We start from the raw sequence: 56,735 nt of genomic DNA on the forward strand, positions 1-56,735 counted from the left end.
GCGCCGCCCCCTTCCGCAGCGCGTCCCTCTCGCCTGGTGGGGAGGGGGTGGGTGGGTGGGGGAGGTGGGGGGAGGGGTGCGGGGGTGGGTGGGTGGGCGGGTGGGTGCGGGTTGGGGGTGCTGGGGGTGGGTGGGTGCGGGTTGGGGGTGCCGGGGTGGGTGGGGGTGGGTGGGGGGTGAGGGGTGTTGTGGGCGCGCGGGCTTTCGCCCTGCGCGTCCGCTGGGGTGGGGAGGCGAAAGCCCGCGCGCCCGTGGGGGAGGGGAGGAGGGGGTGGCGTCAGCGTGGGGGCGGCCCCGAACGGGTGAACAGCGGCGGCGACACGCATCAGGCGGGGTTGACCGGCGTTGAGTGGAGGGACGAGTGCACGAACGACGTGTACGGGGTGGCCGAGCTAGCGAAGGGGTGAGCCGGTGGCGGGTCTGCATCGAGCCGTGCTGCTGCGGGCGGCGGCTGCCGCGCTGGCCCTGGGGGCGGCGGTCGGCGCGCACACGGAGGTGGGGCAGGCGTTGGCCAAGCGGGGGGCCGAGCGGGCGGAGCGGGAGGCGGTCGCCTGCGCGGAGGCGGCGCGGTGGGATGCGGCGGAGCGGGCTGCCCGGGGGCAGCACGAGGGGCGGCCGGAGGTGTTCGATCCGGGGTGGATGTCGGGGTGCCGGTGACGGAGCGGTGTTCGAGGAATTCGGACGGAACGTCACTCGTCCGGCTTAATTCGTGAATCCGGAGGAACCGGCGTTCATCCCTTACGGTTCGTCAGGAAGTGAATGAGTTTCCCGAGGGGGGTTCCCTGATGGCCGGCCCGGCAGTGCAGCCCGGTGATTCCGCGCCCACGCCGGCGGCGCGGCGGCCGGTGCCGGTCTGGAGCGAGTGGCCGGGCACGGCCGTACGGCTCGGCCTGGCGGTGGTCTGGGGGTGGGCCGGGCTGGCGAAGATCGCCGATCCGGCGGAGGCCGCGCAGGCGGTCCGGGCGTACGAGATCCTGCCCGAGGGCCTGGTCAAGCCGATCGGCTACGGGCTGCCCTTCCTGGAGCTGGCGCTCGCCCTGCTGCTGGTGATCGGCATCGGGGTCCGGCTGGTCGCCGGGGTCTCCGCGCTGCTGCTGCTCGCCTTCATCGCCGGGATCGCCTCGGCCTGGGCGCGCGGCATCTCGATCGACTGCGGCTGCTTCGGCGGGGGCGGGCACGTCGACGCCTCGCAGACCGAGTACCTGCAGGAGATCCTCCGCGACACCGGCTTCCTGCTGCTGGCCGGGTTCCTGCTGTGGCGGCCCCGTACCCGGCTCTCGGCCGACGGCTGGCTGGCGAGCTGACCTGTCCGGCCATTCCCATCCCCGCACCCGACGAAGGCCCCCCGACCGTGGATGTCAAGGCAATGAGCGAGAAGAACCGAGAAGGCAAGCGCACCGCCCGTGAGCGGATGCTGGAGCAGCGGGCGGCCGAGGAGGCCGGCTCGCGGCGCAGGAAGAAGCTGATCGTCGGCGGGGCCGTGCTCGCGGTGATCGCCGCCGCGGTGGTCACCGGCGTGGTGGTGCAGAACCAGCGCTCCAAGCCGGAGACCCCGACCGCCGCCCCGGCCGGGACGATCGGCGACAAGAACCTGGTGGTCCCGGTCGGCGCGAGCAACGCGCCGTCGGTGCTCACGGTGTACGAGGACCCCCGGTGTCCGGCCTGCGGGATCTTCGAGCGGGAGTTCTCGTCGACCATCGATCAGCTCGAAGACGCCGGGAAGATCTACACCAACGCCCATGTCGTCTCCTTCATCGACCGGGCGGTGCCGGGCAAGGGGTCGAAGAACGGTGCCAACGCCCTGGCCTGCGCCCAGGACGCCGGGCACTTCCGGGACTTCCACGACGTGCTGTACCGCAACCAGCCGGACGAGACCAATGACGCCTTCGGCAACAAGGCCGTCCTGTTGAACCTGGCGAAGCAGGTGAACGGGCTGGACACGCCGGAGTTCCAGGCCTGCGTCAATGACAACAAGTTCGGCGGGTGGGTGTCCGCGGTGCAGCAGGACTTCGACAAGTCCAGCTACAAGTCCACCCCGACCGTGCTGCTCAACGGCAAGCCGATCTACCCGAAGAACGGCGACGAGGAGATCACTCCGGCGAACCTGGAGAAGTGGGTCGACGCCGCGAACCAGGGCAAGCAGCTGGGGACGACCGGCCCGCACGGGCAGAGCCCGGCGCCCACCGCGGCCGCTTCGGAGGCCAACAACCCTTCGCCGACGGCCGGCTGAGACGTCCCGTCGCGGCGCCGCCCCCTCCGGTGGGAGGGGGCGGCGCCGTTCGTTGTTCGGTTTCTGTGACCCCGGGGGTGTCCGATGGGGACGTCGGACCCTGTAGCGTCGGAACCGCCATGGATATCGCCTACATTCCCAGCCCGTCGCGGGGCGTCCTCTACCTCGGACCGATCCCGCTGCGCGCCTACGCCTTCTGCATCATCCTCGGGGTCGTCGCGGCCGTCTGGCTCGGCAGCAAGCGCTGGGTCGCCCGGGGCGGTGCCAAGCACACCGTCGGTGACATCGCCGTCTGGGCCGTGCCCTTCGGCCTGGTCGGCGGCCGGCTCTACCACGTGATCACCGACCACCAGCTGTACTTCGGTGAGGGGAAGAACCCCTGGAACGCCCTCAGGATCTGGGAGGGCGGCCTCGGGATCTGGGGCGCGGTCGCGCTGGGCGCGGTCGGGGCCTGGATCGGCTGCCGCCGCCGGGGCGTGCCGCTGCCCGCGTACGCCGACGCCATCGCGCCGGGCATCGCGCTCGCGCAGGCGATGGGCCGCTGGGGCAACTACTTCAACCAGGAGCTGTACGGACGGGCGACGACCCTGCCGTGGGGCCTGGAGATCCACAAGACGCTGCCCGACGGCGAGGTGGTGAGCGGCGTCTTCCACCCGACCTTCCTGTACGAGTCGATCTGGGACATCGCCGTCGCGCTGCTGGTGATCTGGGCCGACCGGCGCTGGAAGCTGGGGCACGGCCGGGCCTTCGCGCTGTACGTGGCCGCGTACACGGTGGGCCGGTTCTGGACCGAGTGGCTGCGGATCGACGAGGCGCACGTCTACTTCGGTCTGCGGCTCAATGACTGGACGTCGATCGTGGTGTTCATCGGCGCCGTCGCGTACTTCGTGATCGTCGGGAAGAAGCGGCCCGGGCGTGAGGACCCGGCGAGCATCGACCCGGCGGCGCACGTCGAGGCGGACGGGGACGCCGAGCGGGCGGAGGGCGAGAAGCCGGCCGAGAGGCCCCGCGAGACGGTGGACGGGGAGAAGCCGTCCCGGATCGTGGACGGGGAGACGGCCAAGGAGCCGGCCGCCGCGGCGGCGGAGCAGACCGGCAAGGACGCCAAGAACCCGATCTGAGCAGGCACGTTCGCTGACTGAGGCTGCCCTTCGCGAGACCTGCGAAGGGCAGCCTCAGCATCGTTCGGACAGCCTTACTTTGCTGGAAATGCCCAGGTCAAGAGGGCTACGGTCGGGGCGACGAACGAAGACTGAGGGGAATGACCGTGACTGCGAGCACCCTGGAAGCCGAGCCCGCCCAGCACCCGCGGATACCCGCGGCCGACCACCACCGGGACGTCAACGGCGGCTGGCTGCGGCCCGCGGTGTTCGGTGCGGTGGACGGCCTGGTGTCCAACTTCGCGCTGATGACCGGGGTGGTCGGCGGCGCGGCGTCCAACGGCACCGTGATCCTGACCGGGCTGGCCGGCCTGGCGGCCGGGGCCTGTTCGATGGCGGCGGGGGAGTACACCTCGGTGGCCTCGCAGCGGGAGCTGGTGCAGGCCGAGATCGAGGCCGAGCGGCTGGAGCTGAGCCGCAACCCGCAGGGCGAGCTGGCCGAGCTGGCGCAGCTGTACGTCTCGCGCGGGGTGGAGCCGGAGCTGGCCCACGAGGTGGCCCGGCAGCTGTCCCGCGATCCGGAGCTGGCCCTGGAGATCCACGCCCGGGAGGAGCTGGGGATCGACCCCACGGACCTCCCCTCGCCGCTGGTCGCGGCCGGCTCGTCCTTCCTGTGCTTCGCGCTCGGCGCGCTGCTCCCGCTGCTGCCGTACCTGCTGGGGGCGACCACGCTGCTGCCCGCGCTGCTGCTGGCGGCGGTCGGGCTGTTCGCCTGCGGCGCGGTGGTGGCCCGGGTGACGGAGCGCAGCTGGTGGTTCAGCGGGCTGCGGCAGCTGGTGCTGGGCGGGGCCGCCGCCGGGGTGACGTATCTGCTGGGTTGGGTGATCGGCGGGCACGTCGGATAGAACCCGCTCCGTGCGACAGCGCTGCATGACTATGCCGGGCAATGCGTGACGTTTCACACATGGACGTCGCGGGTTGCCCGGCATCGTCTCATCATCCGGGCCTTGGAGCCGCGGATTCGCATCCGGCGGTGGGGGTCTCGGGATGGATTCCCAGGCGCTCATGATCGGCTTGTGTGGCGATCCGGTTTCGCCCCTGTTTCAGGCCGAGGGTCCTTGGGCACAATCGTCAGGACGTGCACTGTGGCACGCCCTCTCTCCCAGCCCCCTGACCTGCGTGTCCGTCCGCCATGTGGACGGGATATTCCGCTTCTCGGGATCCTGGGCATCATGTAACTTGCACGACACACCGCACCATCGCATCAGGGCCAACGTCGTCCCTACTTGCACCAACTTGCCGAAAGACGACGACGGGAGAGCCGATGCTGTCTGCATCCATGCACTCCGCCAACGAGCCTCAGGCCGGCGCCGCCCGCCAGCCGTACACGCTCGTGCCGGATGCGCGACCTGCTGCTCAGGGCCTGTACGACCCGCGAAACGAGCACGACGCCTGTGGCGTCGGTTTCGTCGCCACGCTGACCGGCATCGCCGACCACACCATCGTCGAGCAGGCGCTGAACGTCCTGCGCAACCTGGAGCACCGCGGCGCCACCGGCGCCGAGCCGGACTCCGGTGACGGCGCGGGCATCCTCACCCAGATCCCGGACGCCTTCCTGCGCGGCAAGGTGGACTTCGAACTCCCGGCGGCCGGTGCCTACGCCGTCGGCATCGCCTTCCTGCCGGACGAGGACGCCGCCGCCGACGCAGCCGTCGCGCAGATCGAGGCGATCGCGGCCGAGGAGGACCTGACGGTCCTGGGCTGGCGCGACGTGCCGGTCACCCCCGACCTGCTCGGCTCCACCGCGCGCAGCGTGATGCCGCGGTTCCGGCAGCTCTTCCTGAGCAAGGAGGGCCGGGCCGGGATCGAGCTGGACCGGGTCGCCTTCGTGGTCCGCAAGCGGGCCGAGCGCGAGGCCGGCGCCTACTTCCCGTCGCTGTCCGCCCGCACCATCGTCTACAAGGGCATGCTGACCACCGGGCAGCTGGAGCCCTTCTTCCCCGACCTGTCGGACCGCAGCTACGCGTCCGCCATCGGCCTGGTGCACTCGCGGTTCTCCACCAACACCTTCCCGAGCTGGCCGCTCGCCCACCCGTACCGCTTCGTCGCGCACAACGGTGAGATCAACACCGTCAAGGGCAACCGCAACTGGATGCGCGCCCGGGAGTCCCAGCTCGCGACGGATCTGATCCCCGGCGACTTGAGCAGGATCTTCCCGATCTGCACGCCGGAGCACTCCGACTCGGCCTCCTTCGACGAGGTCCTGGAACTGCTCCACCTCGGCGGCCGCTCGCTGCCGCACTCGGTGCTGATGATGATCCCGGAGGCGTGGGAGAACCACGCCACCATGGAACCGGCCCGCCGCGCCTTCTACCAGTACCACTCCAACCTGATGGAGCCCTGGGACGGCCCGGCCTGCGTCACCTTCACCGACGGCACCCAGGTCGGCGCCGTGCTCGACCGCAACGGCCTGCGCCCGGCCCGCTACTGGATCACCGAGGACGGCCTGGTCGTCCTCTCCTCCGAGGTCGGCGTGCTCGACATCGACCAGGAGAAGGTCACCAAGAAGGGCCGCCTGCAGCCCGGCCGGATGTTCCTGGTGGACACCGTCGAGGGCCGGATCGTCGAGGACGAGGAGATCAAGTCCGCCCTCGCCGCCGAGCACCCCTACCAGGAGTGGGTCGGCGCCGGGCAGATCCAGCTCGCCAAGCTGCCCGAGCGCGAGCACATCGCCCACACCCACGCCTCCGTCACCCGCCGCCAGCAGACCTTCGGCTACACCGAGGAGGAGCTGCGCGTCATCCTGGCGCCGATGGCCAAGACCGGCGGCGAGGCGCTCGGCTCGATGGGCACCGACTCGCCGATCGCCGCGCTGAGCGAGAAGCCGCGCCTGCTCTTCGACTACTTCGTTCAGCTCTTCGCGCAGGTCACCAACCCGCCGCTGGACGCCATCCGCGAGGAGCTCGTCACCTCGCTGCTGTCCAACCTCGGGCCCGAGGGCAACCTGCTGGTCGCCGAGTCCGCCTCCTGCCGCTCCGTCGGGATCACCTTCCCGGTGATCGACAACGACGAGCTGGCCAAGCTGGTCCACGTCAACGCCGACGGCGACCAGCCCGGACTGAAGGCCGTCACGCTGTCCGGCCTGTACAAGGTCGCCTCCGGTGGCGAGGGCCTGGCCGCCCGGCTGGCGGAGATCGCCGCCGAGGCCGACGCGGCGATCGCCGACGGCGCCCGGATCATCGTGCTCTCCGACCGGCACTCCGACGCCGAGCACGCCCCGATCCCCTCGCTGCTGCTCACCTCCGCCATCCACCACCACCTGATCCGCACCAAGCAGCGCACCCAGGTGTCGCTGCTGGTCGAGGCCGGCGACGTGCGCGAGGTGCACCACGTCGCGCTGCTGATCGGCTACGGCGCGGGGGCCGTCAACCCGTACCTGGCGATGGAGACGGTCGAGGACCTGGTCGCCCAGAACGTCTTCATCCAGGGCGTCGAGGCCGAGAAGGCGATCAAGAACCTGATCAAGGCGCTCGGCAAGGGCGTGCTCAAGGTGATGTCCAAGATGGGCATCTCGACCGTCGCCTCCTACCGCGGCGCGCAGGTCTTCGAGGCGATCGGGCTCTCCCAGGACCTGGTCGACGCGTACTTCGCCGGGACCACCACCAAGCTCGGCGGGATCGGGCTGGAGGAGATCGCCCGCGAGACGGCCGCCCGGCACGCCAAGGCCTACCCGGCCTCCGGCATCCCGGCCGCGCACCGCGCGCTGGAGATCGGCGGCGAGTACCAGTGGCGCCGCGAGGGCGAGCCCCACCTGTTCGACCCGGACACCGTCTTCCGGCTGCAGCACGCCACCCGCAACCGCCGCTACGACATCTTCAAGCAGTACACGGACCGGGTGAACGAGCAGTCCGAGCGCCTGATGACGCTGCGCGGCCTGTTCCAGCTGGACGGCCTCGGCCGGGAGCCGATCCCGGTGGCGGAGGTCGAGCCGGTCTCCGAGATCGTCAAGCGCTTCTCCACCGGCGCGATGTCCTACGGCTCCATCTCCCGCGAGGCGCACGAGACCCTCGCCATCGCGATGAACCGCCTCGGCGGCAAGTCCAACACCGGTGAGGGCGGCGAGGACCCGGACCGCCTGTACGACCCCGAGCGCCGCTCGGCGATCAAGCAGGTCGCCTCCGGCCGGTTCGGCGTCACCTCCGAGTACCTGGTCAACGCCGACGACATCCAGATCAAGATGGCCCAGGGCGCCAAGCCCGGCGAGGGCGGCCAGCTGCCCGGCCACAAGGTCTACCCGTGGGTCGCCCGGACCCGGCACTCCACCCCCGGCGTCGGCCTGATCTCGCCGCCGCCGCACCACGACATCTACTCGATCGAGGACCTCGCCCAGCTGATCCACGACCTCAAGAACGCCAACCCGGCCGCCCGCATCCACGTGAAGCTGGTGTCCGAGGTCGGCGTCGGGACGGTCGCGGCGGGCGTGTCCAAGGCGCACGCGGACGTGGTGCTGGTGTCCGGCCACGACGGTGGCACCGGAGCCTCGCCGCTCACCTCGCTGAAGCACGCCGGCGGCCCCTGGGAGCTGGGCCTCGCCGAGACCCAGCAGACCCTGCTGCTGAACGGGCTGCGCGACCGGATCGTCGTCCAGACCGACGGCCAGCTGAAGACCGGGCGCGACGTCGTCATCGCCGCGCTGCTCGGCGCCGAGGAGTTCGGCTTCGCGACGGCCCCGCTGGTGGTCTCCGGCTGCATCATGATGCGGGTCTGCCACCTGGACACCTGCCCGGTCGGCGTCGCCACCCAGAACCCGGTGCTGCGCGAGCGCTTCACCGGCAAGCCCGAATTCGTGGTCAACTTCTTCGAGTTCATCGCCGAGGAGGTCCGGGAGATCCTGGCCTCGCTGGGCTTCCGCTCGATAGAGGAGGCCGTCGGCCACGCCGAGCACATCAACGCCCAGGCCGCGATCGACCACTGGAAGGCCGCCGGGCTCGACCTGGCCCCGCTGTTCCACGTGCCGGCGCTGCCCGAGGGCGCCGCCCGGCACCGCACCACCACCCAGGACCACGCGCTGGACAAGGCCCTCGACAACCAGCTGATCACGCTGGCCGAGGACGCCCTGGAGCGCGGCGAGTCGGTCCGGATCCAGCTGCCGATCCGCAACGTCAACCGCACGGTCGGCACCATGCTCGGCCACCAGGTGACCAAGCGGTACCGCGGTGAGGGCCTGCCGGAGGGGACCATCGACGTCACCTTCACCGGCTCGGCCGGGCAGTCCTTCGGCGCGTTCGTGCCCAAGGGGATCACCCTGCGGCTGGAAGGCGACGCCAACGACTACGTGGGCAAGGGCCTTTCCGGCGGCGTGCTCGTCGTCCGCCCGGCCCGCGACGCCGCGGCCATCGGCAACGACGCCCAGAACCACGTGATCGCCGGCAACACCATCGGCTACGGCGCCACCTCCGGCCGGATCCACCTGCGCGGCAAGGCCGGTGAGCGCTTCGCCGTCCGCAACTCCGGCGCCACCCTCGTCGTCGAGGGCGTCGGCGACCACGGCCTGGAGTACATGACCGGCGGCCGGGTCGTCGTCCTCGGCGAGACCGGACGCAACCTCGCGGCCGGCATGTCCGGTGGCATCGCGTACGTCCTGGACCTGCGCCCCGCGAACGTCAACGACGGCATGGTGGGCATCGAGGCCCCCACCGCCGACGACCGCGACTGGCTGCGCGAGACCGTGCAGCAGCACTATGAGGAGACCGGCTCCACCGTGGCCGCCGAACTCCTGGCCGACTGGGGCAGCGGGGTCTCCCGCTTCTCCAAGATCATGCCGACCGACTACAAGGCAGTGCTCGCCGCCAAGGACGCCGCCGAGCGCGATGGCCTCTCCGAGGCCGAGACCACTCGCAAGATGATGGAGGCGGCTAATGGCTGACCCCAAGGGCTTCCTGACCACGCCCAAGCAGCTCGCGGAGCGCCGCCCCGTCGACGTCCGGATCCGGGACTGGAACGAGGTCTACGTCGAGCGCAGCCTGCTGCCGATCATCACGAAGCAGGCCGGCCGCTGCATGGACTGCGGCATCCCGTTCTGCCACAACGGCTGCCCGCTCGGGAACCTCATCCCCGAGTGGAACGACCTCGCCTACCGGGAGGACTTCACCGGCGCGATCGAGCGGCTGCACGCCACCAACAACTTCCCGGAGTTCACCGGGCGGCTCTGCCCGGCGCCCTGCGAGTCGGCCTGCGTGCTCGGCATCAACCAGGACGCGGTGACCATCAAGAACGTCGAGGTCACCATCATCGACAAGGCCTGGGACCGCGGCGGGGTCACCCCGCAGGTCCCCGAGCGGCTCTCCGGCAAGACCGTCGCCGTCGTCGGCTCCGGCCCGGCCGGCCTGGCCGCCGCCCAGCAGCTCACCCGGGCCGGGCACACCGTGGTGGTGTACGAGCGCGCCGACCGCATCGGCGGGCTGCTGCGCTACGGCATCCCCGAGTTCAAGATGGAGAAGCGCCACATCAACCGCCGCATCGAGCAGATGCGGGCCGAGGGCACCCGGTTCCGCACCGGCGTGCACGTCGGCGAGGACATCACCGGCCAGCAGCTGCGCGAGCGCTTCGACGCCGTCGTGGTCGCCGCCGGCGCCACCACGGCCCGCGACCTGCCGGTGCCCGGGCGCGAACTCAAGGGCGTCCACCAGGCCATGGAGTACCTGCCGCTGGCCAACAAGGTGCAGGAGGGCGACCTCGTCGACTCCCCGATCAGCGCCAAGGGCAAGCACGTGGTCGTCATCGGCGGCGGCGACACCGGCGCGGACTGTGTCGGCACCGCCCACCGCCAGGGCGCCCTCTCCGTCACCCAGCTGGAGATCATGCCGCGCCCCGGCGAGGAGCGGCCCGGACACCAGCCCTGGCCCACCATGCCGATGACCTACAAGGTCACCTCCGCGCACGAGGAGGGCGGCGAGCGGATCTACTCCGTGAACACCACCCACTTCACCGGCGACGAGGACGGCAACGTCCAGGAACTGCACTTGGTCGAGGTCGAGTTCAAGGACGGCCGGTTCGAGCCCGTCCCGGGCACCGAGCGGGCCCTCCCGGCCCAGCTGGTCACCCTGGCCATGGGCTTCACCGGGACGGACGTGAAGAACGGGCTGGTCGAGCAGCTGGGAGCGGACCTCGACGCGCGCGGTAACATTGCCCGCGACGGCCGGTTCGCCACCAATGTCGATGGCGTGTACGTCTGCGGAGACGCCGGCCGAGGCCAGTCGCTGATCGTCTGGGCCATCGCGGAAGGCCGTTCGGCCGCCGCCGCGGTGGACAAGTACCTGGGCGGCAAGACCCCGCTTCCCGCCCCGATCCGGCCCACGGACCGCCCCCTGGTGGTCTGACGGGTCCCGACGGTCCGACCGGCCCACCCCGAACCCCCGGCGCCGCATCGCCGGGAGCTCAACCCGCTGCCCCCGCCAGCGTCGCCGGGCCAACGCGGTCTCCTGGCGCCTGCCCTCTTCCCCGACCAGTTGGAGGGCGGGCGCCGTCGCGTTCCCAGGCGGGTTCTGCGAGTTCCTGCGGGATGTCTCGACGGGTGCCCTGACGGCGTTCCCAGGCGGTTCTCACCCGCCGCCCCACCCGCCCCTCCCGCACCGCCCGGCAGGGCTCTCACCTGGCTCTTACCGGCGCTCCCACCTGCGCTCCCGTCCGTGCGCCGAGCGTCGGCTCACAGCGTTCTCCCAGGCTTCGCCCCCCGACCGGAACGCACCCCGGGACGGGCTGTTGTTCGTCGGTGCCAGGTGGCAGACTGCCGCCGACGGCCGGGGGGCTGCACGAGTGCGGAGGGTGACTTCGATGGGCACGACTCAGGCAGGCGGAGGTGCCACCGTACGGCGCCTGCTGCTCGGCAGCCAGCTGCGCAAGCTCCGCGAGACCAGAGGCGTCAGTCGCGAGGAGGCCGGGTACTCGATCCGCGCCTCCGAGTCCAAGATCAGCCGGATGGAACTCGGCCGGGTCGGCTTCAAGGAACGCGACGTCGCCGACCTGCTCACCCTGTACGGCGTCGACGCCGAACAGGAACGGGCCAACATCCTCGGGCTCGTCCGGGAGGCCAACGCCACCTCCTGGTGGCACGACTACGGCGACGTGCTGCCCGCCTGGTTCCAGAACTACCTCGGACTGGAAGAGGCCGCCGCCGAGATCCGCAGCTACGAGGTCCAGTTCGTCCAGGGCCTGCTGCAGACCGCCGACTACGCCCGCGCCGTGATCACCGCCGGCGGCCACGTCGTCGAGGACAGCGAGATCGAACGCCGGGTCGAGGTACGGCGCAAGCGCCAGGACCTGCTCACCGCCGACCACCCGCCCCAGCTGCTCGCCGTCATCGACGAAGCCGCGCTGCGCCGCCCCTGGGGCGGGCCCGAGCTGATGCGCGGCCAGCTCGACCGGCTCCTCGAACTCTCCGAACTGCCCAACGTACGGCTGCAGGTGCGGCCGCTCGGCGGCGCCGCGCTCAGCGCCGAGAGCGGCGCGTTCAGCGTGCTGGGCTTCAGCGAGGCCGAACTCGCCGACGTCGTCTACCTGGAGCTGTTCACCACCGCGCTCTACGTGGACAAGCCCGCCGAGGTCGCCTCGTACCGGCAGGCGATGGACGGGCTGATCGCCGAGAGTCTCGGGCTCGAACAGACCCGCGATCTTCTGCACTCCGTACGCCAAGAGCTGTAACACGTCAGTACGATGAGGTCCCATCAGGTCGGGCACGAGAGGGATCAGATGTCGTACTTCTCCGAGTTGGCGCTGCAGTACATCGACGGCGAATGGTGCAGCGGCAGCGGCTCCTGGGACATCGTCGACGTCGACCCGTACTCCGGCGACAAGCTGGCCACCATCACCGTGGCCACCGTCGCCGAGGTCGACCGGGCCTACCGCGCCGCCGAGCGCGCCCAGCGCTCCTGGGCCGCCACCAACCCGTACCAGCGCCGGCTGGTCTTCGAGCGGATGCTGCGGCTGGTCGAGGAGCGCGAGGGCGAGATCGTCCGGGCCATCATGGCCGAGCTCGGCGGCACCGCGCTCAAGGCCGGCTTCGAACTCTCGCTGGTCAAGGACATGCTGCGGGAGTGCCTGCACCTGTCGGTGGCCACCGAGGGGCGGCTGCTGCCCTCGACCGCGCCCGGCAAGGAGAACCGCCTCCACCGGCTGCCGGTCGGCGTGGTCGGCGTGATCAGCCCGTTCAACTTCCCGCTGTTCCTGGCCCTGAAGGCGATCGCCCCGGCGCTCGCCCTCGGCAACGGCGTCGTGCTCAAGCCGCACCAGGAGACCCCGATCGTCGGCGGCAGCCTGATCGCCCGGCTCTTCGAGGACGCGGGCCTGCCGCCCGGCCTGCTGAACGTCGTCATCACCGACATCGCGGAGATCGGCGACAGCTTCCTGGAGCACCCGGTCCCCAAGGTGATCTCCTTCACCGGCTCCGACCAGATCGGCCGGCACGTCGCCACCGTCGCCGCCGCGCACTTCAAGCGGTCCGTGCTGGAACTCGGCGGCAACAGCGCGCTGATCGTGCTGGACGACGCCGACCTCGACTACGCCGTGGACGCGGCAGTGTTCAGCCGCTTCGTCCACCAGGGCCAGGTCTGCATGGCCGCCAACCGGGTGCTGGTCGACCGCAGCGTGCTCGCCGAGTTCACCGAGAAGTTCGTCGCCAAGGTCGCCTCGCTGACCGTCGGCGACCCCAGGGACCCGGCCACCCACATCGGCCCGCTGATCAACTCCGTCCAGGCCGACGCCATCAACGCCCAGGTCGACCAGGCGATCACCGGCGGCGCCACCGTGCTGCTGCGCGGCGTCACGTCCGGCAGCCTGATGGCGCCCACCGTGCTCACCGGCCTGGCCGAGGACGCGCCCATCCTGCAGCGTGAACTCTTCGGCCCGGTCGCCCTGTTGGTGCCCTTCGACGGTGAGGAGGAGGCCGTCCGGCTGGCCAACCACACGCCCTTCGGGCTCAGCGGCGCCGTGCACACCGCGGACATCGAGCGCGGGGTGCGGGTCGCCCAGCGGATCGAGACCGGCATGATCCACGTCAACGGCGGGACCATCGCGGACGAGCCCGGGGTGCCGTTCGGCGGGGAGAAGAACTCCGGGGTCGGGCGGCTCAACGGGGAGTCCACGGTGGACGCCTTCACCACGCTGAAGTGGATCTCGGTGCAGCACGGGCGGGCGCCGTTCCCGTTCTAGGACCTCGCCGTCCAGGTCCTGTGCCGTCCAGGCTCTGCGTCGGTCAGGCTCTTCGTCGTTCAGGCGCTCTGCCGTTCAGGCCCTTCGCGGATCACGCGGCGCGGGCCTCCCGGCGGTAGCCGCCGGGGGCCAGGCCGAACTCCCGCTTGAACGCCTTCGCGAAGGCGTACTCCGAGCCGTACCCGGTCCGCGCGGCCACCGTCGTCAGCGGTGCCTCCGACTCGCGCAGCAGTTGGGCGGCGGTGGTCATCCGCCAGCGCGTCAGGTACGCCATCGGCGGCTCGCCCACCATCGAGGTGAAGCGGCGGGCGAAGGCGGCCCGGGACAGGCCCGCCCGGTCCGCCAGGGACTCCACCGTCCACGGGGTGGCCGGGGCCTCGTGGATGGCGTTCAGGGCGGGGGCGACGGCGGTGTCCCGCAGCGCCGCCGCCCAGCCGGCGCCGGCCGCGGCGGGCTGGTCCTCGAACCAGGCCCGCAGGATGTACAGCAGCAGCGAGTCGATCAGTGCCGGGACGATCCCGGTCGAGCCGATCCGCGGGTTCTCCAGCTCGGCGCCCAACAGCTGGACGGCGGCCGCCAGTTCGGGGTGGCGGCCGTGTCGGGTCGGCAGGTGGATCAGGGTCGGCAGCTGGCGCACCACCGGGTGCGGACGGGCCTGGTCCAGGTGGTAGTTGCCGCACAGCAGACTGGTGCGGGCGCCGCCCCCGCCGATCGACAGGGTGCCGATCGGCGTACTCTCCTCGACCCGGCAGGCCGAGGCGTCCACCGGCGGGGTGTCCGGGCTGTCGGCCAGGACGTGGCCGTGGGCGTCCCGCAGGAAGATGACGTCCCCCGGGCTGAGCGGGACGGGCCCGCCGCCGATCGCCGGGTCGACCGGCACCAGCCAGCAGGTGCCGTACAGCACCACGTGGAAGCCCGCCCCGGCCACCGGGGGCAGTCGCAGGGCCCACGGCGCCCGGCCGTCGGTGCGGACGGACGCGGGGCGCGCCGTACGCATCGAGGCCAGCGCCTCGGTCAGGATGTCCATCGCCCGCCCCCTGCGGTCTCGTCGCTCACTTGTCACTCAACGGTCAGCACGACCTTGCCCTGGACGGTACCCGAGCCGACCAGCTCGTGGGCCCGGCCGGCCTCGGCCAGTGGGAACACCTCGGCGACGTACGGGCGGATCCGGCCCTCGTCCACCAGCGCGGCGATCGCCTCCAGCGCGGCGTAGTCCGGCTCCACGGAGACGCCCGCGAACGTCCGGCCGGCGGCCTCGATCCCGGCGGCCAGCTCCTGGTTCCAGTGCTCCATGATGCTGACCAGGGTGCCGCCCGGCTTGAGCACCTCCAGGGCGCGGGTGCCCTCGGAGGACGAGTCGAAGACGATGTCGACGTCCTTGACGGCCTCGGTGTAGTCGGTGGTCCGGTAGTCGATCACCTCGTCGGCGCCGATCTCCCGGAGGAAGGCGTGCTTGGGCTCGCTCGCCAGCGCGATCACGTACGCGCCACGGGCCTTGGCGATCTGCACCGCGAGGTGGCCGACCCCGCCCGCCGCGCGGTGGACCAGCACCCGGTCGCCCTCGCCGACCTTCGCCAGGTCCACCAGGCCCTGCCAGGCGGTCAGTGCGGCCAGCGGCAGCGCGGCGGCCTGGGTGTGGTCCAAGGAGGCGGGCTTGCGGGCCAGTTGGCGGGACGGCGCGGCCACGTACTCGGCGTAGGCGCCGGCCGCGCGCGGGAAGAACGGCATCCCGTACACCTCCTCGCCCACCCGGTACCGGGCCCCCGGGCCGACCTCCTCGACCACCCCGGAGACGTCCCAGCCCACCGTGAACGGCGGCTCGCCCAGCAGCGGGAACGTCCCCGCCCGCACCGCCAGGTCCACCGGGTTCACTCCGGCCGCCCTCACCCGCACCAGCACCTCGCCGCTCAACGGCGTCGGCCGCTCCACCTCGGCCGGCCGCAGGACCTCGGGGCCGCCGAACTCCTGCTGCACGATCGCACGCATCGAACTCTCCCTCATCCGGTTCATCACCGGCCCCCCGTGGGGCCGTTCTCGATGTGCTCAACAGTAGGGAGATCGGAAGAGCGGATGAATATCCTCAAGTCTTCGCCGGATGTCCGATCGTCTCGTGGGGCGAGCGGATCAGGCGGGGTAGTGAACCAGGCCGTCGGTGGCGAGCTCGAAGTCGAAGGGGGCCGGGATGGGGACGCGGTCGCCGAACTTGCCGTGCCAGTGCTGGTGGTAGCCGCCGTCGGAGAGATCCGAGTAGAGGGTGATGTCGCCCTCGTACGGGTCGATCAGGAGGTAGAGGGGATGCCCATCAGTGGGTAGTCGCGGACCTTGCCGACCAAGTCGTTCTCAGGGTTCGGGATCCCGTCGCCGGAGATCTCGATCTTCCACCCGGCCGGAGGCATCAGGCTCTGCGCGTGCTCGAGCAGTCGAGCGTGACGCTCGGGAGTCTGGAACTCGCTCATGGCTCCAGTCTTCCGCCGGGAACGGCACGAAGGCCGTCTGCGCGGGGGCAGACGGCCTTCGTGGAAAGGCGCGGCTAGAACAGCGGCTGGCCGGCGCGGACGAGGCGCCAGGAGTCGGTGAAGAAGTCGGCGGGGTCGATGGTGCCCTTGGCCTTGACCCAGGCGATCATGGTGTTGCGGATCTCGTCGGAGTTCGTCCAGACCGCCTTGGCGTTGGCGACGTGCGGGAAGTTGCCGCCGCCGTTGGCGCGGTAGTTGTTGACCGCGAGGACGAACTGGGCGTTCGGGTCGATCGGCTTGCCCTGGAAGCTGAGGTTGACGATCCGGCTGCCCTTGGGCTGGGCGACGTCGATGTCGTAGCTCAGGCCGTAGATCGAGTCGTAGTTGTAGTCCGGGGTGTCCTCGGCGTTGGTCAGGGTGTCCTTGTTCACCGGGGCGCCCACGGCGAGCTGGTTGTAGTACTTGACCGAGAACTCCAGGTAGTCCTTGAGCTGGGCGCCCGTCAGGATCCGGGCCTCCAGGGTGTTCTCGTAGATGTACAGGCCGGCCGCGTCGCGCAGCTTGACCTGGCCGGCCGGGATCAGCGCGGTGCGGTTGAACGGGGCGGCCTGGGCCAGGACCGGGAGGTTGGCGTACTGTCCGCCCGCCAGCGCGGTCTTCACGGCGTCGGCCTGGACCTTGCCGATCAGGTCGATGATCGGGGTGGCCTTGAACCGGGCGTCGGCGATCGACAGCTCGATCTTGCTGGTGCCGATGTTCTGGTTGACGTACGCCACGACCTTCTTGTGCTGGCCGACGATGGCGTCGCTGATCTCCGGGTTCTCCGGCACGGTGTTGGAGTTCAGCACCCGGGAGGAGACCGAGGCGACCTTCCAGTGGCCGCCGACGAACTCGACCTCGAAGTCGAAGCAGCTCAGGCGCTGGCCCCAGCACAGCGGCTCGGAGAGCACGACCGTCTTGCCGGTCTTCTTGTTGACGATGAGGCGCTGCGCGACCTCCTTGTGGGTGTGACCCACCAGCACCGCGTCGATGTCCGGCACGGTCGCGGCCATCTCGCCGGAGGCGTCCTCGGGCCAGGGCAGCTGGTCGCCGTAGGTGGTGGCCTCGTCGATGCCGGAGTGGGCGGAGACCACGATGACGTCCGCGCCAGCGGCCTTCATCCGGGGCACGTACTTGGCGGCGGTCTCGACGATGCCCGGGAAGACCATCTGGCCGGCGACGTTGGCCTTGTCCCAGATCGCGATGCCCGGGTTGGTGAGGCCGAGGATGCCGACCTTGATCGGGGTGTCCTCGTCCAGCCACACCTCCTTGATCACGTACGGCGTGAAGGCCGGCTTCTCGTTCTTCGCGTGCAGCGCGTTGGCGCCCAGCAGCGGGAACTCCAGCTGGTCCTCGAAGGCCTTCACGGTGGGGATGCCGTAGTTGAACTCGTGGTTGCCGAGCGCGGCGGCGTCGTAGCCCATGAGGTTCATGGCGACGGCCATCGGGTGGTCCGGCACGTTGTCGCCGTCGGTGGCGATCGGCTCGATCCGGGCGTAGAAGTAGGTCAGCTGGGTGCCCTGGATGATGTCGCCGGAGTCGATCAGCAGGCAGCGGTCCCAGCCCTTGTCCTCGCGGACCTGGTTGGCCAGGGTGGAGATCTTGGCGAGGCCGACCGCGTTGTGGGCCTTGTCGACGTACTCGGCGTCGGTGAAGTAGTCCCAGTTGAGCACCCGGCCGTGCAGGTCGGTGGTGCCCATGACGGTGAAGGCCTGGCGGCGGGGCTGGTGCTTGGCGCCCTTGGCGGCCGCCGTGTCCGGCTCGGCGGCCACGGCGGCGGGGGCGGCGGCGACGACGGCTCCGCCGGCCAGGGCGGCACCGGCGGCGGTGGCGGCGGACCGGGTGACGAAGTCACGGCGGTTCAGCGGCATGGACGACTCTCCCGAGTGGGGAACGACGGCGGATGGGCCGTCAACTTGTGTGCAGATGAGGTGCGTGGCGCGTCCGCTGATGCGGTGACGCGCGTAGAAGGACGCGCGTAGAAGTGTGCCGTGCGGGCCGGGCCGCTGGATAGCCCTCCGACGTTTCCAACAGGTGAGATCTTGGCGACTCGTTCGTGACCGAGGCGGGGGAGAAAGGGGTGGTAAGGGGGCGGGACGGTTGATTTCCGGCCGTCCCGCCGGGTGCTCGGTGGCGTGCCCGGTGGGACGTTCAGTCGAGTTCGGCGGAGAGCTGCTTCACCTCGCGGCCCAGCTCGGCCGCCGGATCCGGCGCGTCCGGGCCCGCCCAGGGCAGCCAGGTGCGGGCCCGGAGGTAGCCGTCCACCGCGACCGGCAGGCGGTGCCGGACGATCGCCTCGGCGGCCGGGCCGGGGCCGGCCTCGCGCAGCGCCGCCAGCAGGGCGTCCACGCCGGCGGAGGCGGGGAGCGGGACGGTGCCCAGGTAGGCGGCGAGTGCGGCCAGGTCGGGGTCGGGGCGCTTCGGAGCCGGTTCCGGTTTCGGTTCCGGTTTCGGCTGTTCGGGTTGGCCCGGGGCCCCGGTTCCCGCTCCCGTTCCCGTCCGCGTTCCCGGCTTCGGCTCCGGCTCCGGCTCCGGCGGCGGGTCCGGCGTCAGCAGTGCGCCGGCGCCGTACAGCCCCGCCACCACTCCCGGCCACCAGGACCCGCCCAGCCCGGCGAAGTGCAGCCCCAGTCCGATGGCGCCGCCCCCGCAGCCGACCAGGTTCCGGGTCGACTCCAGGTAGCGCAGCAGCCGCCGGCCGTACCCGTCACTGGTAGCCACGGATCTCCTCGAACACGCCGTCCAGCGAGCCGCCGCCGTCGAACAGCTTGCCGCCGCTCACGTTCGCGATGCCCTGCAGCTGGCTCACCGCCGCCTCGCCGAACTTGATCGGGAACACCGGGATCGTCTTCTCCGCCGACGGCAGCCCGTCGTGGAAGCGCTTGAAGTCGGCGTCGGTCGGGCCCTCGTTGCTCTCCCCGTCGGTCATCAGCACGATCGAGGTGAAGCGGTCGTCACCGGCCGCCTTCTGCTGGTCCTCGATCACCCGGTACGCCTGCTCCAGCGAGCCGTACAGCGCCGTGCCGCCCTCGGCCCGCAGGGACTGGACGTCGGAGTTGATCGACGCCAGCTCCGCCTCCGGGCCCGGCTGGCTGCCCGAGGCCGGGACGACGTGGGTCTTCGTCCACTTCACCTGCGAGGCGAAGGAGATCAGCGTGACCTGCTCGCGGTCCCGGAACCGGCGCAGCCCGCGGGTGTCGTCGGCGCCGGTCAGCCGGCCCAGCGCCGTCTTCAGCGAGTTCAGCCGGCTGCCGTCCATCGAGCCCGAGGTGTCCAGCACGTACACCGTCCGGGACGGGCGGCGCAGTTCGTTCTGGTACGAGGCCAGCAGGCCGTCCGCCACCGCCCTGGTCCCCGGGGACGGCAGCTCGCGCCGGCGGTCGGTGGGCAGGCCCGCGGCCGGGGCCACGCCCGCCGTCACCGGGCGGCGCAGCGTCAGCTCGGAGATGCGTTTCTGCACGTCCTCCTTCAGCAGGTAGCCGGCCAGCCGCTGGAAGGAGTCGCGTTCGCTCGGCCGTGCCGAGGACAGCAACGACAGCGGGTAGTCCGCCGACACCACGCCGTCCACCGGGCGCACCACCGTCAGCCGCTGCTCCGGCGGCAGGGTCCTGTTCAGCGACAGCAGCACCGACTCGTAGTTCACCAGGGCGCCGACCTTGCCCGGCTCGGCCCGGGTGTACGCCTGCGCCAGCCAGCCGGAGGAGCCGGAGGTCAGCTTCTGGCCGGTGAAGAACTGCTTCAGCTGCGGCGTCGCCTTCTGCACGTCCGCCTCGGTCAGCGCCGCCCCCGCCCCGGAGAACGCCGAGGCCACCGCGACCAGGGTGGAGAAGCCCGAGTTGGAGCGCGAGGGGTCGGACATCCCGTACGACAGCTTCCCGGCCGCGGCCGCGTCGCCGATCTGCGCCCAGGTGACCTTCGAACCATCGCCCCAGCCGAGGTCGTTGAGGACGGAGGACCGCACCCCGACCGCCACCGGGGAGACCATCACCGGGGTCTCCGACAGCACCTTGGACCGGCCGGCCTGGTCGAGCCGCAGGTACTGGTTGGACGGGAACCAGATCGCGTCGTACTTGCCGTCCGCCCGGCCGGTGGAGACGGTGTCGGCGCCGTCCAGGGTGCCGCTGAAGGCGAGCTGCACCGTCACCCCGGTCGCCTTCCGGGCGTCGTCCAGCACCGGTTGGAGGTCCTGGAGTTCACTGCCGGCCAGGACGCGCAGCACCCCCGGGGTGGGGGTGTCGGCGATCGCCCCGGTCGGGTTCGGGCGCGGTGCCGGGGCGGACGAGGAGGTGCAGGCGGAGGCCGCCGCGAGCACGGCCGCCAACCCGGCCGCCGCCCAGCCGCGGTACTTCGTCCGGACGTTCACTGATGGCCCCCCTTGGCCGCGGCGGTCAGTTTGAGCAGGTTGTCCAACGACGGCACGGTCGCCTGCTTCACCTTCGCCGCGTTCAGGTCCTGGGCGAAGACCGGCTGTCTGATGCCCTTCACCTGCGCGGCGAAGGCCTCGCTGCGGGCCTGCGGACGGAAGCCGAACCTGACCTCCAGGTTGCGCAGCGTCTCGTCGTTCTGGAGCAGGCCGGCGAGCTTCCGGCCGTTGTCGGTGCGGGCGACGATGGTGTGGTCCGAGTACGCCGTGGTGTCCGGGTACATCACCACCATGTCCCCGGTGGACTGGCCCTGCACCGCCATCGAGGCGACCTGGGACTCGTAGCCGAAGATCAGCGGATTGCCGACGCCCGCCTGGAAGTCCCGGAACGGCTCGTCACTGCTGCTCTTCTGACCGCCCTGCAGGGCGGTCGCCTGGTGCAGCACCTGCCGGGCGGCGTCGACGCCCGCATCGTCCGAGACCACCAGGTGGTTGTTCAGGATGTACGACAGCAGGGCGACGTACAGGGCGCCCGAGGAGGAGCTCTCCGGGTCGGTGGTGGTGACGAACAGCGGGCCGGCCAGCTCGCCGTGGCCCTGGGTGTCCTTGAGGTCCTGCCACTTGCGGTTCTGCTTCAGGGCGTTGACGTACTCGTCCATCCTGAACGTCCAGACGTCCGAACCGTCCTTCGTGGCCAGGTCGTTCGTCCTGAGGATGTTCGCCACGTCCGCGTGGGTGACGATCACCAGCGGCGAGTAGAACGGCACCAGCGGCGAATCCTGCTGCCCCCAGTTGCGCTGGATCTCACGGGCCGGCGCGGTGCTCGCCGGGAACGCGAAGTCCAGGCCGGAACTACTCTTCGCCTGCTCGCTCATCGTCCACGAGCCGGTGGAGTCGGCGTGCACCTCCAGGCCCTGCTTCGCCAACTCCTCCTTCACCTCAGGGCTTTCGAAGAACGCCCGCTTCTCCGAACCGATCAGCCCGGTGACCGTGACCGTCTTCCGGTCCGGCTCGTCGTCCGGGACCAGCGCGTACGTCACCCCGCCCAGCAGGGCCAGGGCCGCGAGTACCCCCAGAGCGCGTCGTCTCATCGCGAGCGCCTCCCCCTCGTCGCTGCGTCACCCCCGGGTGCGTCACCCGGGGGTGACGAGCGTCCCGCCGGGGAGGGAGCACGGACGGAAGGCACGGTGAACCAGGGGTGAACACCGCTTCACGGAATCGCATCGGCCGGGGATCCCGTACGTGCCGCCGGAACGACCCTCGCACACCGGTCCGAGGATGCGTCAGATTGTTCAACTCGCCTTACGACAAAGGTCATCCCGCAGCCCGGACCCGCGTCGTGGTTACGCGCCGGTAATGCCTACCCTCAGCAGTATGCGCCGAGCAAAAATCGTCTGCACCCTCGGGCCTGCCACCGACTCGTACGACCAGATCAAGACCCTGGTCGACGCCGGGATGGACGTCGCCCGATTCAACCTCAGCCACGGCACCCACGCCGAGCACGAGGAACGCTACCGTCGCGTCCGCAAGGCCGCCGACGAAACCGGCCGGAGCGTCGGCGTCCTCGCCGACCTTCAAGGCCCGAAGATCCGGCTCGACACCTTCGCCCACGGACCCGTACTCCTTGAACGCGGCGACGAGTTCACCATCTCCACCGACAACGGCGTCGTGGGGGACAAGGACATCTGCGGCACCACCTACGCCGGACTCGCCGGCGACGTCAGCCGCGGCGAACGCATCCTCGTCGACGACGGCCGCGTCACCCTGGAGGTCGTCTCCGTCGACGGAGCCCGGGTGCGATGTCTCGTCATCGAAGGCGGACTCGTCTCCGACCACAAGGGCCTCAACCTCCCCGGCGTCGCCGTCTCCGTCCCCGCGCTCAGCGACAAGGACGTCGCCGACCTGCGCTGGGCGCTGCGCACCGGGGCCGACCTGATCGCGCTCTCCTTCGTCCGCACCGGGCGCGACATCGAGGACGTGCACCGGGTGATGGCCGAGGAAGGACGGTACGCCCCGGTCATCGCCAAGATCGAGAAGCCGCAGGCGGTCGAGAACCTGGACTCCATCGTGGACGCCTTCGACGGCATCATGGTGGCCCGCGGGGACCTGGGCGTGGAGATGCCCCTCGAACAGGTCCCGCTCGTCCAGAAGCGCGCGATCAAACTGGCCAGGCGCAACGCCAAACCGGTCATCGTGGCGACCCAGATGCTCGACTCGATGATCAACGCCTCCCGGCCCACGCGTGCGGAGGCCTCCGACGTCGCCAACGCGGTGCTCGACGGGACGGACGCGGTGATGCTCTCCGGGGAGACCTCGGTCGGCAAGTTCCCGGTCGAGACGGTCAAGACCATGGGCCGGATCATCGAAGCCGCCGAGAACGACATCCTGGCCGCCGGACTGCCCCCGCTCACCACCGGCAGCAAGCCGCGGACCCAGGGCGGCGCCGTCGCCCGCGCGGCCGCCGAGATCGGCGACTTCCTGCACGCCAAGTACCTCGTCGCCTTCACCCAGTCCGGCGACACCGCCCGCCGGCTCACCCGCTACCGCTCACCCATCCCGGTGCTCGCCTTCACCTACGAACCCGCCGTGCGCAGCCAACTCGCCCTCACCTGGGGCGTCGAGACCTTCCTCGGCCCGTTCGCCCCGACCACCGACCAGATGGTCGAACAGGTCGACGCGGCCCTGCTCTCGCTCGGCCGCTGCCAGAAGGGCGACATCGTCGTCATCACCGCCGGCTCACCCCCCGGCCTGGCCGGCTCCACCAACCTCGTCCGCGTCCACCACGTGGGGGCCCTGGACGACTGACGCTCTTCGGGCGGTGCGGCCCTTCCGACGGGAGGGCCGTGCCGCCGTCAGTGCTTGGGGCCGATGTGGGCGTCCATCAGGGCGACGGAGTCCTTGCGGGCGATGGAGATGTTGGCCTGGCCGGTGGGGCGGGGGATCGAGGCCTTCCACTGGACGCCGACGGCGTCGAGGGTGGCGGTGAATAGGGCGATGATGTCGGTCGAGGTGTCATCGGGCATCAGGATGTGGCCGTCGCCGAGGTAGAGGCCCAGGAGATACGCGTAGGCAGGGCGGTTCAGCTGGTCGCCGAAGCACTGCGCGCACGTGGAGCGCTTACGGCCGGGGAGCTTGCTGTGCTTGCCGAGGTCCCGGTGCTTCCACCAGGCGACCGTGCCTTGTGGGACACCGAGACGCCGCGCGACCTCGGCGTTGGCAACACCTCGGCGGAGGAGACGGACGGCTTCTTCGCGAATGGATCGAACTGCCATACGGGTGATCTTGGGCACCTTGCGCCGAACGCGTGGCCGAACGGGGTTGTTCTCACCCGAACTAATGAAGATCGCCAAGCGTCAGGCTGGCCTAAGTGACTTTGGAATCGAAGGAAAAGTACCCCGGGTGGGATTCGAACCCACGCTGTATGGTGTTTGAGACCATTGCCTCTTCCGCTGGGCTACCGGGGCGCCCACAGTTTCGAAGGTTGTGGCCCCGACCCTGCGAGTTCAAACATACCGTGTCTAGGTACCCTCGTGCATGCAGTACCCCGCCGGAACTAGGAGCCCCGTGAGCACCGCCGACGAGCAGGCACAGCCGCTTGAGACCGATTCGCCCCAGATCACCCGGATTGTGATCGCCGAGGACGAGGCGCTGATCCGCCTCGACCTGAAGGAGATGCTCGAGGAGGAGGGGTACACCGTCGTCGGGGAAGCGGGGGACGGGGCGACGGCGGTGCGGTTGGTGGAGGAGCTGAAGCCGGATCTGGCGATCTTCGACGTGAAGATGCCGGTGCTGGACGGGCTCTCGGCCGCGGAGCAGATCCACGAGCAGCACCTGGCGCCGGTGCTGATGCTGACGGCGTTCTCGCAGCGGGAGCTGGTGGACCGGGCGCGGGACGCCGGGGCGATGGCGTACATCGTGAAGCCGTTCTCCAAGTCGGACCTGGTGCCGGCGATCGAGATGGCGGTGTCGCGGTACACCGAGATGCGGGAGCTGGAGAAGGAGATCGGGGATCTCACCCAGCGGCTGGAGACCCGGAAGCTGGTGGACCGCGCCAAGGGCGTGCTGCAGACCAAGTTCGGGCTGAACGAGCCGGCCGCGTTCCGGTGGATCCAGAAGACCTCGATGGACCGTCGGATGACGATGGCGGCGGTGGCCGAGGCGGTCATCGAGGAGGGCGAGGCCCAGGACCGCAAGAAGGCCGACGAGGCCGACAAGGCGGAGTAGGGAAGCGATGGGGAAGGGCCCGGCGGATGCCGGGCCCTTCCTGCGTGGGGCGGGTCAGTCCTCGCCGAGGTAGGCCTTGCGGACGGACTCGTCGTGGAGGAGGTCGGCGCCGGTGCCGGAGAGGACGACGCGGCCGGTCTCCATCACGTAGCCGTGGTCGGAGAGGGAGAGCGCGGCCTGGGCGTTCTGCTCGACCAGGAGGATGGTCGTGCCGGAGGCCTTGAGTTCGACGATGGTGGACATGATCTTCTGCATCATCAGCGGGGAGAGGCCCATCGAGGGCTCGTCCAGCATGAGCAGCTTGGGCTGGGACATCAGTGCCCGCCCCATGGCGAGCATCTGCTGTTCGCCGCCGGAGAGGGTGCCGGCCGCCTGCTTGCGGCGTTCGCCGAGGATGGGGAACAGCGAGTACGCCCGTTCCACGTCCGAGGCGATGCCCGCCGTGTCGCTGCGCAGGAAGGCGCCGAGGAGGAGGTTCTCCTCGATGGTCATGCGGGGGAAGATGTGCCGGCCTTCGGGGGAGTGGGCGAGGCCGAGGGCGACGATCTTGTGGGCGGGGACGGTGGAGAGGTCCTGGCCCTCGAAGGTGATCCGGCCGGCGGTGGGCCTGAGGAGGCCGGAGAGGGTGCGCAGGGTGGTGGTCTTGCCGGCGCCGTTGGTGCCGATGAGGGTGGTGACCTCGCCCTGGTTGACGGTGAAGCTGATGCCCTTGACGGCCTCGATCTTGCCGTAGGCGACGCGGAGGTCCTCGACTTCGAGTAGTGCGGTCACTGGTCGGTCTCCGTAACGGTCTCCGGCGCGGCCGGGGTGGTGCTTTCGAGCGGGGCGCCGAGGTAGGCGGTGATGACGCGTTCGTCGTTCTGGACGGTTTCGCGGTCGCCTTCGACGATCTTCTGGCCCTGGACGAGGACGGCGGTGCGGTCGCAGAGGTTGAAGATGAACCGCATGTCGTGCTCGATGACGAGGATGGCGATGCCCTGGTCGCGGATGGCGAAGACGAGTTCCTCGGCGGCGCGGGTCTCCTGGGGGTTCATGCCGGCGGTGGGTTCGTCGAGCAGCAGCAGGCCGGGGTCGGAGGCGAGGGCGCGGGCGATCTCCAGCTTGCGCTGTTCGCCGTAGGGGAGGTTGCGGGCGAGGTGGTCGGCCTTGTCGGCGAGGCCGGTGAAGGCGAGGAGTTCCATGGCCTTCTCGCGGCTCTCGGCCTCGGCGCGGTGGTAGCGGGGGCCGCGGAGGATGGCGGTGAAGATGCCTTCCTTGGTGCGGCTGTGCCGGCCGACGAGGACGTTCTCCAGGACGGTCATGTTGGCGAAGAGCCGGATGTTCTGGAAGGTGCGGGCGATGCCGGCCTGGGTGACCAGGTGGGGCTTGGGCGGCAGTTGGGTGCCGCGGTAGCGGACGGTGCCCTCGGTGGGGACGTACAGGCCGGTGAGGCAGTTGAAGAAGGTGGTCTTGCCGGCGCCGTTGGGGCCGATGAGGCCGATGATCTCGCCCTCGCCGACGGTGAGGGAGACGTCGTTGACGGCGGTGAGGCCGCCGAAGCGCATGGTGACGCCGGTGACGTCGAGCAGTGGCGTTGCGGTGGTCATCTGGTCGGTCACGCCCCTGCCTTGGTGAGTGCGCTCGGTTCGCCGGTGGACTGGGCGGGGACGGTGGCTTCGTGGAACTCCAGCTGCCGGCGCCGGTTGGGGATGAGGCCCTCGGGGCGCACGCGCATCAGGACGATGAGGGCGGCGCCGAAGGCGAGGAGCTGGTAGTCGGAGAGGAATTCGAGCTTCTTCGGGATGAGGAAGAGCAGGGTGGCGCCGGCCAGCGGGCCGCTGATGGTGCCCATGCCGCCGAGGATGACGGCGGCGAGCAGGAAGGCGGAGTTGGGCGGCAGGGCCTCGGCGAAGGTGTACTGGTCGGGGGTGACGGTGTAGCTGACGTGGGCCTGGACGGTGCCGGCCAGGCCGGCCAGGCAGGCGCCGAGGGCGAAGGCGAGCAGCTTGAGCCGGAAGCCGTTGATGCCCATGGCCTCGGCGGCGGTCTCGTCCTCGCGGATGGCGACCCAGGCGCGGCCGATGCGGGAGTTGCCGACCCGGGCGAAGATCAGCACGACCACGGCGGTGACCAGCAGCATCAGCAGGTAGTAGTTGGAGAAGCGGCCGAGTTCGATGCCGCCGATGGTGTGCGGCTTGCCGAGGTTGAAGCCGAGGATCTCCAGGTCGGGGATGCGCGGGATGCCGTTGGAGCCGTTGGTGACGTTGGGGCCGGTGGTGCCGTTGAGGCTCTGCATGGTGATGCGGAAGATCTCGCCGAAGCCGAGGGTGACGATGGCGAGGTAGTCGCCGCGCAGCCGCAGGGTGGGGGCGCCGATCAGCACGCCGAAGACCATGGAGGCGGCGGCGCCGGTGAGCATCGCGGCCCAGAACGGGAACTGGACGTGGATCGGCGAGGCGGGGGAGCCGGAGACCAGGGCGGCCGCGTAGGCGCCGACGCCGAGGAAGGCGACGTACCCGAGGTCGAGCAGGCCGGCCAGGCCGACGACGATGTTGAGGCCGAGGGCGACGGTGGCGAAGATCAGGATGTTGGTGGCGACCGAGGTGTACTGGTCGCCGTTCTGGGTGAACGGGAAGCTCGCGGCGGCGGCGAAGGCGGCGCCGGTGGTGATCGGGCGGTACTTGACGGTCAGTGCGCGCAGTCGGCCCAGCAGGCCGGACCTGGCGAACGCGGCGATGGTGGGGCCGGCGAGCAGCAGGTAGCCGATGAAGAGTTCGCCGTACTCGGTGTCGATGCCGAAGGTGATCGCGTACAGGCCGAGCCCGAAGGCCAGCACGATGAGCAGGACCTCGGCCCAGGACGGGAGTTCGCGCGGCGCGGGCAGCGGGCGGTCGATCTTCCCGAGCCGCAGCCCGCTGTTGGCGAGGTGGCCGAGCTGGAGCAGCAGGACGGCGCCGGCGGCGATGGCGATGGCCCCGGACAGGGCGGTCATCACCGGGGCGACGGGCTGGTCGCCGGGGATGGCGTGGGCGCCGAACCAGCCGATGGGGGCGGCGGGGACGAGCAGGAAGAGCCGCTTGTCGAGGATCCGCAGCGGGACGGCGGTGCGCCGGTCGAGCGGGAGGCCGAGGGCGCCGAGCACGCCGAGCAGGCCGCCGGCGGCGAGCACCCAGCCGCCGGGTTCGAGGTTGGCGAGGCCGCCGAGTTCGACCGAGATGGCGGCGACGGAGTAGGCGGCGACGGCGAGGGCGCCGGTGGCGGCGTACAGGACGGCGTTGTCGCTGCGGCTGGGGGCGGCCCAGCGCAGGCCGGGGACGCCGCGACCGGCGAGCAGCAGGACGAGGGTGACGACGCCGGCGACGATCGCCAGCCACTGGAGGCCGGCCGGGGAGCCGGCGTAGGTGAGGTCGCCGGGGAAGTCGCTGGTCCAGGTCCAGGACATGGCGGCGGAGCCGGCGGTGAGGAGGGCGCCGAGGCCGGTGAGGGCGGTGGCGGCGGTGGCGGGCAGCGGGATGACCGGCGTGGTCTCGGTGCTGGTGGTGGTCATGGTGGTCACGCCCTGTCCGCGACGCGCTCGCCGAGCAGGCCCTGTGGCCGGACGAGGAGCACGAGGATGAGGAGTACGAAGGCCCAGACGTCCTTCCAGGCGCCGCCCCCGAAGAGGTGCATGCCGGGCAGGTGCTGGATGTACGCGGTGGCGAGGGTTTCGGCGAGGCCGAGGGCGAGGCCGCCGAGCATGGCGCCGTAGATGTTGCCGATGCCGCCGAGGACGGCGGCGGTGAAGGCCTTGAGGCCGAGGATGAAGCCCATCCGGAAGTCGATCTGGCCGGTGCGCAGTCCGTAGGCGATGGCGGCGACGGCGGCGAACGCGGCGCCGATGGCGAAGGCCAGGACGATGATGCGGTCGGTGTCGATGCCCATCAGCTTGGCGGTGTCGGGGTCCTGGCTGGTGGCCTGCATGGCGCGGCCGGAGCGGGTGCGGGTGACGAACCAGCCGAGGGCGAGCATGCACAGCGGGGCGGCGATGATCAGGAAGATGTCGCTGCGCTGGATGGTGACGGAGCCGAGGCTGAAGGGGTCGCCGGGGATCTTGGGGAAGACCCGGGCCTTCTTGGCGTCGGGGTAGAAGGAGAAGACGAGTTGCTGGAGGAAGATGGACAGCCCGATCGCGGTGATCAGCGGGGCGAGCCGGGGGGCGTTGCGCAGCGGCCGGTAGGCGAAGCGCTCGGCGGCGACGGCGGTGAGGGTGGAGACCAGGATGCCGGCGACCAGCATGAGGGGTAGGGCCAGCCACAGGGTGGTGCCGCCGGGGAGGGCGAGGTAGGCGGTCAGGGCGCCGAAGCCGCCGACCATGACGATCTCGCCGTGGGCGAAGTTGATGAGCTGGACGATGCCGTAGACCATCGTGTAGCCGATCGCGACGAGTCCGTAGAGGGCGCCGAGGATCAGGCCGTTGGCCAGCTGCTGCGGTAGGTCGTGCACCGCTGGGCCTCCGTAGTGCGTTCGGGGGTGTCCGCGTGGGTGGTGGATGTGGGGGCGCGCGGGGGCACTCGTGGCGCCCCCGCGCGCGTGCTGTGGTGGGTCGGGACCGCGGCTGTGGGATCAGCTGTCGAGGGCGTCGGCCGCTGAACTCGCCGGTCCTGGAGGGCGTCCGCCGTGGAGGGCGTCAGCCGTCGGAGGGGTCAGCCGTGGAGGGCGTCGGCCGTCGGAGGGGTCAGCCGTTGAAGGTGCCGGACTTCTCCACGGCCCACTTGCCGTCCTTGACGGTGTAGACGGTGAGCTGCTTGTTGGTGGTGTCGCCGAACTCGTCGAAGGAGACCTTGCCGGTGACCCCGTCGAAGGAGACCTTCTGGACGGCGTCGCGGACGGTCTTGCGGAGGCCGTCGCCGGTGGGGAGCTTGCCGTTGTTGTCCTTCGCGACGTTCTTGACGGCCTGGATGATGGCCCAGGCGCTGTCGTAGGAGTAGCCGCCGTAGGTCTCGTAGGCGTCCTTGTAGCCGGCGGCCTTGTAGTCGGCGATGTACTTCTTGGCGGTGTCGAGGGACTCGACGGGCAGGCCGACGGCGGTGGCGAAGTCGCCCTGGCTCTTGGGGTTGAGCTTGATGAAGTCGGCGCTCTGGATGCCGTCGCCGCCCATCAGGGGGATGGCGACGCCGGCGTCCTTGAGCTGGAGGGAGAGCGGGCCGGCGGCCGGGTACTCGCCGCCGTAGTAGACGGCGTCGGCGCCGGAGGCCTTGACCTTGGTGACGATGGCGGAGAAGTCGCGGTCGTCCGGGTTGACGTGCTCCTCGCCGGCCAGGGTGCCGCCGAGCTTGGTGAACTCGCCCTTGAAGGTGGAGGCGAGGCCGGCGCCGTAGGTCTTCTGGTCGTCGATCAGGAAGACCTTGGTCTTCTTGGCGTCGTTGTAGAGGAACTGGGCGGCGAAGGGGCCCTGGACGGCGTCGGTGGTGGCGGTGCGGAAGTAGGACTGGAACGGGCGCTTCTTGTCGCCGCTGGCCCACTTCTCGCCCTGGCTGAGGGCGACGCCGGTGTTGGCGGGGGAGATCTCGGTCAGGGCGGCGTCGTCGAAGATCTGCTGCATCGACTGCGCCACGCTGGAGTTGAGCGGGCCGACGACGCCGAGCACCTTGGAGTCGCTGACCAACTGGGTGGCGTTCTGCTGGCCGGGGGCGGGCTTGGCGGTGTCGTCGAGGGCCTTGACCTCGAACTTGACGCCGGGGACCTCGTTGTTGGCGTTGGCGTTCTTGACGGCGAGGTCGACGGAGTTGCGGATGCCGAGGCCGAGGGCGGAGAGGTCGCCGGTGAGCGGGGCGTCGACGCCGATGACGACGGTGGTGGAGGCGTTGTTGTTGTTGCCGGCGTTGTCGCCGGACTTCCCGCCGCGGGAGCCGCAGGCGGTGAGGCTGAGGGCGCCGATCACGGCAATGCTCACGACAACGGCTGAACGATGACGCACGAGGGTCCCCTTCGGTTCAGGAGGCGCCCGCGCCTGAGTGGCGGGAGCCGGGGTGCGCGGAGGGCCTGGCCCAATCCGGATGGCGCGGTGACTGGCCGTGACTCTAGATGCCGTTGGGCGGCTCGGGCAGTGGTGCGAGCAGGCTGTGATTCTCTTGTTATGAGCACACGGAGCAATTGTCTCAGCATGTGGAAGTTCTGGCTCGACCGATCCTGAACTCCCCTGCGTTTACTTGCTGGTAGGAGGATGTAAGGGCCAGAAATGCGGGTTGCAGCTGGCGCGGTCGATAATCGGACACTGTCGTCCGGTGCGCTGCTTTCGACCGTGAACGTCCGCATTTCGGACGCGGAGGGCGCGGCGAAGGGGCTCCGGGGCGCTCTGGGGCGCGGAACCGCCGCTTGCGTGGATTTCCTGCCTGTTACGCAGCGTTACAGGCGCGAGGGGCGTGCCGATCGCACCCGGGCATGTCGACGCCCCCTTGTCCAGACCAACGCCTGCCCAGGGTGGCGGAAGGTCAAACAAGGGGGCGGAAAAGGGACTTGATGTCCCTGTCGGTGAACTGGCCCTATCGGGGCGTCCGTTACAGGTCGCGCAGCATGCAGGTCAGCCGGCAGCTGGTGACCCGCTTGCCGGTGTCGTCGGTGATCGCGATCTCGTACGTGGCGGCCGTACGGCCCTTGAACACCGCCGTCGCCACCCCGGTGACCAGGCCGGAGGTGGCCGAGCGGTGGTGGGTGGCGTTGAGGTCCACGCCCACCGCGTACCGGCCCGGACCGGCGTGCAGCATCGCGCCGATCGAGCCGAGCGTCTCGGCCAGCGCCGCCGACGCGCCGCCGTGCAGCAGTCCGTACGGCTGCTGGTTGCCGTCCACCGGCATGGTGCCGACCACGCGGTCGCCGGAGGCCTCGACGATCCGGATGCCGAGCTTCTCGCCGAGGTGGCCGCCGGAGAAGGTCTCCGGGTTCACCCCGAGCTTGGCGAAGTGGTCCAGTACGTCCTGCGGGACCTTCAGGACGGCAGCCTCGTCGGGGGCGGTGCCGGGGGCGGTGGGGGCGGTGTCGGGGGCCGCGTCGGTCATCGGGGGAACTCCTGCCGCTCGGGGGTGTCACGTCGTCGTGCTGCCTGTGATCGTACGACCGTCCTACTCGCTGGTAGCAGGCCCCGCGGGACCGGCGCGGCGCCCCTTTTGTCGGTGCCGGGCCATAGGATCGGGGACCGGTAGTGGAATCGGCAGGAACGGACGTTGACGTGGCTACGCAGAGTACGGACAAGGGCGCGACGGGTGGCGGCGGGGCCGGCCCGCGGCCCCGGCTGATGCTGCTCGACGGGCACTCGATGGCCTACCGGGCCTTCTACGCCCTGCCCGTGGAGAACTTCAACACCTCCACCGGCCAGCCCACCAACGCGGTCTACGGCTTCGCCTCGATGCTCGCCAACACCGTCCGGGACGAACAGCCCACCCACCTCGCCGTCGCCTTCGACCTCTCCCGGCAGACCTTCCGCTCCGCCGAGTTCCCCGACTACAAGGCCAACCGCGCCAAGACGCCGGACGAGTTCCGCAGCCAGATCGGCCTGATCGGCGAACTGCTCGACGCCATGAACATCCCCCGGATGACGGTCGAGGGCTTCGAGGCCGACGACATCATCGCCACCCTGGCCACCGCCGCCGAGGCGGCCGGCTACGACGTCGACATCGTCACCGGCGACCGCGACTCGCTCCAGCTGGTCACCGACCACGTCACCGTGCTCTACCCGACCAAGGGCGTCTCCGAACTCACCCGCTTCACCCCGGAGAAGGTCGCCGAGAAGTACGGCGTCACCCCGCGCCAGTACCCCGACCTCGCGGCCCTGCGCGGCGACCCGTCCGACAACCTGCCCGGCATCCCCGGCGTCGGCGAGAAGACCGCCGCCAAGTGGGTCAACCAGTTCGGCTCCTTCGACGAACTCGTCGCCCGCGCCGACGAGGTGAAGGGCAAGATCGGCGAGAAGCTGCGCGACAACCTCGACTCGGTCAAGCGCAACCGGGTGCTCACCGAGCTGGTCCGCGACGTCGAACTCCCGCTGGGCGTCCCCGACCTGGCCCGCCAGTCCTTCGACAAGGCGGCCGTCGGCACCCTGATGGAGTCGCTGGAGTTCCGCAACGCCAACTTCCGCGACCGGGTCTTCGGCATCGATCCGTCGGACTCGGAGGCCGCCGAGGCCGAACTCGCCCCCGGCGTCGAGGTCGACGGCGAACTGCTCACCGACCCGGGCACGCTGGCCGCCTGGCTGCGCGAGCACGCCGCCGACGGCAAGGCGCCGGTCGCGCTGGCCGCCGTCTACCAGTGGGCCCTCGGTGCCGGTGAGGTCACCGAAGTCGCCCTGGCCGCCGGGGAGTCGGCCGCCTGGTTCGACCCGGCGCTGCTCGCCGAGCAGGACGAGCAGGCCTTCGCCGGCTGGCTCGCCGACCCGGCCGCCCCCAAGGCCCTGCACATCGCCAAGCAGGTCATGCGCGCCTTCGCCGAGCGCGGCTGGACCATCGCCGGAGTCGTCGCCGACACCGCGCTCGCCGCCTACCTGGAGAAGCCCGGCCGCCGCACCTTCACCCTGGAGGTGCTCGCCGAGGAGTACCTGGCCCGCTCCCTCACCCCCGCCGCCCCGGCCGCCGAGAGCGGCCAACTCGCCTTCGACGCCCCCGAGGAGGACGGCGTCGACGCCGAGGCCGCGCGCGCCCAGGCGCTCATGCTCCAGGCCCGCGCCGTGCTCGACCTCGCCGCGCTCTTCGACACCCGCCTCGCCGAAGTCGGCGCCGCCGGGCTGCTGCACGACATGGAACTGCCCATCGCCGCGCTGCTCGCCCGGATGGAGCGCTACGGCATCGCCGCCGACCGCGACTGGCTCACCCGGCTCGAAGCCCAGTTCGCCGCCGAGATCCAGCGCTGCGTCGAGGAGGCCCACGCCGCCGCCGGGCGCGAGTTCAACCTCGGCTCGCCCAAGCAGCTCCAGGAGATCCTCTTCGGCGAACTCGCCCTCCCCAAGACCAAGAAGATCAAGACCGGTTACACGACGGATGCCGACGCCCTGACCTGGCTCGCCACCCAGACCGACAACGAACTGCCGGTCATCCTGCTGCGCCACCGCGACCAGGCCAAGCTGCGCACCACCGTCGAAGGCCTGCTCAAGACCGTCTCGCCGCAGGGCCGGATCCACACCACCTTCAACCAGATGGTCGCCGCCACCGGCCGGCTCTCCTCGCAGGACCCCAACCTGCAGAACATCCCGGTCCGGACGGAAGAGGGCCGCGCCATCCGCCGCGCCTTCGTCGTCGGCGCCGGCTACGAGTCGCTGCTCACCGCCGACTACTCGCAGATCGAACTGCGGATCATGGCGCACCTGTCCGAGGACGAGGCCCTGCTCGAGGCCTTCGCCTCCGGCGAGGACCTCCACACCACCGTCGCCTCCCAGGTCTTCGAGGTCCCCGGCGCCGCCGTCGACGCCGAGATGCGGCGCAAGATCAAGGCGATGTCCTACGGCCTCGCCTACGGTCTCTCCGCGTACGGGCTCTCGCAGCAGCTCAACATCAAGCCCGCCGAGGCCCAGGGCCTGATGGACACCTACTTCGAGCGCTTCGGCGGCGTCCGCGACTACCTGCACCGGGTCGTCGAGGAAGCCCGCGCCACCGGCTACACCGAGACCCTGCTCGGCCGCCGCCGCTACCTCCCGGACCTCAACAGCGACAACCGCCAGCGCCGCGAGATGGCCGAGCGGATGGCGCTCAACGCGCCGATCCAGGGCTCGGCCGCCGACATCGTCAAGATCGCCATGCTGCGGGTCGACGACGCGCTGCGCGCCGCCGGGCTCGCCTCCCGGATGCTGCTCCAGGTGCACGACGAAATCGTGCTGGAACTGGCCCCCGGCGAGCGCGAACCGGTCGAGGCGATCGTCCGCGAGCAGATGGCCGGCGCCTACCCGCTGCGCGCCCCGCTGGACGTCTCCGTCGGCGTCGGGGCCGACTGGGAGGCCGCCGCGCACTGACGCGGTGCGCCGCTGACGACGACGGGCTGCTGACGGCGGCGGGCCCGGGCACGTGGGGTGTCCGGGCCCGCCGCTACGATCCGGCGGTCCGTCCTCGACGGGCCCGGACCCACGCGTGGCCGGGGGCCGGACCAGCGGCAGGGTCCGGCCGCCCGCGGGTGTCAGCCGCGCAGGCGGGTGGTCCGGAGTGCCGGGGAGGCCTTGATCTCGGCCTCGGTGAAGCGTTCCGTCACCCACTGCTTGCGCGAGAACAGCTCGGTCTGGTCGGTGTAGTGCGGCGACGCGGGGTTGACGGACTCGCCGTAGGTGAGCACCGTCCGGGTGCGCGGGCCCTGCGGGGTCAGCTCGGTGGCCATGATGAAGCTGGAGCCGCGCGCGCCGGTGCCGGCCTGCGGCAGGCTACCGCCGGTGGTGCCCGAATTCGGGCCTGCGGTCACGACGTTGAAGCAGCCGACGCCGCCGTCGCAGCCGTGCAGCGGGATGCCCGCCCAGCGCTGGACGTCGCCCATGGTGGCGTCCAGCCTGGTGCCGTCCGTGCCGAGCTTCCGTACCGCGTCCGCCAGGGCCCGTCGGACGTCGGGGCTGTCACCGTTGAGGCCGCGCGGGGTGGTGAGCGGCTGGGCCGGGTCGAACGGGACCCGCCAGACGGGGTTCCGGCCGTGCAGGCCGAAGTCGAACGCCTGCCACAGCACGGCGCCGTGGCCGGTGCCGTCGGTCCGGGTGTTCCAGGCCGCCAGGACGTCGCAGGCCCGGCTCACGTCCACCCGGGTGCCGTCCCCGGCGGTGAGCACCGGGTTGGCCCGGCACATCGCGACGGCGTCGTCCCGGCCGAGCTCGGCGTCCTGGTCGCGGTCGCCGAACATCGTGGCCTGCAGGGTGGACAGGGTGAAGCCCGGCGTGCCGAGCCCGTCCGTGCCGTCCCGGCGATCGGCGATCATCCGCAGGCCGAGCTGGGCGCGGGAGCCCAGCCGGGGGTCCGTGCCGTAGATGCCCGGGTAACCGGCCAGCGGGGCCGCGGTGTTGGTGAGGTGCGGGTTGTTGTTGGAGTTGGCGACGTAGTCGGTCCGGCTGAGCTTCGGGTGAGCGGCCGGGCCGAACAGGCCGGGGACGACGGCGTCCGGGTCGGTGCCCCAGTCGCAGGAGGTGGTGGAGCCGTCCAGGATCGCCGGCAGGTCGTGGGCCGGGACGACCGTGCACCGCGCGAGCTGCGCGTCCGTGAGGTGGGGGACGGCGGAGGAGTCGGTGAAGTACGTCCCGCCGCTGACGTCCGAGGCGAAGGTGTAGCTCCACGGCACGCCCTGGTAGGTGTCCTGCGCCCGCTTCAGCTCGGCCAGGCTCTGCGAGCGGTCCATCGCCAGCCACTCGCTCATCGAGCGAAGGTTGTCGGCGTTGGCGTCGCGGAAGGCGTAGGCGTACGTGTCCGTCCAGGGGAGGCCCGCCTCCTGGTCGGCCAGCACCGGGCCGTAGCGGGAGGTGTGGATCGTACGGGTGACGGTGGACAGGCTCCCGTCGGCGCCCCGGACGGTGACCGGGACCTCCTGGCGGCCCATCTTCTCGGCCTTGCCGTCGACCAGGTAGCTGGTCGGGTCGCCGGGCGCGAGCGTGAGCCGGTAGACGGACGCGTGGTCGGCGTAGCTCGTCGTCGCGGTGAAGGCCAGGTCGCGGGTGTGGCCGATCTCCACGACCGGGGTGCCGTAGAGCGCGGCGCCGGAGACGTCCAGCACGCCCGGGATGGTGAGCTGCACCTGGTAGAAGCGGTGGTCGCCGACCCATGGGAGGTGCGGGTTGGCCAGCAGCATGCCGTGCCCGTCGGCGGTGGCGTCGCGGCCGAGGGCCCAGGCGTTGCTGCCGAGGTCGCGGCCGTTCTCGGTACCGTCGGGCGAGAGCTTCACGGTGCGCGCGGCGGCCGGCGCTGGGCTTGCCGGGCTTGCTGGGCTTGCAGGGCTTGCTGGGGTGGCGCCCGGGGTGGTGCCCGGGGTGGTGCCCGGTGGGGTGGCGGTGGCGATGGCGTCCTGGGCGTCACCGATGCCGGCGTTTCCGTTGACCTCGTAGATCAGGTTCCAGATGTCCTCGGTGGTGATCGCCCCCACCCACTTCTGGCCCCGGCAGCTCGCGTCGGGCAGGTCGTTCACACCGGTGTCGTGCAGGTAGCGGTTGTAGCCGGCCGCGTAGCCCTCGACGATCCTGCGCAGGTCGTCGGTGGGGCCGATCGGGGCCGCCTGGTCGAGCAGCTTCCGGACGGTGCCGGAACGCGCCAGGCCCTGGTGGTAGGTGTCGCTGGCGAGGTTCGCCCCGCCGCCCGGGGTCTTCGCGTCCGGGCCGAACCAGCGCGACCGCTCCCCGCGCAGCGTCACGACCTGGTCGGCGAGTTGGCACAGGTTGTCCTGGGCGAAGGCGTAGCCGTACCCGTAGCCGAGACCGCGGAAGTCGTGCGCGAGGACGTGCGGGATGCCGTACTCGGTGCGCCGGATCTGTGCCGAGTAGCCGTCCGGGCCGGCGAGTTCGGAGTCGGCGGCGGCGGCGACGGCCGAGCCGGGCAGCAGTGCGGCGGTGACCGAGGCCAGCGCGAGCGCGGCCAGGCCGGTGGCGAATCTCCTGGGCCGGGAGGGGAGGTGACGTGTGGTCATGTGCTCACCCTGTCGCGCCCGCGCCCGCGCGACATCGGCTCGGCGATGCATCCTCCTCGGCGGCCCATTGGCCCGGGGACGTACGTCCCCGGGCCAGTCCGGTCGCCGGTGAGCCGCCGGAACCCGGGGTGTGGGGTCCCGCGGCGCCGGGTGGGCCCGGAGGGCGGTGGCGGGCCCGGAAGGCGGTAACGGGACCGGAGGGCGGTGACGGGACCGGAGGGCGGTGACGGGACCGGAGAGCGGTGACGGGACCGGAGGCGGCCGTGTCACCGCTGTCGCCCCGCGCCGGGGCTCGGCGTTCCCGGGCTACTCGCCGAGGATCCGCTCCCACAGCAGCCCGTCCCGCCAGTGCCCGTCGAGGAGGATCGCGGAGTGGGCGACGCCGTACGGGCTGAACCCGTTGCGGCGCAGCACCCGGTGGGACGGCAGGTTCTCCACTCGGGTGGACGCCTCGGCCCGGTGCAGTCCGAGTTCGTCCGCCATCACCCGGAGGACGAGCCCGACGGCCCGCCCGGCGTGCCCCTGCTGCTGGGCGGCGCCGGCGATCCAGTAGCCGAGGGAGCCGCGGCGCAGGTGCGGCTGCGGCAGGATGCCCCCGACGGTGACCTGCCCGATGACCTGGTCGCCGGCGAGCACCACGCCCGGCCAGACGGTGCCGGCCCGGTGTCCGGCCAGCAGTCTGTCGATCCGCTCGGCCTGGCCCTCCGGGGTGAAGAACTCGGCCGGCTGGGCCGGTTCCCACGGCCGGAAGGCCTCGACGTCCCGTGCGCGATGCGCGGCGATCGGGGCGGCGTCGGTCGGCTTGATCAGGCGGATGCCGGTGCGGTCGGGCATGGGCTGGTCCTCGGTCCGGGAGTGGGTCGGAAGTCCGGGTAGCCCAGGATGAGGAGCTGCTCGGACGGGTTGGGGCCGTACGGGACCAGCTTGCCGGTGGGCTGGAACCCGAGTCGCCGGTAGAAGGCCAGGGCCCGCCCGTTGCCCTCGTGCACGCCCAGGGTCAACCACCGTACGTCGGTGTGCTCTTGGGCGTGGCGGATGCTCGCCCGCACCAGGTCGGCGGCGGGGCCGGCGGGTCCGCGGTGGTGCGGGGAGACGTAGACCGAGTGGATGTGAACGTGGTCCGGGATGTCCGGGAGGGGGCCGACGCCGGCGATGCCGATCCAGTTGCTGGCGGCGTCGAGGGCGATGAAGGTGGCGGACTCCTCGGAGGTGGCTTCGACGGCGGCCTGCCGCTGCCAGGCGTCCTCGGGGAGGGCGGCGGTGTCGGCATGGGAGGAGCTGAAGGCGGTGGGGGAGTCGCGCAGGGCCTCCAGCCTGATCGTGCGGAGTTCCCGGTACTCCGTGGCGGCCAGTCGGCGTATGGCGTAGGGCATGGGGCTCAGACCTGCTCGAAGTGGAAGGCCTTGATGAAGCAGTCGCGGGGCTGGGCGACGGCGAAGAGGACGCAGTCCACGAGTGACTGCGCGGTGAGGGCGTCCTGGGCCCCGCGCGGTGTGGTCTCCCACTCCTCGGTGAGCGGGTCGGGGTTGTCGAAGTCGGGCGGGTAGAGGGAGATCACCCGGACTCCCCGCGGCCGCAGGCGCTTGGAGAGGATGTCGACGAATCCCGCCTGGGCGCTCTTGGCCGCGTAGAAGGCGTCGTGCGCGTCCGACCGGTGGTGCCCGGCCGTTCCGCACGCGGAGACCATGGTCAGCACGTCCGGCTTGTCCGAGTCGAGCAGCAGGGGGAGGAAGGCCTTCACGGTCAGCACGGTGCCGGTGGCGCCGGAGGTGATGGTGTCGATGACGTCGGCGTCGGAGGCGGCGAGGAGGTCCGGGCCTTCGAGGTAGCGGGAGCCGTTGTTGATCAGCACGTCGATGTGGCCGGTGTGCCGGCCGACGTCGGCGGCGAAGTCGCGGATCGAGGCGGGGTCCGTCAGATCGCAGGCGAAGGCGTGGACGCGCTGGTGCCCCCGGTCGCGGATCTCGTCCCGGACCCGCTGCGCGGCGGTCAGGGAGCGCGCGGAGAGGTAGACCTCGGCGCCGAGGTCCGCGAGACGGATGGCCAGGGTGCGCCCGAAGTCGCGGCCGGCGGCGGTGATGACCACCCGGTGGTCGTCGAATCTCATGTCAGTGCTCCTGGTCATGCGTTCGGACGTGGCGGGGTGAAGCGGTGTCACATCTTCCTGGAGGGCCGGGGCCGTCCCCTCGCCGGGGGAGATCACGGCCCGTGCAGGGGGATCCGGCCGCGGGTGGCGCCGAGGTGATGGTGTCGGCGTGGACTCGGTGACGGCGTGGCGGGGGTGCGAGGCCCCGCACCGGAAGTCGGACGGGCCGACTTCCGGTGCGTACGCCGTGCCTCAACGTGCGGGCCTCCCCGGTCTCAACCCCCCCTGTCCGAGCGTGAGCGTCGCCTCCGCGACCTCGTCGGCCGCCGCGTCGGTGGCGAGGTCGCGCAGGGTGCAGGCGGGCGCCTCCGGGTCCTTCGTCGTCGACTCCCCGCTGTCGCGCAGGTCCTGGCGCACCACCCGGCGCCCGCCGGCGGCGAGGCGCCGGCACAGCGCGTCGGGCCAGGAGAGCATCGTCGGCCCGCCCGCGAGCAGGACCGGCGGCGCGCCCTCGTCGCCGAACGACCCGACGCCCAGGGCGACCCCGTTGGCGTGGAGGGTGGTCATCGGATCACCGGGACTCGTCCTGCCCGAGGCCGCGGTCGGGCAGGCTCATGTCTCCCGTCCGGGGCGTGCCCTCGGCGAGCCCGTAGCGCAGGTACACGGTGCCCTGCGGGTCGGCCACCGGCGGTTCGAGGAGCGTGAGGTTCGTGGGCACCGCGCCGCCGTCGAAGACCTTCTTCCCGACGCCGAGCACGATCGGGTGCACCCAGAGGTCGAGCCGGTCGAACAGCTTCTCCCGCAGCAGGGTCTGCACCAGGTTCAGGCTGCCGACGACCTTCACGTTCCCGTGCCGGTCGCGGATCTCGCGCACCGCGGCGGCCAGGTCCGGGCCGAGCTGGGTGGACCCGGCCCACGGGAGCGCGGCCGTGCCTCGGGAGGCCACGTACTTGGGGACGCGGTTGAAGAGCTCGGCGATCTCGCCCTCCTTCTGGTGCGGCCAGTAGGAGGCGAAGAGGTCGTAGGTGCGCCGGCCGAGCAGCAGGGCGTCGGTGCCCTCGTACGCGGCGAGGATCTGCGCCCCGGTGGCCTCGTTCAGCAGGGGCGCCTGCCAGCCGCCGAACGGGAACCCCTCCGGGTCTTCGTCGGGGCCGCCGGGCGCCTGCCCGACGAGGTCGAGGGTTGCGAACAGTTCGATCTGGATGAGGCCCATGGCTGTCTCCCGATGAGGTGGTCGTCCGGTGGTTCCGGTCGTTCCGGTTGTTCCGGTCGAGATGTAGACCGGCCGGGGCCGGAAAACTCATCGCCACGCCGTCACCCGGTTTTCCGGACCCGGGCCCGACGCCGCGCACGCGCCCGCGTCCGCGGCCACAGGGGCGTCCGCTACTCCGGACCTCTTCCCGACGTCACTTTCGGCTGTTGGTGCGGCGGGTGGGCTCGGCCGTCGTGGGGTCCTCGGGCCAGGGGTGGCGGGGGTAGCGGCCCCTGAGGTCTGCGCGGACGGCGCGGTAGCCGTCGCGCCAGAAGGACGCCAGGTCTCCGGTGACGGCGGCGGGGCGGCCGGCGGGGGAGAGCAGGTGGATGGTGAGCGGTATGCGGCCGCCGGCCAGGGCGGGAGCCGCTGTCCAGCCGAAGAGTTCCTGCAACTTGACGGCCAGCACCGGGCGTTCGGTGGTGTAGTCGACGCGGATCTTGGAGCCGGACGGGACGGTGATGCGCTCGGGGGCCAACTCGTCCAGGCGGCCGGCCTCGCCGGTGGCCCAGGGGAGGAGGCGTTGCAGGGCCGATGTGGTGTCGATGCGGGCGAGGTCGGTGCGGCGGCGGGCGCGGGAGAGTTCGGGTTCCAGCCACTCTTCGGCGCGGTCGAGAAGTGCCTCGTCGCTGACGTCGGGCCAGGGGTCTCCGATGGCGGTACGGAGGAAGGCGAGGCGCTCGCGGAGGCCGGGGGAGGGCCAGGTCAGGACGGTGCTGATGCCCTCGCGGGTGAGGCCTTCGACCAGAGCCGCGCGGACGAGGGTGGGGTCGGGGCGGTGGAGGGGCTTCTCCGCGAGTTCGACGGCGCCGAGGGAGTCGACCCGGCGGGAGACGACTTCGCCTCGCCGGGTGTCCCAGTGGACCTCCTCGCGGGAGGTGAGGAGGGCCGCGCCCGCGAGGCGGGCGGTGTCCTCGTCCAGCGCCGCAGCGTGCAGGACGCGGGCGGAGTGCGAGCCGGCCGGGCGGTCGGCGACCGCGACGGCGAGCCAGGGCAGGGCGCCGAGCCGGGTGTCCGGGGCGAGTTCGGCAGCCGTCCCGGAGGCCATCAGGTACGGGCTGCGCTCGCCGGGGGCGGGCCGCTCCACCCGGGCGCGGGCGATGCGTTCGGGGAAGGCGAGGGCGACGACCAGGCCGGCGGCGGTGGTGTCGGGGAGCTGGGTGGCGGGCTCGGAGTCGGTGGCGCGGAGGAGGCGGCGGACTTCGTCGCGCCAGCGTCCGGCGTAGGGGTCGCCGGCGGAACGGACGCTGCGCCAGACCGCGTTGAGGTCGTCGCCGAGGGCGCGCGGGGGTTCCTCGGAGAGCAGCGCGACGATCTCGGCGGCCCGGCGCGCACCGACGGCGGGGGCGCCGTCGACGAGGGCGCGGCCCAGGCGGGGGTGCAGCCCCGTCCGAGCGAGGCGGACGCCGCGCGCCGTGGCCCGGCCGTCGGAGGAGACGGCGCCCAGGGCCACAAGGGTCTGCCGGGCAGCCGCCATCGCCCCCGCCGGGGGTGCGTCGGGCAGGGCGAGGCCGGTGGCGTTCGGGTCGCCCCAGCAGGCGGCCTGGAGGGCGAAGGAGGTGAGGTCGGCGAGGGCGATCTCGGGGGTCGGGAAGCGGGCGGCGCGGGCGTCCTCGGCCTCGTGCCAGCAGCGGTAGACGGTGCCCGGCGCCTCGCGCCCGGCGCGGCCCGCGCGCTGGCGGGCGGCGGCGAGCGAGGCGCGGACGGTGACCAGCCCGGCGAGGCCGCGGGCGTGGTCGGTGCGTGGCTCGCGGGCGAGCCCGGCGTCGACGACGATCCGTACGCCGGGGACGGTGAGGGAGGACTCGGCGACGGCGGTGGCGAGGACGACCCGCCGCGCAGCGGACGGCGTGAGGGCGGCGTCCTGGACGGACTGCGGGGCGCGGCCGTGGAGTTGCAGGACTTCGGCGGGAACGCCGTTCAACTGCCCGGCCACGCGGGAGATTTCGCCGACGCCGGGCAGGAAGCAGAGCACGTCCCCGTCCTGCTCGCCCAACGCCCGTCGTACGACGGCCGCGACGTGGTCGAGCAGCGCCCGGTCGACCCGGGTCCCGTGCGCGGGCCGGACGGCGCGCGGCGGTGGTGCCCAGACCACGTCCACCGGGTGGGACACCCCGTGGGCCTCCACCACGGGTGCGCCGCCGAGGAGTTCGGCCCAGGCCGCGGTGTCGGAGGTGGCGGAGGCGCAGACCAGCCGCAGTTCGGGCCGCAGTGCCGCCCGGACGTCGAGGAGGAAGGCGAGGGCGGTGTCGGCGTCCAGGTGCCGTTCGTGGCATTCGTCCAGGACGACGACGTCCACGCCGGGCAACTCCTGGTCGCGCTGCAGCCGTTGCAGCAGCACGCCGGTGGTGACCACCTCGACGACGGTCGAAGGCCCGACCTTGCGGTCCCCGCGCACGGTGTAGCCGACCCGCCCGCCGACGGCCTCGCCGAGCAGCCAGGCCATCCGCCGGGCGGCGGCCCGGACGGCGAGCCGGCGCGGTTCGGCGACCAGCACCCGGCGTACGGGCCGGCCGTCGGAGAGCAGTCCCGCCAGGGCGAGCGGCACCAGCGTGGTCTTGCCGGTACCGGGCGGGGCGGCGAGCACGGCGGTGCCGTGCCCGTCCAGCGCCTCGTGCAGGGCGGGCAGGGCACTGCGGACCGGCAATGAGCGCCACGCGGGGTTCAAGCGATCAGCCCCGCTCGGTGACGAAGATCGCCGTGCCGGGGATCAGCCGCCCGCGCAGCGGGGACCAGCCGCCCCACTCCTGCTCCAGTCCGGCCGGCCACTCGGGCTCGACCAGGTCGACCAGGCGGAAGCCGGCGGCGACGAGTTCGCGGACCCGGTCGCCCAGGGTGCGGTGGTGCTCGACGTAGGTGGCGGCGCCGTTCTCGTCCTGCTCGACGTACGGGGTGCGGTCGAAGTAGGACGAGACCGCGGTGAGGCCCTCGACGCCGGGCTCGTCGGGGAAGGCCCAGCGGATCGGGTGGGTGACCGAGAACACCCAGCGCCCGCCGGGCCGCAGCACCCGGTGCACCTCGCGCATCAGCCGCTCGGTGTCGGCGCTGAACGGGACGGCGCCGTAGGCGGAGCAGGCGAGGTCGAAGGAGGCGTCGGCGAAGGGCAGCACGGCGGCGTCGGCCTGGACGACGGCGACGGGCTCGACGCCCCGGCCGAGGTCGATCCGGCGGGAGTGCTGGAGCTGGCGGTAGGAGATGTCGAGGGCGACGGGGCGGGCGCCGCGGGCGGCGAGCCAGCGGGAGCACTGGGCGGCGCCGGCGCCGATCTCCAGCACGTCCTTGCCCTCGACGGAGCCGAGGAGGCGGGCGTCGGCCTCGTCCAGGCCCTCGGGGCACCAGGTGAAGCGGTCGTCGCCGAGGAACTCGCCGTGCTCGTCCTGGTACTCGTCGGCGTTGCGGTCCCACCAGTGCCGGCTGGCCCGGCTGCTCTCCCCGACGCCGGCCGCGCGGCGCACCGCGTCGTCGCCGGTGTCGTCCTCGATGCCGTCCTCGCCGACGGATGCGTCAAGATCGTGAAGGGAGGACTGGGGGGTGGTGGCCACGGTGACAATGCCCATCGCGTAGGGTATGGAGTCGCGGAAGCGCCGCTGCCGCGAGCCGGCCCTTTCAGGGCCGGGTCCTGGCGGTGGCATCCGGGGAAGGGCCCCTTCGGGCGCCACCGCGAGGTGCGCAATCGGAGGATATGGCCTGATCCGTACCGGGCTCCACCGTCTTGCCTCTTCTGGCGTTGACCGTGCCTGGCCGTCCCCGTATGCTACAAGTTGCGCTGCGGGCCTGCGCGCCTCGGACGGAGCAGGTCGCGCTCGCATCTGTCGAAGACCCCACGGTCGCAAGACGGACGCCGGTTTCTCGTTGTTCAGGGAGCACCGGTGTGCCGTGTTCTTGGCTGTCCGGCTTTCGGTGGGAGCGATACGGGCCCTCCGCGTGGCATTACCTACGACTTTCATGTCCGTACCGGAGCCCTTTTCCTAATGACGAGCCCCACCGACTCCTCCCTCAGCACCACCCCGCAGGTCGCGGTCAACGACATCGGCGACGCGGAGGCCTTCCTCGCCGCCATCGACGAGACCATCAAGTACTTCAACGATGGCGACATCGTCGAGGGCGTCATCGTGAAGGTCGACCGTGACGAGGTCCTCCTCGACATCGGTTACAAGACCGAAGGCGTCATCCCGTCCCGCGAGCTCTCGATCAAGCACGACGTCGACCCGCACGAGGTCGTCGCCGTCGGTGACAACATCGAGGCCCTGGTTCTCCAGAAGGAGGACAAGGAGGGTCGTCTCATCCTGTCCAAGAAGCGTGCTCAGTACGAGCGCGCCTGGGGCACGATCGAGAAGATCAAGGAAGAGGACGGCATCGTCACCGGTACCGTCATCGAGGTCGTCAAGGGTGGTCTCATCCTCGACATCGGCCTCCGTGGCTTCCTCCCGGCCTCGCTCGTCGAGATGCGTCGCGTCCGCGACCTCCAGCCCTACGTGGGCAAGGAGCTCGAGGCCAAGATCATCGAGCTGGACAAGAACCGCAACAACGTGGTCCTGTCCCGCCGTGCCTGGCTGGAGCAGACCCAGAGCGAGGTCCGCCAGACCTTCCTCACCACCCTGCAGAAGGGCCAGGTGCGCTCCGGCGTCGTCTCCTCGATCGTCAACTTCGGTGCCTTCGTGGACCTGGGTGGCGTCGACGGCCTGGTGCACGTCTCCGAGCTGTCCTGGAAGCACATCGACCACCCGTCCGAGGTTGTCGAGGTCGGCCAGGAGGTCACCGTCGAGGTTCTCGACGTTGACATGGACCGCGAGCGCGTCTCCCTGTCGCTGAAGGCGACCCAGGAGGACCCGTGGCAGCAGTTCGCCCGTACCCACCAGATCGGCCAGGTCGTTCCGGGTAAGGTCACCAAGCTGGTTCCGTTCGGTGCGTTCGTCCGCGTGGACGAGGGCATCGAGGGTCTGGTCCACATCTCCGAGCTGGCCGAGCGCCACGTCGAGATCCCGGAGCAGGTCGTCCAGGTCGGCGACGAGATCTTCGTCAAGGTCATCGACATCGACCTCGAGCGTCGCCGCATCAGCCTCTCGCTGAAGCAGGCCAACGAGGCCCTGGGTGCCAACCCGGCCGAGGTCGAGTTCGACCCGACCCTGTACGGCATGGCCGCCTCGTACGACGACCAGGGCAACTACATCTACCCGGAGGGCTTCGACCCCGAGGCGAACGACTGGCTGCCCGGCTTCGAGAAGCAGCGCGAGGAGTGGGAGCGCCAGTACGCCGAGGCGCAGTCCCGCTTCGAGCAGCACCAGGCCCAGGTCATCAAGAGCCGCGAGGCCGACGCCGAGGCCGCTGCGGAGGGTGGCGACGCCGTCGCCGCTGCCGCCGGTGGCTCGTACTCGTCCAGCAGCGACGAGGGCTCGGGCGCCCTGGCCTCCGACGAGGCCCTGGCCGCCCTGCGCGAGAAGCTGGCCGGCGGCCAGAGCTGAGGCTCTCGCCCCCCGCTAGCTGACAGCTAGGGAACGGGCCCCACCCGGATTCGTCCGGGTGGGGCCCGTTTCGTGTTTCCCCCACCTGTTCGCGGGCTGTCCGCAGGCTGTCCGCGGGCCTTCGTTTTCCGGTTTGACTTATGTGTGGTTTATGTGAAGGGAAATGTGAGATGAGGCTCATTACCCTGCTATAGGACGGAGTTCGGGTTGCACCTACATTGAGTGGAACTGCCCGAAAGGCTCCTCATGCGCAACCCCACCTCCGCCGCCCCCACCGCTGTGGTCGGCGGCCGGCTCGCCGCTCTCGGCCGGTTCTGCTTCCGCCACCGCCGCTGGGTGCTCGGCTTCTGGGCCGTCGTCCTGGTGGCCGGGGTGCTGATCGGCGGGCGGGTCTTCGAGGGCTCGGTGGCCGGGGCCTCCTCCGCCACCGCCGAGGCGGACCGGGGCAGCGCCGTGGTCGCCGCGGCCGATCCGGTCAAGGGCACCGTGACCGCGGTGGTGGACGGCAAGCCGGTGGACGACCCGGCGGTGCGCGCCGCCGTCCAGCGGGCCACCGCCGAGATCACCGCCCTGCCCGGGGTCGCCGGCGCGCAGGACGCGTACGGTGCCGGGCCGGGCCCGGCCGCGCTGAGGGCCGCCGACGGGACGGCGGGCCTGGTCAGCGTACGGATGGCCGGCACCGCGACCTCCGCGCAGACCGACGCCGTCACCCACCGGCTCGCCGCGCTGGACGGTGCGGGCGGGGCGCACGTGACCGTCGGCGGGGACCTCGTGCTCCAGCAGGAGGTCAAGAAGCAGACCGAGCAGGACACCCGCTTCGGCGAGATGGTGACCCTGCCGCTGACCCTGGTCGTCATGGTGCTGGTCTTCGGCGGCCTGGCCGCCGCCTCGCTGCCGGTGATCGGGGCCGTCGCCTCGGTGGGTGGAGCGCTGCTGGCCATGTTCGGTTTCAGCCGGATCATGGACATCGACACCAGCGTGCTGCCGATCGCCACCGTGCTGGGGCTGGGGCTGTCGATCGACTACGCGCTGCTGATGGTGAATCGTTTCCGCGAGGAACGGGGCCACGGCGCGGGCATCGCCGCCGCCGTCGAGCGCACGGCTGCGACCGCCGGGCGCACCGTCGCCTTCTCCGGACTGACCGTGGCCGTCGCGCTGTCCGGCCTGTTCGTCTTCACCAGCCCGGTCCTGGGCGCGGTCGCCGCGGCCGGTGTGAGCGTGGTGGTGATCGCGGTCGCGGCAGCCCTCACCCTGATCCCCGCGCTGCTCGGCTTCGCCGGCGGCCGGATCAGGACACCGACCTCGCCCGTCCCGGACGAGGGCTTCTTCAGCCGGACCGTCCGCCGGGTCCGCAAGCGGGCGGTGGCGGTGACGCTCGCCTCGGTGGCGCTGCTGATGGCGGCCGGGGCCCCCTTCCTGCACGCCGAGATGCGCAGCTCCGGCGCCGCCGTACTGCCCGTCTCCTCGGCCGGGCGGCAGGTCGCCGAGACGATCGACCAGCGCTTCCCGCAGGTCGCGTCCGCGCCGATCACAGTGGTGGTCGAGGGCGGGGCGCCGGTGGCGCAGGCGTACGCGGACGAGGTCGTCGCCAAGCTGCCCGGGGTGAGCGGGGTACGGGCGGTGACGCCGGTCGGCGACGCGGTGTCGACGGTGGACGTGCTGGTGCACGGGGACCCGCAGGGCGCCACGGCCAAGCGGGTGGTGGACGAACTGCGGGCCGACCGGGGCGGCCTGAAGACGTACGTCACCGGCGGTGCGGCCTCGGTGGTGGACTTCCAGGACGAGCTGATGTCGCGCGGGCCGTGGGCGCTGGGCCTGGTCGCGGCCGGGACGCTGGTACTGCTGTTCCTGATGACCGGCTCGGTGGTGATGCCGGTCAAGGCGCTGCTGATGAACCTGCTGTCGCTGGGCGCCTCGCTCGGCGCGCTGACCCTGGTGTTCCAGGACGGCTGGTTCAGCGGGCTGCTCGGGTTCAGCCCGACCGGCGGGCTGGAGACCTTCATCCCGGTGCTGGTCTTCGCCTTCGCCTTCGGGCTGTCGATGGACTACGAGGTGTTCCTGCTCTCCCGGATCAAGGAGCTGACCGAGCGCGGGCACGGCTGCGTCCGGGCGGTGGAGCTGGGCGTCCAGCGCAGTGGTCGGATCATCACCTCGGCGGCGCTGCTGATGGTGATCGTCTTCGCGGGCTTCGCGCTCGGGGACATGCTCATGGTCAAGCAGATGGGCATCGCGCTGGCGGTGGCGGTCGCGGTGGACGCCACCCTGGTGCGCTGCCTGCTGGTGCCCGCCGCGATGAGCCTGTTCGGCGAGTTCAACTGGTGGGCGCCGGCTCCGCTGCGGCGGCTGCACCGGCGGTTCGGGCTGAGCGAGCACGTCGACCTGCCGGAGATCGAGCGGCCCGTGACAGCGGTGATCCCGGCGCAGCGGCCGGAGCCGGTCGGGTCGGCTCAGGCCGGGTAGCGCGCTCGGGTCAGCTCAGGCGCTGGAGCAGTTCGACGCTCGCGCGCAGGTGCTCCCGTTCGGCGGTGCTGAGGCGGGACTCGATGGCGGTGGCGATGTGGTGCTCGCGGCGGGCGCGCTGTTCCAGCAGGGCGAACCGGCCGGCCTCGGTGGCGGCGATCAGCTGCTTGCGGCCGTCGGTGGGGTGGGGCTGCTGGGCGACCAGGCCGGCCTCGGACATCAGGGCGACGGTGCGGGCCATCGACTGGTGGCGCACCCGGCGGCGGTCGGCGAGTTCGGCGACGGTGTAGGAGCGTTCGTCACGGACCAGCAGGCCGAGCACGGCGGCCTGGTTGGGCGGCAGGTCGTCGTTGTCGCGCAGAGTGCGGACCAGGCTGCCGAGGGCGGCGCGCAGGTCGGCGGCGAGGTCCAGGGTGTCCTGGTGCGGGGCGTTGCTGGTCATGGGAGAAGTCTATCCGGAAGATATGCAGCAAAACTGTACAGTCATGCTGTATGGTTTTGGATATGCGAATCACCAAGTTCGGACACGCCTGCGTACGCGTCGAGCACGACGGAACCACCTTCGTCATCGACCCCGGGGCCTTCACCGACCCCGCCGCCCTGGCCGGGGCCGACGCCGTCCTGATCACCCACGAGCACATGGACCACTTCGAGCAGTCCCGGCTGCGCGCTGCCCTGGACGCCGACCCGGCGCTGCGGGTGTGGACCAACGGCGACGTCGCCGCCCAGCTGGAGGGCGTCGGGCGGCGGGTCACCGCAGTCGGCGAGGGCGACGCCTTCGAGATCGGCGGGATCGGCGTCTCGGTGCACGGCGAGTGGCACGCGGTGATCCACCCCGACATCCCGCAGGTGAAGAACATCGGCTTCCTGCTGGACGGCCGGCTCTTCCACCCCGGCGACGCCTTCACCGTGCCGCCGCACACCGTGGACACCCTGCTGCTGCCGCTCGCCGCGCCCTGGAGCAAGGCCTCCGAGGTGATCGACTACGTCCGGGAGGCGGGCTCGCGCCGGGCCGTCCCGGTGCACGACGCTACGCTCAGCCCGATCGGGCACGCCGTGCAGACCCGGCTGCTCGGGCCGGACGGGCCGGGCACCGGCTCCGAGCTGGTGGTGCTGGGCGAGGGCGAGGGACTGGACCTGGACTGACGGGTCGTGGTGGACGGGCTCGCGCCGACCGGCCCGGGTGGACGGGCTCGCGCCGACCGGCCCGGACTGACGCCCGTGGTGTCGCGCCGGTAGCCTGACGCCATGCTGAAGATCGGACTGACGGGCGGTATCGGCGCGGGCAAGAGCGAGGTGTCCCGGCTGTTCGCCGCGCGCGGCGCGGTGATCGTGGACTCCGACCTGATCGCCCGCGAGGTGGTCGCCCCCGGGACGGACGGCCTGGCGGCCGTGGTCGCCGAGTTCGGCCCGCAGGTGCTGCGGGAGGACGGCACGCTGGACCGCCCGGCCCTCGGGGCGATCGTGTTCGCCGACCCGGAGAAGCTCCGGGCGCTGAACGCGATCGTCCACCCGCTGGTGCGGGCCCGCTCCGCCGAACTGGAGGCGGCGGCCGCGCCGGACGCGGTGGTGGTGCACGACGTGCCGCTGCTCGCCGAGAACGGGCTGGCGCCGCTGTTCGACCTGGTCGTGGTCATCGACGCGGACGACGAGGTGCGGCTGGACCGGCTGGTGCGGCTGCGCGGGATGGCGGCGGAGGAAGCCCGGGCCCGGATGGCCGCGCAGGCCTCGCGGGCGGACCGGCTGGCGATCGCCGACCTGGTGATCGACAACGGCGGGGCGCTGGAGACGCTGGCGGCGCGGGTCGACGAGGTGTGGGCGGAGCTGGTGAAGCGGGCCGCGGCCTGACGCGTGGCTCCAAGCCTGCCGCCTGACGCGTGGCTCCAAGCCCGCAGCCTGACGCATGGCCTGGTTTCAGGCTGCGCGCTTGGCCGGCGGACCTCAGCCGGCGGGCCTCGGGCGGCGCCGAGCGGTAGCCGGGCCCGGACGGCGAAGCCGCCCTCGGGCGTCGGCCCGGCGTGCAGGGTGCCGCCGAGGCCGTCGGCGCGGGTGCGCATGCCGTCCAGGACGGGCACCAGCAGCACCACGGCGGTCGGCACGAGGGTCCGGACCGGTCGGGGCGGGCGCGGCAGTGGGCCGGGCAGTGGTGCGGCGAGGTCGTCGGCCGGCCGGTCGGTGGGCCGGAGCATGAGGGGCGTGCTTCCACAGGCCGACGGATCGGGGGATGACCGTCGGATCATGTGACCGATCCGGTGGCCGGAAGGGGACTTGGAGGCCGGTCGGCGGGGAAGGGAGCATGGAGTGATGAATGATCGTTTTTCCGTTGAACCGCTGACCGTCGAGCGCTTGGAGAGCTACACCCGCGCCGAGCAGGCGCAGATCCTCGGCCCCGGCGAGGACCCGTACGGCGTCGCCTACACCGGGCTGACCTTCCGCTCCAAGGACGTGCACTTCGGCATCCGGGCCGCCGACGGCCGGCTCGTCGCCCACACCGGGCTGCTCCCGATTCCGCTCACCGTCGGCGGCACCGACCTGGAGGCGGCGGGTGTCGGCGGCGTCTGCGTCGCCGCCGACCGGCGCGGCGAAGGCCTGGCGCACGCCGTGGTCGGGACCGCTCTCGACCACGGGCGCGCGCTCGGCCTCCGGTACGCGCTGCTGTTCTGCCGCCCGCCGCTGGCCGCGTTCTACCGGGGGCTCGGGTTCCGCGAGGTGGCCGAGGAGGTGACGGTCGAACAGCCGGAGGGGCGGCTCGCGGTGATGCCGCTGCGCACCATGTGGCGGCCGTTGGCGGAGGGCGCCGGATGGCCGGAGGGGCCGGTGCGGCTGCGCTCGCTGCCGATGTGACGGCCGCTCCCGGGTGACCGTCGGTCAGGCGGTCGCCGGCTCGCCCTGCGCCGCGTGGGCGACGGCGGCCGCGGCCAGGGCGCGGATCATCGGGTGGGCCCGGGTGCCGTCGCCGGACAACTCGGGCTGGAACAGCGAGGCCAGGAAGAACGGGTGCTCCGGCAGCTCCAGGACGCGGACCTGGCCGGACTCGTCCGCGCCGGTGAAGCGCAGTCCGTGGGCGCGCAGCCGGTCCAGGTAGTCGGCGTTGAGGCCGTAGTTGCAGTGGTAGCGCTCCAGGGTGCGGGTGGCGCCGAGGGCGCGCTCGGCCAGGGTGCCGGGGGTGATCACGACGGCGCCCTCGTGGCCGACCAGCGAGCAGGCGAGCGGCACGATCACCTGCTGCTCGCGCTCCGGGTCCTGCTCGCCGTGGACGGTGTCGGCGAGGCCGCAGACGTCGCGGGCGTACTCCAGCACGGCGTGCTGGAACCCGGCGCAGGTGCCGAGGAAGGGGATGCCCCGCTCGCGGGCGGTCCGGATCGCGGCCAGGGCGCCCGCCTCGCTGCGGTACGGGCTGCCGGGCAGCAGCCAGACCGCGTCGAAGCCGTCGAGCGCGCCGGGCGCCCCGGCGTCCTCGGTGGGGATCCAGTAGGCGTCCAGGACGAGCTGGTCGCGTTCGGCGAGGGAGTCGAGCAGGCCGGGGATGCGGGCGTGCGAGCGGACGGCGGGGGAGCGGTCGCCGACCAGGGCGATCCGTGGGGTCAGGTAGGTCATGCGGCTATCCTGACCCCGCACCCGAGATCAGCGCCAACGATGATTTCTTACATCTCGATCAGATCGGTTGATGACCGCCGTGGATCCGCAGCAGCTGCGCACCTTCGTCACCGTCGCCCGGCTCGCCTCCTTCTCCGAGGCGGCCCGGGACCTCGGCTACACCCAGTCCGCGGTCTCCCAGCAGATCGCCGCGCTGGAGGCGGACCTCGGCACCGCGCTGCTGGTCCGCCGCCCGGTCGGGCCGACGGTGGCCGGGCGGCGGTTGCTGGAGCACGCCGCACCGCTGCTGGTCCGGCTGGAGGCGGCGCGCGCCGACGTGGCACGCCTGGCCGGCGCCCCGAGCGCCCGACTGGTGCTCGGCGCCACCCCACTGGCGGTCGGGGCGGCACTGGGGCGCGCGCTCGGCGAAGTGCGCCGGGCGTACCCGCAGGTCGAACCGGTCGTCCGGGTGCTCGCCCAGGACGTCCTGCCCGCCCAGGTCGCCACCGGCGAGGTCGACCTCGCGCTGATCGACGGCCTGGCCGCGCCCAGCGATCCGCTGCCGCTGCCCGAGGTCGGCCCGCTGACCACCGTCGCCGTCGACGAACAGCCCGTCGCCGTCGCCCTGCCCGCCGGACACCCGCTGGCCGGCCGCGCCGGCATCGCCCTCGCCGACCTCTCGGCCGCACGCTGGCTGGACGCCCCCGACCTCACCCCGACCGCCGCCCGGCTGCGCGCCGCCGCCGGCACCGACGGCTTCCGGGCCGCCACCCGCTACCGGGGCACCGACCTGAACGGCCTACTCGCCCTGGTCGCCACCGGGCACGGGCTCACCCTGCTGCCGGAACCGGCGGTGGCCCGGGCCTCCGGCGTCGCCCACGCGCCCATCGCCGCACCGCGGTTGGTGCACCGCACCGAACTCGTCCACGGCAGCCTGCCGGAGGGGCCGGCGGCGCTGCTGGCGCGGCTGCTGGTGGTGTAGGGCGTGTCCGGTCGCCGGTTGCCGAGGGCTCCGCCGTCGCGGGCCGGACGTCTGCGGACCGTACGGATGTGGAGGGGTGGTCACCACTCGTTCACGTCCCGGGCCTGACGGTGGCAGCGCGAACGGTGCTGTCATGGGCACAGTCGCCCGGCGATCGGCCGGGCCGGCCCAGGAGAGCGCCACCATGATGCTCCGTCAGCGTCTCACCGTCGTCGCCGCGGCGGCCACCCTCACCGTCGCCGGGCTCGCCGCCGGCACCGCGCAGGCCGCCGCCCCGGCGACCCACAAGCCGGTCAAGTCCGGCTCGTTCGCGGCGAGTTGTTCGCAGGCCTACCTGCCGCTGCCCGACCCGTCCTGCACCCCCGGCGCGTACAACCCGGCGGTCACCCAGGCCACCATCGGCCAGACCATCTGCGTCTCCGGATGGACCGCCACCGTGCGCCCGCCGACCAGCTACACCAACGCGCTGAAGGCCCAGCAGATCACCCAGTACGGGTACTCGGACACCAACCTCTCGGACTACGAGGAGGACCACTTCGTCCCGCTGGAACTCGGCGGCGCGCCGCGCGACCCGCACAACCTGTGGCCCGAGCCGCGCTACGGCAACGAGCCGGCGCAGAGCAAGGACTCGGTCGAGACCAGACTGAAGAACGCGGTGTGCGGCCACAAGGTGACCCTGGACGCCGCCCGTAGCGCGATCGCCAGCGACTGGACGACGGCGCTCAGCCGCCTGGGGCTGTGAGCAGGTGAGGTGAGCGGCTGAAATGGTGCCGCCAGGCCCGTCCGGTCCCCTGTTCCGGACGGGCCTGGCGGCCGTCTGTGGGTGCGTCAGCCGCGGGTGGTGCGGTCGGTGACGGGTGGTGCGGTCGGTGACGAGTGGGACGTCGGCCGCGGGCGGTGCGTCAGCCGCAGCCCGGGAAGGCCTCGCAGAGCGGGGCCGTCATGCCGGTGGCGACGAACTTGTCCTCGGGCGCCTTCCAGGCGTCCTTCGGCTGGGCGCCCCCCTTGGTGGTCGCCCAGACGGACAGTTCGGTGACCGTCCCGCCGCTCACCACGACGTACTCGTGCAGGGTGGCGGTGGAACCGTCGGGCTGGGGGGCCGTCACGGTGGCGGCGAAGTACGGTGCGTCGGTCGCGCTGGTCACCTTCACCGTGGCGCCCGGCGCGGTCTTGGCGCAGTTCGTCACGGCGTCGGCCAGGCCGCGCTTGATCGCGCTCGCGGTCTGGGCGTTGCCGCTGCTGTGGGTCGGGTCGCCCCAGAAGTCCACGGTCTGCTGGGCCGTCCAGCGGTCCCCGCCGAAGCCGACCGCGGCCTTGGCCCGCGCCGCGCCGTCGGTGTACATGTACTCCTCGCCCTTGGGGGGCGCGGCGTGGCACAGCTCCATGCCCTTGAAGTCGACCGACCCGGTGACCGGCTTGGCGTTGGCCGCCAGCGGGGCGAAGTGGTAGGCCTCGTCCATCGGGATGCTCTTGGTGTCCATCCAGGCCTTGGCCGGAACGCCCTTGTCCTTGTCGGCGCCGGCGGTGGGCTTGCCGGTGCCGGTGCCGGTGGCGGTGCCGCCCCCGGCGGGTGCGGCGGTGGTCGGCGCCGCCGGGGCGGCGGACTTGCCGCCGTCCTGGCCGCTGTCGTCCGGGCCGCAGGCGCTCAGGGTGCCCACGCAGAGCAGGGCGGCGGCGGTGGCGGTGACCAGGCGGGTGCTGCTGCGCAACTGACGATTCCTCGGGTATCCGGTGTCGTGGATCTTGGCCGGGGCGGGGGCCGGTGGCCCGTCGGCCGCCCGTCCTCGCCGGCCGGTCGACCCGTGGCTGCGGGCGCTCGGCATGGCTGTTCCTCCCCCGTTGGTGCTGCCGTCAGGCCCCCTGGCTCCGCGGCTCACCGCTGGTCTGAGGCGTGGTCAGAGCGGTTGCTGCGTCGACGGCGGACGAAACCTATGACACGGCGGCGCCCGGAGCAAAGCGGGTTTTCTCCCGGGCGCCGGGCGAGTGCGGCAGTTGCAGCGGGCTGGTGGTGAACATGTGTGCGGGCGCGGAGTAAGCGATGGGCGGCGCGGACGCCGGGCCGGGCGTACCGGCCGGTGCCCGGCACCCGTCGGGCGCAGGGGATCTCCTTGCCGCGCGGGCCGTTCGGCGGTGGATCGTGCGCGTTCGGGGCGGCGCCGGCCGGGTGCGGCGGGGTGGCCGACACCAAGGCTTTCCCCCGGTGGCGGGCGGGTGTGATCCCACCCACGGTCGCGCTCCGGACGGTCCGCGCGGGGGGTGCGGTTCGGGTACGGCCGGGTCGGGGGGCCCGGATCCGTACCGAATCCGGACCGGACCGGGACGGGCCTGTGACGGCTACGCGTGGGTGCCCGGGACGCCGAGCTGGGCGGCGAGCCAGGGGAGGGCCTGGGCGAAGGTGGCGGCGCCGGTCTGCCAGGTGTGCTTGCCGGAGCCGACGGCGCTGGTGGTGCGGATGCCGTCCTTCCTGGCGGCCGTGTCCAGGGCCTTGGCGGACTCGATCTGGCCGTGCTCCTCGTCGCCCTGGCCGAAGTAGCCGGAGACGCCCTGGTACTTGGGGTGGTGGGCGAGCACCGTCAGCGGGTCGTGGGCGGCCCAGGCTGCCGCGTCGCCGCCGTACAGCTCCTGGACGGTGTGGTCCTTGTCGCCGATGTACGGGCCCTTGTCGCCGGAGAAGTCGCCGAAGTGGGTGAAGCGGCCGGGGTGCTCGACGACCATGTCGAAGGCGCAGGTGCCGCCCATCGACCAGCCGGCCACGCCCCACTTGTGCGGGTCGGTGGCCGCGTTGAAGGTCTTCTCGATGTACGGCGGGACGTCCTTGAGCAGGTGGCTCTCGGAGTTGCCGTGCGGGCCGTCCACGCACTCGGTGTCCACCCGGAAGCCGCCGGTGGCGTCCACGAAGACCAGGATCGGGGCGAAGCCGTTGTGCTTCGCGGCGAACTCGTCGGCGGTCTTCACCGCGTTGCCGGAGCGGATCCAGTTGTCCGGCGCCGCGAACTCGCCGCCGATCATCTCCAGCACCGGCAGCTTCGGCCGACTCTGGCTGCGGAACCAGGCGGGCGGCAGGTAGACCAGCTCCTGACGGTGGGTGAAACCGCTCGCGGTGTCCGGGATGTCGACCTGGACGATGCGGCCGGTCCTGGTCTTGCCGTGGATCGACGACACCTCGGCCAGGGTGATCTGGTCGGGCAGCGGCTGGCCGCTGAGCTCGCCGATCGCGTCGTCCACCGTCGGGTAGTAGCCGGTCGCGATGTTCACGCTGTTCGCGGCGCAGAACAGGGCCAGCAGCACCGTCGGCGCCACCAGCGCCCGCCGCCACCACCGCGCGCCCCGCCAGCCGAAGCCGAGCACGGCCAACGCCCCGACCGCCACCCCGCTCCACAGCCACACCCCGAACGGGATCGGATCGGTGATCCCGGCCAGGGTGAGCACGGCGACGGCGACGACCGCGGTGATCGCCAGCGCCGTGCCGAGCGCGATCGGTCCCCACTTGCGCTGCCAGGTCCGGTCCCGCCAGCCCACCGCGGTCACGAACAGGGCGAGGGCGGCGGCCTGGACCGTCCAGGGGAACCAGCCGTCGAGCAGGGAGACGTTCATGCGCGGAGGCTAGGGGCGGCGGATGAGAGGAGGCTTAGAGCCTGACCGTCCGCTGGAGGTGGCCTGGGAGCCGGCTGGGAGCCGGGCCGTCCCGCGCTCATCTGACCACGCAACAGTCATGACCGGGTT

Annotated in this window: 45 protein-coding genes and 1 tRNA gene; 19 read left to right on the plus strand and 27 right to left on the minus strand. The window is 71.8% G+C overall.

The window, feature by feature from the left end; all coding sequences use genetic code 11:
- The first annotated feature begins 411 nt into the window (after positions 1-411).
- The 9 genes from ACZ3YL_RS27780 (at position 412) to ACZ3YL_RS27820 (ending at position 13,536) form a co-directional block, all read left to right on the plus strand.
- Positions 412-657: a hypothetical protein gene (locus ACZ3YL_RS27780; RefSeq protein ID WP_188308933.1), complete on the plus strand. Its 246-nt coding sequence runs from the start codon at positions 412-414 to the stop codon at positions 655-657.
- Positions 658-785: 128 nt separating this feature from the next.
- Complete coding sequence (locus ACZ3YL_RS27785; protein ID WP_188308934.1) at positions 786-1,304, plus strand: MauE/DoxX family redox-associated membrane protein; 519 nt, start codon at positions 786-788, stop codon at positions 1,302-1,304.
- A 62-nt stretch (positions 1,305-1,366) separates the two neighbouring features.
- The gene (locus tag ACZ3YL_RS27790; protein WP_188308935.1) at positions 1,367-2,230 is read left to right on the plus strand and encodes a DsbA family protein; all 864 of its coding nucleotides are present in this window, start codon (positions 1,367-1,369) and stop codon (positions 2,228-2,230) included.
- 119 nt (positions 2,231-2,349) lie between these two features.
- Positions 2,350-3,351, plus strand: a complete 1,002-nt coding sequence (gene lgt, locus ACZ3YL_RS27795; RefSeq protein ID WP_188308936.1) for a prolipoprotein diacylglyceryl transferase — start codon at positions 2,350-2,352, stop codon at positions 3,349-3,351.
- Positions 3,352-3,491: 140 nt separating this feature from the next.
- Positions 3,492-4,235, plus strand: a complete 744-nt coding sequence (locus tag ACZ3YL_RS27800) for a VIT1/CCC1 transporter family protein (protein ID WP_188308937.1) — start codon at positions 3,492-3,494, stop codon at positions 4,233-4,235.
- Positions 4,236-4,669: 434 nt separating this feature from the next.
- On the plus strand, positions 4,670-9,256 hold the full coding sequence (gene gltB, locus ACZ3YL_RS27805; RefSeq protein WP_465660300.1) for a glutamate synthase large subunit: 4,587 nt from the start codon (positions 4,670-4,672) through the stop codon (positions 9,254-9,256).
- Positions 9,249-10,709 (plus strand): glutamate synthase subunit beta, encoded by a 1,461-nt coding sequence (locus ACZ3YL_RS27810; protein WP_465660237.1) that lies wholly within the window; start codon positions 9,249-9,251, stop codon positions 10,707-10,709. Before gltB ends, ACZ3YL_RS27810 begins: the two co-directional genes overlap by 8 nt.
- Before the next feature lie 454 nt (positions 10,710-11,163).
- The gene (locus ACZ3YL_RS27815) at positions 11,164-12,030 is read left to right on the plus strand and encodes a helix-turn-helix domain-containing protein (protein WP_188308939.1); all 867 of its coding nucleotides are present in this window, start codon (positions 11,164-11,166) and stop codon (positions 12,028-12,030) included.
- A 48-nt stretch (positions 12,031-12,078) separates the two neighbouring features.
- Positions 12,079-13,536 (plus strand): aldehyde dehydrogenase family protein, encoded by a 1,458-nt coding sequence (locus ACZ3YL_RS27820; RefSeq protein WP_465660238.1) that lies wholly within the window; start codon positions 12,079-12,081, stop codon positions 13,534-13,536.
- A gap of 91 nt (positions 13,537-13,627) precedes the next feature.
- Here ACZ3YL_RS27820 and ACZ3YL_RS27825 read toward each other — a convergent pair whose 3' ends face one another.
- The 7 genes from ACZ3YL_RS27825 to ACZ3YL_RS27855 all read right to left on the minus strand — a co-directional run bounded on the left by ACZ3YL_RS27825 (position 13,628) and on the right by ACZ3YL_RS27855 (position 21,485).
- Complete coding sequence (locus ACZ3YL_RS27825) at positions 13,628-14,563, minus strand: AraC family transcriptional regulator (protein ID WP_188308941.1); 936 nt, start codon at positions 14,561-14,563, stop codon at positions 13,628-13,630.
- Between the two features lie 32 nt (positions 14,564-14,595).
- A complete protein-coding gene (locus ACZ3YL_RS27830) occupies positions 14,596-15,522 on the minus strand; it encodes an NADP-dependent oxidoreductase (protein WP_465660239.1) in 927 nt (308 codons plus the stop codon).
- Positions 15,523-15,815: 293 nt separating this feature from the next.
- Positions 15,816-15,992 (minus strand): hypothetical protein, encoded by a 177-nt coding sequence (locus ACZ3YL_RS27835; RefSeq protein ID WP_465660240.1) that lies wholly within the window; start codon positions 15,990-15,992, stop codon positions 15,816-15,818.
- A gap of 74 nt (positions 15,993-16,066) precedes the next feature.
- Positions 16,067-17,902, minus strand: a complete 1,836-nt coding sequence (locus tag ACZ3YL_RS27840) for a bifunctional metallophosphatase/5'-nucleotidase (RefSeq protein WP_188308944.1) — start codon at positions 17,900-17,902, stop codon at positions 16,067-16,069.
- A 280-nt stretch (positions 17,903-18,182) separates the two neighbouring features.
- Complete coding sequence (locus tag ACZ3YL_RS27845) at positions 18,183-18,752, minus strand: hypothetical protein (RefSeq protein ID WP_465660241.1); 570 nt, start codon at positions 18,750-18,752, stop codon at positions 18,183-18,185.
- The gene (locus ACZ3YL_RS27850) at positions 18,739-20,394 is read right to left on the minus strand and encodes a VWA domain-containing protein (RefSeq protein WP_465660242.1); all 1,656 of its coding nucleotides are present in this window, start codon (positions 20,392-20,394) and stop codon (positions 18,739-18,741) included. The genes ACZ3YL_RS27845 and ACZ3YL_RS27850 overlap by 14 nt, the downstream gene beginning before the upstream one ends.
- Entirely contained in the window at positions 20,391-21,485 is a 1,095-nt protein-coding gene (locus ACZ3YL_RS27855) for a substrate-binding domain-containing protein (RefSeq protein ID WP_188308947.1), read from the minus strand. Before ACZ3YL_RS27855 ends, ACZ3YL_RS27850 begins: the two co-directional genes overlap by 4 nt.
- 283 nt (positions 21,486-21,768) lie before the next feature.
- Here ACZ3YL_RS27855 and pyk point away from each other — a divergent pair, with 283 nt between their 5' ends.
- Positions 21,769-23,199, plus strand: a complete 1,431-nt coding sequence (gene pyk, locus ACZ3YL_RS27860; protein WP_188308948.1) for a pyruvate kinase — start codon at positions 21,769-21,771, stop codon at positions 23,197-23,199.
- Positions 23,200-23,246: 47 nt separating this feature from the next.
- Here the strand turns inward: pyk and ACZ3YL_RS27865 are convergent, their stop codons facing one another.
- Entirely contained in the window at positions 23,247-23,666 is a 420-nt protein-coding gene (locus ACZ3YL_RS27865) for a helix-turn-helix domain-containing protein (RefSeq protein WP_188308949.1), read from the minus strand.
- 119 nt (positions 23,667-23,785) lie between these two features.
- A tRNA-Leu gene (locus ACZ3YL_RS27870) sits at positions 23,786-23,858 on the minus strand.
- A 100-nt stretch (positions 23,859-23,958) separates the two neighbouring features.
- Between ACZ3YL_RS27870 and ACZ3YL_RS27875 the strand changes: the two genes are divergently transcribed.
- Entirely contained in the window at positions 23,959-24,618 is a 660-nt protein-coding gene (locus ACZ3YL_RS27875) for an ANTAR domain-containing response regulator (protein WP_188308950.1), read from the plus strand.
- 54 nt (positions 24,619-24,672) lie between these two features.
- On the opposite strand, the gene ACZ3YL_RS27880 is transcribed toward ACZ3YL_RS27875, so the two are convergent.
- From ACZ3YL_RS27880 to ACZ3YL_RS27905, 6 genes are all read right to left on the minus strand, one after another.
- Entirely contained in the window at positions 24,673-25,389 is a 717-nt protein-coding gene (locus tag ACZ3YL_RS27880; protein WP_188308951.1) for an ABC transporter ATP-binding protein, read from the minus strand.
- Complete coding sequence (locus tag ACZ3YL_RS27885) at positions 25,386-26,204, minus strand: ABC transporter ATP-binding protein (protein ID WP_188308960.1); 819 nt, start codon at positions 26,202-26,204, stop codon at positions 25,386-25,388. Before ACZ3YL_RS27885 ends, ACZ3YL_RS27880 begins: the two co-directional genes overlap by 4 nt.
- Positions 26,205-26,212: 8 nt before the next feature.
- Positions 26,213-28,144, minus strand: a complete 1,932-nt coding sequence (locus ACZ3YL_RS27890) for a branched-chain amino acid ABC transporter permease (RefSeq protein WP_223243354.1) — start codon at positions 28,142-28,144, stop codon at positions 26,213-26,215.
- 5 nt (positions 28,145-28,149) lie between these two features.
- The gene (locus tag ACZ3YL_RS27895; protein ID WP_188308952.1) at positions 28,150-29,079 is read right to left on the minus strand and encodes a branched-chain amino acid ABC transporter permease; all 930 of its coding nucleotides are present in this window, start codon (positions 29,077-29,079) and stop codon (positions 28,150-28,152) included.
- Positions 29,080-29,311: 232 nt separating this feature from the next.
- On the minus strand, positions 29,312-30,553 hold the full coding sequence (locus tag ACZ3YL_RS27900; RefSeq protein ID WP_188308953.1) for a branched-chain amino acid ABC transporter substrate-binding protein: 1,242 nt from the start codon (positions 30,551-30,553) through the stop codon (positions 29,312-29,314).
- Between the two features lie 580 nt (positions 30,554-31,133).
- Positions 31,134-31,631 (minus strand): PaaI family thioesterase, encoded by a 498-nt coding sequence (locus ACZ3YL_RS27905; protein WP_223243350.1) that lies wholly within the window; start codon positions 31,629-31,631, stop codon positions 31,134-31,136.
- A 236-nt stretch (positions 31,632-31,867) separates the two neighbouring features.
- Between ACZ3YL_RS27905 and polA the strand changes: the two genes are divergently transcribed.
- Positions 31,868-34,567 (plus strand): DNA polymerase I, encoded by a 2,700-nt coding sequence (gene polA, locus ACZ3YL_RS27910; RefSeq protein WP_188308963.1) that lies wholly within the window; start codon positions 31,868-31,870, stop codon positions 34,565-34,567.
- 161 nt (positions 34,568-34,728) lie between these two features.
- Here the strand turns inward: polA and ACZ3YL_RS27915 are convergent, their stop codons facing one another.
- The 8 genes from ACZ3YL_RS27915 to ACZ3YL_RS27950 all read right to left on the minus strand — a co-directional run bounded on the left by ACZ3YL_RS27915 (position 34,729) and on the right by ACZ3YL_RS27950 (position 44,089).
- Complete coding sequence (locus tag ACZ3YL_RS27915) at positions 34,729-37,194, minus strand: penicillin acylase family protein (RefSeq protein WP_465660243.1); 2,466 nt, start codon at positions 37,192-37,194, stop codon at positions 34,729-34,731.
- 306 nt (positions 37,195-37,500) lie between these two features.
- A complete protein-coding gene (locus ACZ3YL_RS27920) occupies positions 37,501-38,028 on the minus strand; it encodes a GNAT family N-acetyltransferase (RefSeq protein ID WP_465660244.1) in 528 nt (175 codons plus the stop codon).
- Complete coding sequence (locus ACZ3YL_RS27925) at positions 38,001-38,567, minus strand: GNAT family N-acetyltransferase (protein WP_465660245.1); 567 nt, start codon at positions 38,565-38,567, stop codon at positions 38,001-38,003. Before ACZ3YL_RS27925 ends, ACZ3YL_RS27920 begins: the two co-directional genes overlap by 28 nt.
- A gap of 5 nt (positions 38,568-38,572) precedes the next feature.
- The gene (locus ACZ3YL_RS27930; RefSeq protein WP_188308957.1) at positions 38,573-39,301 is read right to left on the minus strand and encodes an SDR family oxidoreductase; all 729 of its coding nucleotides are present in this window, start codon (positions 39,299-39,301) and stop codon (positions 38,573-38,575) included.
- 231 nt (positions 39,302-39,532) lie between these two features.
- Positions 39,533-39,847 carry an alpha/beta fold hydrolase gene (locus ACZ3YL_RS27935; protein ID WP_223243351.1) on the minus strand — a complete coding sequence of 105 codons (315 nt, stop codon included), beginning with the start codon at positions 39,845-39,847 and terminating at the stop codon, positions 39,533-39,535.
- Between the two features lie 4 nt (positions 39,848-39,851).
- Positions 39,852-40,493 (minus strand): dihydrofolate reductase family protein, encoded by a 642-nt coding sequence (locus ACZ3YL_RS27940; protein ID WP_188308958.1) that lies wholly within the window; start codon positions 40,491-40,493, stop codon positions 39,852-39,854.
- Between the two features lie 193 nt (positions 40,494-40,686).
- Entirely contained in the window at positions 40,687-43,179 is a 2,493-nt protein-coding gene (gene hrpB, locus ACZ3YL_RS27945; protein ID WP_465660246.1) for an ATP-dependent helicase HrpB, read from the minus strand.
- A gap of 25 nt (positions 43,180-43,204) precedes the next feature.
- Positions 43,205-44,089, minus strand: a complete 885-nt coding sequence (locus tag ACZ3YL_RS27950) for a class I SAM-dependent methyltransferase (protein ID WP_188309813.1) — start codon at positions 44,087-44,089, stop codon at positions 43,205-43,207.
- Between the two features lie 414 nt (positions 44,090-44,503).
- On the opposite strand from ACZ3YL_RS27950, the gene rpsA reads away from it, so the two are divergent.
- Positions 44,504-45,994: a 30S ribosomal protein S1 gene (gene rpsA / locus ACZ3YL_RS27955; protein ID WP_153460312.1), complete on the plus strand. Its 1,491-nt coding sequence runs from the start codon at positions 44,504-44,506 to the stop codon at positions 45,992-45,994.
- A gap of 246 nt (positions 45,995-46,240) precedes the next feature.
- Positions 46,241-48,454, plus strand: a complete 2,214-nt coding sequence (locus ACZ3YL_RS27960; RefSeq protein WP_188309812.1) for an MMPL family transporter — start codon at positions 46,241-46,243, stop codon at positions 48,452-48,454.
- A gap of 10 nt (positions 48,455-48,464) precedes the next feature.
- Here the strand turns inward: ACZ3YL_RS27960 and ACZ3YL_RS27965 are convergent, their stop codons facing one another.
- Positions 48,465-48,896 (minus strand): MarR family winged helix-turn-helix transcriptional regulator, encoded by a 432-nt coding sequence (locus tag ACZ3YL_RS27965; RefSeq protein ID WP_188309811.1) that lies wholly within the window; start codon positions 48,894-48,896, stop codon positions 48,465-48,467.
- A 62-nt stretch (positions 48,897-48,958) separates the two neighbouring features.
- Here ACZ3YL_RS27965 and ACZ3YL_RS27970 point away from each other — a divergent pair, with 62 nt between their 5' ends.
- The 3 genes from ACZ3YL_RS27970 (at position 48,959) to ACZ3YL_RS27980 (ending at position 51,298) form a co-directional block, all read left to right on the plus strand.
- Positions 48,959-49,600, plus strand: coding sequence for an MBL fold metallo-hydrolase (locus tag ACZ3YL_RS27970; protein WP_188309810.1), 642 nt, complete (start codon positions 48,959-48,961; stop codon positions 49,598-49,600).
- A gap of 102 nt (positions 49,601-49,702) precedes the next feature.
- Positions 49,703-50,302 carry a dephospho-CoA kinase gene (gene coaE / locus ACZ3YL_RS27975; RefSeq protein ID WP_188309809.1) on the plus strand — a complete coding sequence of 200 codons (600 nt, stop codon included), beginning with the start codon at positions 49,703-49,705 and terminating at the stop codon, positions 50,300-50,302.
- 456 nt (positions 50,303-50,758) lie between these two features.
- Positions 50,759-51,298, plus strand: coding sequence for a GNAT family N-acetyltransferase (locus ACZ3YL_RS27980; protein ID WP_188309808.1), 540 nt, complete (start codon positions 50,759-50,761; stop codon positions 51,296-51,298).
- 24 nt (positions 51,299-51,322) lie between these two features.
- Here ACZ3YL_RS27980 and ACZ3YL_RS27985 read toward each other — a convergent pair whose 3' ends face one another.
- Entirely contained in the window at positions 51,323-52,051 is a 729-nt protein-coding gene (locus ACZ3YL_RS27985) for a CTP synthase C-terminal region-related (seleno)protein (RefSeq protein WP_188309807.1), read from the minus strand.
- A 70-nt stretch (positions 52,052-52,121) separates the two neighbouring features.
- Between ACZ3YL_RS27985 and ACZ3YL_RS27990 the strand changes: the two genes are divergently transcribed.
- Complete coding sequence (locus ACZ3YL_RS27990) at positions 52,122-53,012, plus strand: LysR family transcriptional regulator (protein WP_223243581.1); 891 nt, start codon at positions 52,122-52,124, stop codon at positions 53,010-53,012.
- A gap of 184 nt (positions 53,013-53,196) precedes the next feature.
- Entirely contained in the window at positions 53,197-53,754 is a 558-nt protein-coding gene (locus ACZ3YL_RS27995) for a hypothetical protein (RefSeq protein ID WP_223243580.1), read from the plus strand.
- Positions 53,755-53,914: 160 nt separating this feature from the next.
- Here ACZ3YL_RS27995 and ACZ3YL_RS28000 read toward each other — a convergent pair whose 3' ends face one another.
- Positions 53,915-54,721: a hypothetical protein gene (locus ACZ3YL_RS28000; RefSeq protein ID WP_465660247.1), complete on the minus strand. Its 807-nt coding sequence runs from the start codon at positions 54,719-54,721 to the stop codon at positions 53,915-53,917.
- A 625-nt stretch (positions 54,722-55,346) separates the two neighbouring features.
- Positions 55,347-56,606, minus strand: coding sequence for an alpha/beta hydrolase (locus tag ACZ3YL_RS28005; RefSeq protein ID WP_188309805.1), 1,260 nt, complete (start codon positions 56,604-56,606; stop codon positions 55,347-55,349).
- Positions 56,607-56,735: the final 129 nt, after the last annotated feature.

The organism is Kitasatospora sp. NPDC023176, assembly GCF_055560495.1.

Excerpts from the sequence above, each read along its gene's own strand:
- coaE (WP_188309809.1), top strand. The coding sequence starts at position 49,703 with ATGCTGAAGATCGGACTGACGGGCGGTATCGGCGCGGGCAAGAGCGAG.
- ACZ3YL_RS27995 (WP_223243580.1), top strand. The coding sequence starts at position 53,197 with ATGATGCTCCGTCAGCGTCTCACCGTCGTCGCCGCGGCGGCCACCCTC.
- ACZ3YL_RS27935 (WP_223243351.1), bottom strand. The coding sequence starts at position 39,847 with ATGACCACCCTCCACGCCAACGGGGTCGCCCTGGGCGTCGGGTCGTTC.
- ACZ3YL_RS27970 (WP_188309810.1), top strand. The coding sequence starts at position 48,959 with ATGCGAATCACCAAGTTCGGACACGCCTGCGTACGCGTCGAGCACGAC.
- lgt (WP_188308936.1), top strand. The coding sequence starts at position 2,350 with ATGGATATCGCCTACATTCCCAGCCCGTCGCGGGGCGTCCTCTACCTC.
- ACZ3YL_RS27830 (WP_465660239.1), bottom strand. The coding sequence starts at position 15,522 with ATGCGTGCGATCGTGCAGCAGGAGTTCGGCGGCCCCGAGGTCCTGCGG.
- ACZ3YL_RS27790 (WP_188308935.1), top strand. The coding sequence starts at position 1,367 with ATGAGCGAGAAGAACCGAGAAGGCAAGCGCACCGCCCGTGAGCGGATG.
- ACZ3YL_RS27825 (WP_188308941.1), bottom strand. The coding sequence starts at position 14,563 with ATGGACATCCTGACCGAGGCGCTGGCCTCGATGCGTACGGCGCGCCCC.
- ACZ3YL_RS27965 (WP_188309811.1), bottom strand. The coding sequence starts at position 48,896 with ATGACCAGCAACGCCCCGCACCAGGACACCCTGGACCTCGCCGCCGAC.
- ACZ3YL_RS27855 (WP_188308947.1), bottom strand. The coding sequence starts at position 21,485 with ATGAGACGACGCGCTCTGGGGGTACTCGCGGCCCTGGCCCTGCTGGGC.
- ACZ3YL_RS27905 (WP_223243350.1), bottom strand. The coding sequence starts at position 31,631 with ATGACCGACGCGGCCCCCGACACCGCCCCCACCGCCCCCGGCACCGCC.
- polA (WP_188308963.1), top strand. The coding sequence starts at position 31,868 with ATGCTGCTCGACGGGCACTCGATGGCCTACCGGGCCTTCTACGCCCTG.
- ACZ3YL_RS27820 (WP_465660238.1), top strand. The coding sequence starts at position 12,079 with ATGTCGTACTTCTCCGAGTTGGCGCTGCAGTACATCGACGGCGAATGG.
- ACZ3YL_RS27930 (WP_188308957.1), bottom strand. The coding sequence starts at position 39,301 with ATGAGATTCGACGACCACCGGGTGGTCATCACCGCCGCCGGCCGCGAC.
- ACZ3YL_RS27785 (WP_188308934.1), top strand. The coding sequence starts at position 786 with ATGGCCGGCCCGGCAGTGCAGCCCGGTGATTCCGCGCCCACGCCGGCG.
- ACZ3YL_RS27815 (WP_188308939.1), top strand. The coding sequence starts at position 11,164 with ATGGGCACGACTCAGGCAGGCGGAGGTGCCACCGTACGGCGCCTGCTG.
- ACZ3YL_RS27865 (WP_188308949.1), bottom strand. The coding sequence starts at position 23,666 with ATGGCAGTTCGATCCATTCGCGAAGAAGCCGTCCGTCTCCTCCGCCGA.
- ACZ3YL_RS27940 (WP_188308958.1), bottom strand. The coding sequence starts at position 40,493 with ATGGGCCTCATCCAGATCGAACTGTTCGCAACCCTCGACCTCGTCGGG.
- ACZ3YL_RS27885 (WP_188308960.1), bottom strand. The coding sequence starts at position 26,204 with ATGACCACCGCAACGCCACTGCTCGACGTCACCGGCGTCACCATGCGC.
- ACZ3YL_RS27890 (WP_223243354.1), bottom strand. The coding sequence starts at position 28,144 with ATGACCACCACCAGCACCGAGACCACGCCGGTCATCCCGCTGCCCGCC.
- ACZ3YL_RS27810 (WP_465660237.1), top strand. The coding sequence starts at position 9,249 with ATGGCTGACCCCAAGGGCTTCCTGACCACGCCCAAGCAGCTCGCGGAG.
- ACZ3YL_RS27980 (WP_188309808.1), top strand. The coding sequence starts at position 50,759 with ATGAATGATCGTTTTTCCGTTGAACCGCTGACCGTCGAGCGCTTGGAG.
- ACZ3YL_RS27985 (WP_188309807.1), bottom strand. The coding sequence starts at position 52,051 with ATGACCTACCTGACCCCACGGATCGCCCTGGTCGGCGACCGCTCCCCC.
- pyk (WP_188308948.1), top strand. The coding sequence starts at position 21,769 with ATGCGCCGAGCAAAAATCGTCTGCACCCTCGGGCCTGCCACCGACTCG.
- ACZ3YL_RS27960 (WP_188309812.1), top strand. The coding sequence starts at position 46,241 with ATGCGCAACCCCACCTCCGCCGCCCCCACCGCTGTGGTCGGCGGCCGG.
- ACZ3YL_RS27915 (WP_465660243.1), bottom strand. The coding sequence starts at position 37,194 with ATGACCACACGTCACCTCCCCTCCCGGCCCAGGAGATTCGCCACCGGC.
- ACZ3YL_RS28005 (WP_188309805.1), bottom strand. The coding sequence starts at position 56,606 with ATGAACGTCTCCCTGCTCGACGGCTGGTTCCCCTGGACGGTCCAGGCC.
- ACZ3YL_RS27800 (WP_188308937.1), top strand. The coding sequence starts at position 3,492 with ATGACCGTGACTGCGAGCACCCTGGAAGCCGAGCCCGCCCAGCACCCG.
- gltB (WP_465660300.1), top strand. The coding sequence starts at position 4,670 with ATGCACTCCGCCAACGAGCCTCAGGCCGGCGCCGCCCGCCAGCCGTAC.
- ACZ3YL_RS27990 (WP_223243581.1), top strand. The coding sequence starts at position 52,122 with ATGACCGCCGTGGATCCGCAGCAGCTGCGCACCTTCGTCACCGTCGCC.
- ACZ3YL_RS27840 (WP_188308944.1), bottom strand. The coding sequence starts at position 17,902 with ATGCCGCTGAACCGCCGTGACTTCGTCACCCGGTCCGCCGCCACCGCC.
- ACZ3YL_RS27920 (WP_465660244.1), bottom strand. The coding sequence starts at position 38,028 with ATGCCCGACCGCACCGGCATCCGCCTGATCAAGCCGACCGACGCCGCC.
- ACZ3YL_RS27925 (WP_465660245.1), bottom strand. The coding sequence starts at position 38,567 with ATGCCCTACGCCATACGCCGACTGGCCGCCACGGAGTACCGGGAACTC.
- rpsA (WP_153460312.1), top strand. The coding sequence starts at position 44,504 with ATGACGAGCCCCACCGACTCCTCCCTCAGCACCACCCCGCAGGTCGCG.
- ACZ3YL_RS27835 (WP_465660240.1), bottom strand. The coding sequence starts at position 15,992 with ATGAGCGAGTTCCAGACTCCCGAGCGTCACGCTCGACTGCTCGAGCAC.
- ACZ3YL_RS27950 (WP_188309813.1), bottom strand. The coding sequence starts at position 44,089 with ATGGGCATTGTCACCGTGGCCACCACCCCCCAGTCCTCCCTTCACGAT.